Annotated in this window: 53 protein-coding genes and 1 pseudogene (2 of these 54 cut by a window edge); 23 read left to right on the forward strand and 31 right to left on the reverse strand. The window is 64.1% G+C overall.

Annotated elements, in window-relative coordinates; genetic code table 11:
* The 4 genes from ACP7DW_RS07740 to ACP7DW_RS07755 all read right to left on the reverse strand — a co-directional run.
* Positions 1-829, reverse strand: partial view of a DnaJ C-terminal domain-containing protein gene (locus ACP7DW_RS07740; RefSeq protein ID WP_298410865.1) — the 5' portion only. It extends 92 nt beyond the left edge of the window; 829 of the gene's 921 nt are visible here — the first part of the coding sequence; the start codon lies at positions 827-829; its stop codon lies beyond the left edge, outside the window.
* 131 nt (positions 830-960) lie between these two features.
* On the reverse strand, positions 961-1,650 hold the full coding sequence (locus ACP7DW_RS07745; protein WP_426054660.1) for a beta/gamma crystallin-related protein: 690 nt from the start codon (positions 1,648-1,650) through the stop codon (positions 961-963).
* Between the two features lie 160 nt (positions 1,651-1,810).
* Complete coding sequence (locus tag ACP7DW_RS07750) at positions 1,811-2,791, reverse strand: beta/gamma crystallin-related protein (protein WP_426054659.1); 981 nt, start codon at positions 2,789-2,791, stop codon at positions 1,811-1,813.
* A 350-nt stretch (positions 2,792-3,141) separates the two neighbouring features.
* Positions 3,142-3,330, reverse strand: a complete 189-nt coding sequence (locus ACP7DW_RS07755) for a beta/gamma crystallin-related protein (protein WP_426054658.1) — start codon at positions 3,328-3,330, stop codon at positions 3,142-3,144.
* Between the two features lie 476 nt (positions 3,331-3,806).
* On the opposite strand from ACP7DW_RS07755, the gene ACP7DW_RS07760 reads away from it, so the two are divergent.
* The 3 genes from ACP7DW_RS07760 to ACP7DW_RS07770 all read left to right on the forward strand — a co-directional run bounded on the left by ACP7DW_RS07760 (position 3,807) and on the right by ACP7DW_RS07770 (position 8,457).
* Positions 3,807-5,201 (forward strand): MATE family efflux transporter, encoded by a 1,395-nt coding sequence (locus ACP7DW_RS07760; RefSeq protein WP_426054657.1) that lies wholly within the window; start codon positions 3,807-3,809, stop codon positions 5,199-5,201.
* Between the two features lie 18 nt (positions 5,202-5,219).
* The gene (locus ACP7DW_RS07765) at positions 5,220-6,059 is read left to right on the forward strand and encodes a PhzF family phenazine biosynthesis protein (RefSeq protein WP_426054656.1); all 840 of its coding nucleotides are present in this window, start codon (positions 5,220-5,222) and stop codon (positions 6,057-6,059) included.
* 190 nt (positions 6,060-6,249) lie between these two features.
* Complete coding sequence (locus ACP7DW_RS07770) at positions 6,250-8,457, forward strand: S9 family peptidase (protein WP_426054655.1); 2,208 nt, start codon at positions 6,250-6,252, stop codon at positions 8,455-8,457.
* A gap of 72 nt (positions 8,458-8,529) precedes the next feature.
* Here ACP7DW_RS07770 and ACP7DW_RS07775 read toward each other — a convergent pair whose 3' ends face one another.
* From ACP7DW_RS07775 to ACP7DW_RS07785, 3 genes are all read right to left on the reverse strand, one after another.
* Entirely contained in the window at positions 8,530-8,715 is a 186-nt protein-coding gene (locus ACP7DW_RS07775) for a CsbD family protein (RefSeq protein WP_071079044.1), read from the reverse strand.
* A gap of 164 nt (positions 8,716-8,879) precedes the next feature.
* The gene (locus tag ACP7DW_RS07780) at positions 8,880-9,530 is read right to left on the reverse strand and encodes a class I SAM-dependent methyltransferase (protein WP_426054654.1); all 651 of its coding nucleotides are present in this window, start codon (positions 9,528-9,530) and stop codon (positions 8,880-8,882) included.
* A gap of 67 nt (positions 9,531-9,597) precedes the next feature.
* Positions 9,598-11,631 carry a M13 family metallopeptidase gene (locus ACP7DW_RS07785; RefSeq protein ID WP_426054653.1) on the reverse strand — a complete coding sequence of 678 codons (2,034 nt, stop codon included), beginning with the start codon at positions 11,629-11,631 and terminating at the stop codon, positions 9,598-9,600.
* Positions 11,632-11,813: 182 nt separating this feature from the next.
* Here ACP7DW_RS07785 and ACP7DW_RS07790 point away from each other — a divergent pair, with 182 nt between their 5' ends.
* Both ACP7DW_RS07790 and ACP7DW_RS07795 read left to right on the forward strand, forming a co-directional pair.
* The gene (locus ACP7DW_RS07790; protein ID WP_426054652.1) at positions 11,814-12,641 is read left to right on the forward strand and encodes an HDOD domain-containing protein; all 828 of its coding nucleotides are present in this window, start codon (positions 11,814-11,816) and stop codon (positions 12,639-12,641) included.
* Positions 12,642-12,865: 224 nt separating this feature from the next.
* Positions 12,866-13,117 (forward strand): flagellar protein FliT, encoded by a 252-nt coding sequence (locus ACP7DW_RS07795; protein ID WP_426054651.1) that lies wholly within the window; start codon positions 12,866-12,868, stop codon positions 13,115-13,117.
* A 424-nt stretch (positions 13,118-13,541) separates the two neighbouring features.
* Here ACP7DW_RS07795 and ACP7DW_RS07800 read toward each other — a convergent pair whose 3' ends face one another.
* Positions 13,542-14,672 carry a type IV pilus assembly protein FimV gene (locus ACP7DW_RS07800; RefSeq protein ID WP_426054650.1) on the reverse strand — a complete coding sequence of 377 codons (1,131 nt, stop codon included), beginning with the start codon at positions 14,670-14,672 and terminating at the stop codon, positions 13,542-13,544.
* A gap of 172 nt (positions 14,673-14,844) precedes the next feature.
* On the opposite strand from ACP7DW_RS07800, the gene fumC reads away from it, so the two are divergent.
* The 3 genes from fumC (at position 14,845) to ACP7DW_RS07815 (ending at position 16,955) form a co-directional block, all read left to right on the forward strand.
* Positions 14,845-16,239, forward strand: coding sequence for a class II fumarate hydratase (gene fumC / locus ACP7DW_RS07805; RefSeq protein WP_426054649.1), 1,395 nt, complete (start codon positions 14,845-14,847; stop codon positions 16,237-16,239).
* A gap of 96 nt (positions 16,240-16,335) precedes the next feature.
* A complete protein-coding gene (locus ACP7DW_RS07810) occupies positions 16,336-16,557 on the forward strand; it encodes an RNA-binding S4 domain-containing protein (RefSeq protein ID WP_071079051.1) in 222 nt (73 codons plus the stop codon).
* Between the two features lie 113 nt (positions 16,558-16,670).
* Complete coding sequence (locus tag ACP7DW_RS07815) at positions 16,671-16,955, forward strand: hypothetical protein (protein ID WP_426054648.1); 285 nt, start codon at positions 16,671-16,673, stop codon at positions 16,953-16,955.
* Positions 16,956-16,959: 4 nt separating this feature from the next.
* On the opposite strand, the gene ACP7DW_RS07820 is transcribed toward ACP7DW_RS07815, so the two are convergent.
* The 9 genes and pseudogenes from ACP7DW_RS07820 to ACP7DW_RS07860 form a co-directional block, all read right to left on the reverse strand.
* The gene (locus ACP7DW_RS07820; RefSeq protein WP_426054647.1) at positions 16,960-18,576 is read right to left on the reverse strand and encodes a DUF692 family multinuclear iron-containing protein; all 1,617 of its coding nucleotides are present in this window, start codon (positions 18,574-18,576) and stop codon (positions 16,960-16,962) included.
* Positions 18,577-18,593: 17 nt separating this feature from the next.
* Positions 18,594-18,896 (reverse strand): DUF2282 domain-containing protein, encoded by a 303-nt coding sequence (locus ACP7DW_RS07825; protein ID WP_426054646.1) that lies wholly within the window; start codon positions 18,894-18,896, stop codon positions 18,594-18,596.
* Positions 18,897-19,133: 237 nt separating this feature from the next.
* Complete coding sequence (locus tag ACP7DW_RS07830) at positions 19,134-19,334, reverse strand: YjfB family protein (protein WP_034781856.1); 201 nt, start codon at positions 19,332-19,334, stop codon at positions 19,134-19,136.
* A 57-nt stretch (positions 19,335-19,391) separates the two neighbouring features.
* Positions 19,392-19,928: a molybdopterin-guanine dinucleotide biosynthesis protein B gene (mobB, locus tag ACP7DW_RS07835; RefSeq protein WP_298410825.1), complete on the reverse strand. Its 537-nt coding sequence runs from the start codon at positions 19,926-19,928 to the stop codon at positions 19,392-19,394.
* Between the two features lie 530 nt (positions 19,929-20,458).
* A pseudogene (locus tag ACP7DW_RS07840) lies at positions 20,459-21,439 on the reverse strand (alkaline phosphatase family protein); the annotation flags it as partial.
* Positions 21,440-21,539: 100 nt separating this feature from the next.
* Entirely contained in the window at positions 21,540-22,229 is a 690-nt protein-coding gene (locus ACP7DW_RS07845; RefSeq protein WP_426054645.1) for a general secretion pathway protein GspB, read from the reverse strand.
* 1 nt (position 22,230) lies between these two features.
* Positions 22,231-23,880 carry an AAA family ATPase gene (locus ACP7DW_RS07850; RefSeq protein ID WP_426054644.1) on the reverse strand — a complete coding sequence of 550 codons (1,650 nt, stop codon included), beginning with the start codon at positions 23,878-23,880 and terminating at the stop codon, positions 22,231-22,233.
* A 51-nt stretch (positions 23,881-23,931) separates the two neighbouring features.
* Positions 23,932-24,456 (reverse strand): hypothetical protein, encoded by a 525-nt coding sequence (locus ACP7DW_RS07855; RefSeq protein ID WP_426054643.1) that lies wholly within the window; start codon positions 24,454-24,456, stop codon positions 23,932-23,934.
* Positions 24,457-24,686: 230 nt separating this feature from the next.
* A complete protein-coding gene (locus ACP7DW_RS07860) occupies positions 24,687-24,974 on the reverse strand; it encodes a hypothetical protein (protein WP_071079060.1) in 288 nt (95 codons plus the stop codon).
* A gap of 346 nt (positions 24,975-25,320) precedes the next feature.
* Between ACP7DW_RS07860 and ACP7DW_RS07865 the strand changes: the two genes are divergently transcribed.
* From ACP7DW_RS07865 to ACP7DW_RS07920, 12 genes are all read left to right on the forward strand, one after another.
* Positions 25,321-26,193: a BadF/BadG/BcrA/BcrD ATPase family protein gene (locus ACP7DW_RS07865; RefSeq protein ID WP_426054642.1), complete on the forward strand. Its 873-nt coding sequence runs from the start codon at positions 25,321-25,323 to the stop codon at positions 26,191-26,193.
* Positions 26,194-26,195: 2 nt separating this feature from the next.
* On the forward strand, positions 26,196-26,930 hold the full coding sequence (locus ACP7DW_RS07870; protein WP_426054641.1) for a GntR family transcriptional regulator: 735 nt from the start codon (positions 26,196-26,198) through the stop codon (positions 26,928-26,930).
* Complete coding sequence (gene nagA, locus ACP7DW_RS07875; RefSeq protein WP_426054640.1) at positions 26,927-28,039, forward strand: N-acetylglucosamine-6-phosphate deacetylase; 1,113 nt, start codon at positions 26,927-26,929, stop codon at positions 28,037-28,039. Before ACP7DW_RS07870 ends, nagA begins: the two co-directional genes overlap by 4 nt.
* Positions 28,029-29,042 (forward strand): SIS domain-containing protein, encoded by a 1,014-nt coding sequence (locus ACP7DW_RS07880; protein WP_071079063.1) that lies wholly within the window; start codon positions 28,029-28,031, stop codon positions 29,040-29,042. The genes nagA and ACP7DW_RS07880 overlap by 11 nt, the downstream gene beginning before the upstream one ends.
* A gap of 132 nt (positions 29,043-29,174) precedes the next feature.
* Positions 29,175-30,434 carry an ABC transporter substrate-binding protein gene (locus tag ACP7DW_RS07885; RefSeq protein ID WP_426054639.1) on the forward strand — a complete coding sequence of 420 codons (1,260 nt, stop codon included), beginning with the start codon at positions 29,175-29,177 and terminating at the stop codon, positions 30,432-30,434.
* 7 nt (positions 30,435-30,441) lie between these two features.
* Entirely contained in the window at positions 30,442-31,311 is an 870-nt protein-coding gene (locus ACP7DW_RS07890; protein WP_426054637.1) for a carbohydrate ABC transporter permease, read from the forward strand.
* A gap of 13 nt (positions 31,312-31,324) precedes the next feature.
* Complete coding sequence (locus ACP7DW_RS07895; RefSeq protein WP_426054636.1) at positions 31,325-32,161, forward strand: carbohydrate ABC transporter permease; 837 nt, start codon at positions 31,325-31,327, stop codon at positions 32,159-32,161.
* Positions 32,158-33,186 carry a glycoside hydrolase family 3 N-terminal domain-containing protein gene (locus ACP7DW_RS07900; RefSeq protein ID WP_426054635.1) on the forward strand — a complete coding sequence of 343 codons (1,029 nt, stop codon included), beginning with the start codon at positions 32,158-32,160 and terminating at the stop codon, positions 33,184-33,186. Before ACP7DW_RS07895 ends, ACP7DW_RS07900 begins: the two co-directional genes overlap by 4 nt.
* Before the next feature lie 57 nt (positions 33,187-33,243).
* Positions 33,244-34,590, forward strand: a complete 1,347-nt coding sequence (locus ACP7DW_RS07905; RefSeq protein WP_298410797.1) for an MFS transporter — start codon at positions 33,244-33,246, stop codon at positions 34,588-34,590.
* Between the two features lie 14 nt (positions 34,591-34,604).
* Entirely contained in the window at positions 34,605-35,738 is a 1,134-nt protein-coding gene (locus ACP7DW_RS07910) for an ABC transporter ATP-binding protein (protein ID WP_426054634.1), read from the forward strand.
* Between the two features lie 159 nt (positions 35,739-35,897).
* A complete protein-coding gene (locus ACP7DW_RS07915) occupies positions 35,898-37,214 on the forward strand; it encodes a hypothetical protein (protein WP_426054633.1) in 1,317 nt (438 codons plus the stop codon).
* Positions 37,215-37,294: 80 nt separating this feature from the next.
* A complete protein-coding gene (locus ACP7DW_RS07920) occupies positions 37,295-38,488 on the forward strand; it encodes a DUF5009 domain-containing protein (protein ID WP_426054632.1) in 1,194 nt (397 codons plus the stop codon).
* Here the strand turns inward: ACP7DW_RS07920 and ACP7DW_RS07925 are convergent.
* The 3 genes from ACP7DW_RS07925 to ACP7DW_RS07935 all read right to left on the reverse strand — a co-directional run bounded on the left by ACP7DW_RS07925 (position 38,485) and on the right by ACP7DW_RS07935 (position 43,682).
* Positions 38,485-39,597, reverse strand: a complete 1,113-nt coding sequence (locus tag ACP7DW_RS07925) for an acyltransferase family protein (RefSeq protein ID WP_426054631.1) — start codon at positions 39,595-39,597, stop codon at positions 38,485-38,487. The two genes, ACP7DW_RS07920 and ACP7DW_RS07925, sit on opposite strands and share 4 nt — an antisense overlap.
* Positions 39,594-40,907: a glycoside hydrolase family 18 protein gene (locus ACP7DW_RS07930; protein WP_426054630.1), complete on the reverse strand. Its 1,314-nt coding sequence runs from the start codon at positions 40,905-40,907 to the stop codon at positions 39,594-39,596. Before ACP7DW_RS07930 ends, ACP7DW_RS07925 begins: the two co-directional genes overlap by 4 nt.
* A gap of 123 nt (positions 40,908-41,030) precedes the next feature.
* Entirely contained in the window at positions 41,031-43,682 is a 2,652-nt protein-coding gene (locus ACP7DW_RS07935) for a TonB-dependent receptor (protein WP_426085146.1), read from the reverse strand.
* 460 nt (positions 43,683-44,142) lie between these two features.
* On the opposite strand from ACP7DW_RS07935, the gene ACP7DW_RS07940 reads away from it, so the two are divergent.
* Complete coding sequence (locus ACP7DW_RS07940; protein WP_426054628.1) at positions 44,143-44,883, forward strand: GntR family transcriptional regulator; 741 nt, start codon at positions 44,143-44,145, stop codon at positions 44,881-44,883.
* A 192-nt stretch (positions 44,884-45,075) separates the two neighbouring features.
* On the opposite strand, the gene ACP7DW_RS07945 is transcribed toward ACP7DW_RS07940, so the two are convergent.
* From ACP7DW_RS07945 to rpsP, 10 genes are all read right to left on the reverse strand, one after another.
* Positions 45,076-46,533, reverse strand: a complete 1,458-nt coding sequence (locus tag ACP7DW_RS07945; protein WP_426085199.1) for a nitrilase-related carbon-nitrogen hydrolase — start codon at positions 46,531-46,533, stop codon at positions 45,076-45,078.
* The gene (locus ACP7DW_RS07950; protein WP_426054626.1) at positions 46,530-47,348 is read right to left on the reverse strand and encodes an AraC family transcriptional regulator; all 819 of its coding nucleotides are present in this window, start codon (positions 47,346-47,348) and stop codon (positions 46,530-46,532) included. Before ACP7DW_RS07950 ends, ACP7DW_RS07945 begins: the two co-directional genes overlap by 4 nt.
* A gap of 78 nt (positions 47,349-47,426) precedes the next feature.
* On the reverse strand, positions 47,427-47,876 hold the full coding sequence (locus tag ACP7DW_RS07955) for a CBS domain-containing protein (protein WP_426054625.1): 450 nt from the start codon (positions 47,874-47,876) through the stop codon (positions 47,427-47,429).
* A gap of 83 nt (positions 47,877-47,959) precedes the next feature.
* Positions 47,960-48,295: a DUF3579 domain-containing protein gene (locus tag ACP7DW_RS07960; protein WP_029496213.1), complete on the reverse strand. Its 336-nt coding sequence runs from the start codon at positions 48,293-48,295 to the stop codon at positions 47,960-47,962.
* A gap of 225 nt (positions 48,296-48,520) precedes the next feature.
* Positions 48,521-49,480 carry a CobD/CbiB family protein gene (locus ACP7DW_RS07965; RefSeq protein ID WP_426054624.1) on the reverse strand — a complete coding sequence of 320 codons (960 nt, stop codon included), beginning with the start codon at positions 49,478-49,480 and terminating at the stop codon, positions 48,521-48,523.
* 97 nt (positions 49,481-49,577) lie between these two features.
* On the reverse strand, positions 49,578-50,237 hold the full coding sequence (locus tag ACP7DW_RS07970; RefSeq protein ID WP_426054623.1) for a CoA pyrophosphatase: 660 nt from the start codon (positions 50,235-50,237) through the stop codon (positions 49,578-49,580).
* A 77-nt stretch (positions 50,238-50,314) separates the two neighbouring features.
* Positions 50,315-50,698 carry a 50S ribosomal protein L19 gene (gene rplS / locus ACP7DW_RS07975; RefSeq protein WP_010395528.1) on the reverse strand — a complete coding sequence of 128 codons (384 nt, stop codon included), beginning with the start codon at positions 50,696-50,698 and terminating at the stop codon, positions 50,315-50,317.
* Between the two features lie 131 nt (positions 50,699-50,829).
* Positions 50,830-51,576, reverse strand: a complete 747-nt coding sequence (gene trmD / locus ACP7DW_RS07980) for a tRNA (guanosine(37)-N1)-methyltransferase TrmD (protein WP_426054622.1) — start codon at positions 51,574-51,576, stop codon at positions 50,830-50,832.
* A gap of 50 nt (positions 51,577-51,626) precedes the next feature.
* Positions 51,627-52,184, reverse strand: coding sequence for a ribosome maturation factor RimM (gene rimM / locus ACP7DW_RS07985; RefSeq protein WP_257572951.1), 558 nt, complete (start codon positions 52,182-52,184; stop codon positions 51,627-51,629).
* 13 nt (positions 52,185-52,197) lie between these two features.
* Positions 52,198-52,449: a 30S ribosomal protein S16 gene (rpsP, locus tag ACP7DW_RS07990; protein ID WP_010395524.1), complete on the reverse strand. Its 252-nt coding sequence runs from the start codon at positions 52,447-52,449 to the stop codon at positions 52,198-52,200.
* Between the two features lie 277 nt (positions 52,450-52,726).
* On the opposite strand from rpsP, the gene ACP7DW_RS07995 reads away from it, so the two are divergent.
* Complete coding sequence (locus ACP7DW_RS07995; protein ID WP_426054621.1) at positions 52,727-53,161, forward strand: NINE protein; 435 nt, start codon at positions 52,727-52,729, stop codon at positions 53,159-53,161.
* 135 nt (positions 53,162-53,296) lie between these two features.
* Positions 53,297-53,923 (forward strand): hypothetical protein, encoded by a 627-nt coding sequence (locus ACP7DW_RS08000; protein WP_298410764.1) that lies wholly within the window; start codon positions 53,297-53,299, stop codon positions 53,921-53,923.
* Between the two features lie 182 nt (positions 53,924-54,105).
* Here the strand turns inward: ACP7DW_RS08000 and ACP7DW_RS08005 are convergent, their stop codons facing one another.
* A protein-coding gene (locus ACP7DW_RS08005) for an acyl-CoA dehydrogenase (protein ID WP_426054620.1) crosses the window boundary here: on the reverse strand, positions 54,106-55,805 show its 3' portion. Its footprint extends 91 nt past the window's final position; 1,700 of the gene's 1,791 nt are visible here — the last part of the coding sequence; the start codon falls outside the window, past its right edge — the gene reads right to left on this strand; its stop codon occupies positions 54,106-54,108.

The following is a 55,805-nucleotide window of genomic DNA, read 5'->3' on the forward strand; positions in this document are numbered from 1 at the left end:
GCACCACTTCCAGCAGCAGATACAGGTCGCCCGGCTGGGCGGCGGGAATGCCGCGCCCCTTCAGGCGCAGCTTGCGCCCCGTCTGCGAATTGGGCGGCACCGTGACGGCCACCGTGCCCGATGGCGTGGGCACGGCGATGTCGCCGCCCAGCGCCGCTTCCCATGGCGTCACGGGCACCGTCTCGAACACGTCGCGCCCTTCCACCTTGTAGCGCGCATCGGGCTGGAAGCGGATTTCCAGATACAGGTCGCCGGCGGGCGCGCCGCCGCTGCCGGGATTACCCTGCCCCTTCATGCGCAGCTGCTGGCCCTCCGTGACGCCTTTCGGTATCGTCACTTCGAGCGTGCGCTCGCGCGTCACCACGTGGCCTTGCGCATCCGCTTCGGGCACGCGCATGACGATGTGGCGCTTGGCGCCATGGTAGCTGTCGTGCAAATCGATGGTGATGGCGGCGTGGCTGTCTTCACCCTGCATCTGGAAACTGCCGCCGGCGCGGCGGCGCCCGCCCACGTGGGCAAACAGGTCGGCAAAGAAGTCGCTGTCGTCGGCGCCCGACGATTCGTAACCCGAACCCCAGTCCGGCGGCGGCCGGAAGGGCTGGCCCTGCGCCCCCTGGTTGCGGCCCAGTTCATCGTAGGCGGCGCGCTTTTCCGCGTCGCCCAGCACGCCATAGGCCTCATTCAGGGCCTTGGTGCGCTTGTCCGCGTCCGGTTCCTTGCTCACGTCGGGATGGTATTTGCGTACCAGCTTGCGGTACGCCTTCTTGATCTCGGCCTCGGTCGCCGTCTTTTCGACGCCAAGCTCCTTGTAGTAGTCCTTGTATTCCACCGCGTTTGCTCCCCATGGTTGAACTGCCTATGGGAAGAGTACACGAATTGACTGTGACATAGCGTGCGCACAATACAACAGCGCCCGCGAAACATGGGGCACGCGGGCGCTGGAAGGGAAGGCCGAAACGCCTAGCGCACGCGGCGCAGCGAGGAAATGCGGCGGTCGAGACCACCGTGCAGGCGGCCGTAGCTGCCTGGCCCCATCACCACGCAGCGACCACGGAAGTTGGCATCGACGCAGAACTCCCAGCGGCCGTAATTGACGACGATCGATTCGGCGCGGTCGTTGAAGCCATAGCGGCTCAAGTCGCGCACTTCTCGGTCCAGGCGCACGGGCCGGCCGCGCATGCCGGCGTCAGGAAACATCAGCACGGCGCCATTCATGTCGGGACGGTGGCCGCCGCCATGGCCTGGATAACCGGGATGAGGACGCTCCGGCTCCGGACGCGGAGGACGCGGCGGGTAAGGACGGTGATCGGGGCGGTGGCCGCCGCCATGGCCGGGGCGCCCCGCTTCGCGCACGGAGGAAATGGCGTCGTTCATGCCCGGCATGCTGTCGTAGCGCCCCGGCCCGAAGGTCCGGCAGCTGCCCCGGTAGTTGGCGTCCTTGCACACTTCCCAGGTGCCCGAGCGCACGATGACGCTGGACGTCTTGTCGTTAAAGCCCATGCGCGACAAATCGCCCGCGTCGGAACGCAGGGTGACCTGGCGGCCGCGGAAACCGGCGTCCTCGAACAAGGTAATTTCGCCCGCGGATGCGGCAAGGGGGGCGAGGAAGGTGGCCGCGCACAGCAGCGCGGGCCGGAAAGATCGAACCATGACAACTCCAATACTGATTACATTTTCGCCAGTGTAGTCCAGGCGGCAGGCGGCGAGTGTAACAAAGGGCAAGCAAATGTCAGCGCACGGCAGCGAATGTAAAAACCGCCCGGCGGGAGCAACCCGGCAGGCGGCCTGTCAGCATGTGTACTGGAGAGAATCAGCGCACGCGGCGCAGCGAGGAAATCTGGTTTTCCATGTTGTTCAGGCGACCGTATTCGCCCGGCCCGATCACTTCGCAGCGGCCACGGAAGTTCGAATCGCTGCACACTTCCCACTGGCCCTCGTTGACGACGATGGACGAGGCCCGGTCATTGAAGTTGTAGCGCACCAGGTCTTCCGCATTGCGGTCCAGTGCCAGCGGTTCGCCGCGCATGCCCGCCTCGGGGAACAGCAGGACGGCGCCGCGCTGCTGGTACTGCGGCTGCTGATACTGCTGCTCGTATTGCGGCCGCTGGTACTGTTGATCGTACTGCTGCTGGCGACGCGCTTCGCGCTCGTCGACCATGCGCGCCGACGAGACGCGCCCATCGAGGCCACGCCCCAGGTCATCGTGGCGGCCGGGGCCGAAAATGCGGCAGGTGCCCTGGTAGTTCGAATCGCTGCACAGCTGCCAGTAGCCGTTATGGATGACGATGCTGGTGGTGCGGTCATTGAAACCGATGCCGACGAAATCGTCCGTATCGCGGTTCAGGCGCGCCGAGCCGCCATTCTGTCCGGCGCCCGAATACACTTCCAGCGTGCCGCCACGGCCATAGCCGCCATTGCCACGGTCTGGATCGCGTCCCGGACGCCCCGGATTGTAGCCATCGCCGCGGCCCGATTCGCGCACCGATGTGATGGCGTCGTTCATGCCCGGCAAGGAGCGGTATTCGCCCGGCCCCAGGGTCTTGCAATTGCCGCGAAAACCGGAGTCCGTGCACACATCCCACGTACCCGAACGTACCATGATGCTCGACGCCTTGTCGTTGAAGCCCATGCGCGACAAATCATCCGTCGTCTCGCGCAGGGTCACGGCGCGGCCACGGAAATTGTCGTCCTCGAACAGGGTGATCTCGCCCGCATGGGCGCCGGCGTGGGCCGCCAGCGACAGCAGCAAGGTTGCGGCGCATGCCGCAGCATGTTTGAAAGGGCCCGTCATGATTAACTCCATTCTTCATTCTTCGGTGATGATTTGCCTGGCTGTTGCGCCAGGATGCTAGTGTAACAAATACAAGGCCAGGGACAAAACCCGATCACACGCTCAGTACAGGCGGCGCAGCGAGGTTCAGCACTTCATACTTGCCCGGCCCCATGCGCTCGCAGGTGCCGTTGAACTGCGAGTCCGTGCATACTTCCCAGGTGCCTTCGTTGATGGCGACATGACAACTGATGTCAGTGTAGCCATCCGTAGAAAAAACGGTGTAACAAAGTATGGGAAAAGCACAATAAATTGTTACCAAAAGCAATAGCCGGCTCCCGCAGGGACCGGCTATTCTTGCCTGCCCCGCGTCAGCGCACTTCGCGCACCGACGAAATGCGGTTGCTCAGGCGTTCCAGGCTCGCGTACTCGCCGGGACCCAGCGTGCGGCAGCGGCCACGGAAATCCACGTCCTCGCACACTTCCCAATCGCCGGAGCGCACGCGCACGGCTTTGCGTCGTGTCGTTGAAACGGACATCTTCCAGGTCGGCGACGGCATCGCGCACGGTTCGCGAGCGGCCGTGACAATCGTCGCGCGAATACAGGGTCAGTTCGCCGGCGCCGGCCAGTTCGGCCGTCATGGTGGCGCCCGGCAACAGGGCGCAGTTCAAGGCTTTCTTCAACATGGTCTTACTCCATAGTCAGGATAGTACGGTGTGACTATCTGGTCATTTTGCCAGAGAGCGCGCAGTCTATCCGCGACCGGCCAACTTGGAGCCTATCCCAGTAGGGAGCGTCTTCTGCTGGCAGCGCATCAGGAGCGCGGACAAGGCGTGAGGAGGACGCGTGGCGAGCCACGCAACGACGATCAACGCAGTCCCCGCTTCTGAGGGGCGCCAGCAGGGGATGTATTCATCTACTGGGAGAGGCTCTAAGCTGTAACAAATGATTACCGCGCCCGGGCGCCAGGGATGCCGCGGCGGACAAGTACGGCGAATGCCGGTAGAATCTTGTGTTTAGTTAAGCTTGCCACCCATGCCACACACAACCTCGTTCACCCTGCCCGCCGTCCGCACCGAAGTATCGTCATTATGGAAGCTGGCCTGGCCCATCCTGATCGGCCAGCTGGCCACCGTCGGCATGGGCGCGGCCGACGTGGCGATGACGGGGCATACGAATCCCGAGGAACTGGCGGCCGTGTCGCTGGGCGCGGCCATCTGGTCCATCGTGCTCGTCACCGTGAGCGGCATCATGATGGCGATCAATACCCTGGTGGCGCATGAAATCGGCGCCGCGCGCCACGACCAGGTGCCGCACATCGTGCGCCAGTCGCTGTGGAAGGCGCTGCTGGTCGGCCTGGTGGCTTGCCTGCTGACGAACATGGCGGCGCTGGTGTTCGACCACCTGATGCTCGAACCTGCCGTGGCGGCCAAGGCCAAGCTGTTCGTGCACATCATCAGCTGCGCGCTGCCGCCGTTCGCCGCCTACCGCGCGCTGTACGGCTACAGCACCAGCATCAACCAGACCAAGCCCGTGATGGTCATCGCGCTGGCCGCGCTGGCGCTGAACATTCTCGTCAACTACCTGCTGATCTACGGTCACTGGGGCATGCCGAAAATGGGCGGCGTGGGCTGCGCCGTGGCCACCACCTGCTGCGTGTGGATGATGCTGCTGGCCATGCTGGCCTGGATCAGGATCGCGCCCGCCTACCACGCCACGTATCCCTTCACGCACTGGGAATGGCCGCAGATGTCGTCCATCGGCCCCATGCTGCGCCTGGGCCTGCCCATCGGCGTGACCTACTTTGCCGAAGTGAGCGCCTTTGGCGTCATCAGCCTGCTGGTGGCGCGCTTCGGCGTGATCCAGGTGTCGGCGCACCAGATCGCCCTGAATTTCTCGTCCGTCGTCTTCATGGTGCCGCTCACCTTCGGCATCGCGCTGGTGACGCGCGTGGGCCATGCCGTGGGCGAAGCCAATCTGCGCCGCGCGCGCTTCATTTCATGGGTGGGCGTGGCCATGTCGCTGACGGCGGCCATCGTCTCGGCCACCCTGATCACCGTCTTCCGCCACCAGATCGCGCAAGCCTATACGTCCGATCCTCAGGTGCAGGAACTGTGCGCGCAGCTGCTGCTGTTCGCCGCCCTGTTCCAGCTGTCCGACGCCACGCAGGTGGCCACGTCCTGCGCCATCCGCGGCTACAAGGTGACGCGCCAGCCGATGCTGATCCAGTTGCTGGCGTTCTGGGGTTTCTCGCTGCCGATCGGCTATGTGCTGGGCCTCGCGCCGCAAGGCTTCATCTGGTCGCCGGCTGAACCGATGGCCGCCGCCGGTTTCTGGATCGGCCTCGTCACGGGCCTGACGGTGGCCGCCGTGCTGCTGACCTGGTATCTGAACCGGCTGTCGCTGCAGCGCCTGCGCGCCGCCCGATAAGCCGACAAGGAAACCGCCATGCCACAGCCCCGCCCCTTCAGGCAAGTCGATGTCTTCAGCAGCGTGCCCTTCATGGGCAATCCGCTGGCCGTGGTGCTGGGCGCCGATGGCCTCGATGGCGCGCAGATGCAGGCCATCGCGCGCTGGACGGGCCTGTCGGAAACCACCTTCGCGCTGGCCCCGCGCGACCCGGCAGCCGACTACCGCGTGCGGATTTTTTCGCCTGAGACGGAGTTCCCGTTCGCCGGCCACCCGACCCTGGGCACGGCGCACGCCCTGCTCGACGCGGGACTGCGGCCGAAAGGCGCGCACATCGTGCAGGAATGCGGCGTCGGCCTGGTGCCAATTGAACGGCAGGCAGGCGGCGTGCTGGCGTTCCAGGCGCCGCCGTGCACCACGCGCCCGCTCGACCCGGCCCTGCTGCCGCTGCTGCAGGCGGCGCTGTGCGGTGTCCCGGCCGCCGCCGGCAGCGTGGTCGAGATGGGCATCCGCTGGCTGTGCGTGCCGCTGGCAAGCGCCGCCGCCTGCCTGGCCGTGGATGCCGACATCGCGGCGCTGACGGCATTGCTGGCCGCCGCCCGGGCGGACGGCCTGGCGCTGTACGGCGCCCATGCGGCGGGTGGCCCGGCCGACTACGAAGTGCGCGCGCTGCTCAGCGAGCATGGCGCGCTGGTGGAAGACCCCGTCACGGGCAGCGCCAACGCCTGCATCGCGCAGCTGCTGGCGGGCGGCGACTACACGGTCCGCCAAGGCACCTGCTTGCAGCGCGACGGCCGCGTGGCCGTCCATTTCCGCGCCGGCCATGCGTGGATAGGCGGCGCCTGCCTGACGGTGATCAATGGGTCAATATTGGCCTGAGCCAGGAAAAACGCCATGGAATGGGCGGTGACTGGATATTTTTGACGAAGGAAATACGGCCATGACAGTCTTATTCCGTGGCCGGAGCTATCGCATAAACAGGCACGCTCTGGTATCGTCTTACGCTTAGGCAATGCTCAAGCTTGCCTCGACATGCAGTGCCATTCCCCTTCCAACTACCGAGACATCCATGCGTTTTATTTTTTGTTTTCTGGCCGCGATGGCCTGCGTTCCCGCATCGGCTGAAAAGCTGACCCTGGAACGCATTCACGCCGATCCGGCGCTGGCCGGCCCCGGCGTGCGCAACCTGAAGGTCTCGCCCGACGGCGAGCGCGTCACGTTCCTGCGCGGCCGCGCCGACAACCAGTTCCAGCTCGACCTGTGGGAATTCAAGCTGAAGGACAAGAGCACACACCGCCTGGTCGACTCGAAGGCGCTGGTGCCGAATGAAACGATTTCGCCCGAAGAGCAGGCGCGCCGCGAACGCGAGCGCACGGCCAGCCTGAACGGCATTCTCAGCTACAGCTGGTCGCCCGATGGCAAGCAGCTGCTGGTGCCGCTGGCCGGCAATCTGTACCTGGTCGACGCGGCCCATCCGGACAAGGCGCGCCTGGTCGCCAAGGGCAATGTGCTGGACCCGAAAATCTCGCCGAAAGGCCGCTACGTGTCGTTCGTGCGCGATCAAAACATCTATGTGATCGACCTCAAGACGGACAAGGAACGCCAGCTGACCACCGATGGCAAGGGCACGATCCGCAACGGCGAAGCCGAATTCGTGGCGCAGGAAGAAATGGGCCAGCGCACCGGTTACTACTGGGCCCCCGACGATTCCGCCATCGCCTACAAACGCTATGACGAAGCACCGGTGCCCGTCGTGCGCCGCTTTGAAATCTTCGCCGACCGCACCGACGTCGTCGAGCAGCGCTACCCTGCCGCCGGCGACCCGAACGTGCTGGTGCAGCTGCTGATCGTCTCGCCGGAAACGGGCGCGCAGCGCCAGGTGGACCTGGGCACGAACCCGGACATCTACCTGGTGCGCGCCGACTGGAGCGCGGACGGCAAGTCGCTGGTCTACCAGCGCCAGTCGCGCGACCAGAAGACCCTCGATCTGGTGGCCGTCGATGCAGCGACGTTGGCGCAGCGCACCCTGCTGACGGAAACGTCGACAACCTGGGTCAGCATCCATGACGACCTGCGCTTCCTGTCGAACGGTACCTTCCTCTGGTCGTCCGAGCGCACGGGCCGCAACCATCTGTACCTGTACGACATGAACGGCAAGCTGCTGCACCCGGTCACGTCGGGCGCATGGGGCATCGACAGCGTGCTGGCCGTGAACCAGAAAACCGGCAAGGTGTATGTCGCGTCGAACCGCGACGCCGTGATCGACAAGCAGACCTACGCCCTGGCCCTCGATGGCAGCACGGCCGACAAGCCGCAGCGCGTGACGAAAGCCGATGGCTGGCACGACACGACGTTCTCGCGCAATGGCGAAGTCTTCGTCGACACGTATTCCGACCCGGCCACGCCGCCGCAGGTGAGCATCCGCCGCCCGGACGGCGCCATGGTGGGCTGGCTGGAAGAAAATGCGCTCAACGCCAGCCATCCGTATTTCAAGTACAAGGCCGACCACCTGCCAACGGAGTACGGCACCCTGAAAGCCAACGATGGCCAGACCTTGCACTATTCGATCGTCAAGCCGTCGAACTTCGACGCGGGCAAACGCTATCCCGTCTACCTGTCGACGTATGGCGGCCCGCACTCGCAGCACGTGGCGCGCCGCTGGGGCAACAACTTCGACCAGTACATGGCGCAGCAAGGCTTTGTCGTCTTCCGCCTGGATAACCGGGGTTCCTCGCGCCGCGAGCGCGCCTTCACGGACGCCATCTATCACAACCTGGGCGCGGCCGAAGTGGCCGATCAACTGGTCGGCATCGACTGGCTGGGCAAGCAAAGTTTCGTTGACGCGAAACGCATTGGCGTGTTCGGCTGGAGCTACGGCGGCTTCATGACCCTGCGCCTGCTGTCGGCAGCATCCGACAAGATCGCCATGGGTGTTTCCGTGGCGCCCGTGACCGACTGGTCGCTGTACGACACCCACTACACGGAGCAATTCCTCGGCATGCCGAAGGAAAACGTGGACGGCTACAAGGCCAGCACCGTGTTCGCCCACCTCGACGGCTTGAAGTCGCCGCTGCTGCTGGTGCACGGCATGGCCGACGACAACGTCTTGTTCAGCAACAGCACGCGCCTGATCGACGCGCTGGTGAACCGCGGCGTGCAATTCGACCTGATGACGTACCCGGGCGCCAAGCACGGCATCTCGTCGCGCGCGGGCCAGCGCCACGTGTACAAGAAAATTGAGATGTTCTTCAAGCAGAACCTGGGCGTAGCGAAGTAAAGCGCGCCCACAAATGAAAACCGCCGCCTGTCTTGCGACAGGCGGCGGTTTTTTACATTCGTGCTGCCAGAATTATGGCTTGCGGGTGATGGTCTCTACCGCATCCTTGACATCGCCAACCTTCTTCTGCACTTTGCCTTCGACCTGGTTTGCCAGGCCCTTGGCTTGCTGTTCTTCGTTGCCGACGACTTTGCCAGCGGCTTCCTGGATTTTACCGCCGACTTCCTTCAGTTTACCTTCGACTTGATCTTTGTTCATGATGGATCCTCACTGTAGTTGGTACATCTGTTATCCAGCCCGCAAAGGCCGGTACTGCGGCTCACACGCTGTTGCACACTGCTTGCTGCGTGTCGATGTGTCCATAGTACGCAACGAGGATCAAAGGCTCTGTACGGTTCCTAACACAGTGCCAACATCGTCGATCAGGCCTTCAAATCCTTGCGCCACACGGTGGCCAGCCACGGCTGCTGGTCGCGCGGCAAGCCGGGTGGACGGTAGTACTGCTCGACCAGGGTAAAACCGGCGGCCTGCACGTACGCGGCCCATGTCGCTTCGTCGTGGTAGCTGCCATAGCGCGCGCCATTCCAGCCTTCCTGGTTCTGCCCGCGCGGGTTCGAGCTGAACAGTACGCCACCGGGCTTCAGGCAGGCGTACAGGGCGCGCAGCACGCCGGGCAAGACGGCGCTGGGCACGTGGAACAGCACGGCATTGGCGAACACGCCGTCGAAGTGCGCGGCAGGCAGATCGAGGTCGACGAAATCCTGCTGCCACACGGTGCAGCCGCTGTAGGCGCGCGCCATCTCGACGAAGCGGGGGCAGCCATCGACGCCCGTGGCGTGATGGCCCATGGCCGTGAACGCCTTCAGGTCGCGGCCCGGGCCGCAACCGAGGTCGAGAATTTCCAAAGGCGCAGGCTTGCCGATGGCCCCCAGCAGCGCGGCGATGTTCTGGCTGACATCGTGGTCGCGCGTGCCTTCGAAAAACTGCTCGGCGCTGGCATCGTAATGGGCCAGCGTGCGCCCCGTGATGGTGTGGATGGGGTCTTGCTGATCTTGCTGCGGGGTCGGCTTCATGGCGCTCCTGTCATCGATGGGCGCATTTTACGCTGCCGGCCGACTCCCTGGCCGGCAGCGCTTATGCCTACCAGACGCGCACGCGCTGTTGCGGCGCCAGGTACAGCTGCTGCCCCGGCTGGACGTCGAAGGCCCGATACCAGGCGTCGAGGTTGCGCACGGTGGCGGCGCGGTATTGCGCCGGCGCATGGCCATCCGTGAGGATTTGCTGGCGCGCCGCCGCTTCGCGCGCCTTGCTGCGCCAGCTGACGCCGTAGCCGATGAAGAAATCGCGGTCCGCGTTCGCCTGCGCCGGCTTGCCCTGTTGCGACAGCGTGAACGCATCATGCGCGGCCGCCACGCCGGCCAGGTCGGCCAGGTTTTCGCTCAGGGTCAGCTCGCCATTCACTGCCAGGTCGGGAAACGGCTTGTAGGCCGCGAACTGCGCCACCAACTGCTGGGATGCCGACTGGAAATGCGCCAGGTCGGCCGGCGTCCACCAGTCGCGCAGCTTGCCCTGGGCGTCGAACTGCGCGCCCTGGTCGTCGAAGCTGTGGCTGATCTCGTGGCCGATGGTGGCGCCGATGCCGCCATAGTTGGCCGCATCGGACGCCTGCGGGTCGAAAAATGGCGGCTGCAGGATGGCGGCGGGGAAATTGAGCGCATTTTGCAGCGGCAGGTTGACGGCGTTGACCAGCTGCGCCGGCATGGCCCAGGCCTTGCGGTCGGGCGACTGGCCCAGCTTGGCCAGTTCCTGGCGATAGTGAAACTGTTCCGCCCGCTGCACATTGCCCAGCGCGTCGCCGCGCACCACGCGCAAGCCCGCATAGCTGTCCCACCGCTCGGGATAGCCCACGCCCACGTACAGGGTCTTGAGTTTTTCCTGCGCCTGCGCCTTGGTGGCGGGCGCCATCCAGTCCAGCTTGTCGATGCGGCGCGAGAAGGCGGCGACGATATTCGTCACCATGTCTTGCACGCGGGCTTTCGATTCCGGCGGGAAATAACGTTCCACGTACAGCTTGCCGACGGCATCGCTCAGGGCCGCATTCGTCGCCGCCAGCGCCCGCTTGCTGCGCGGCGACTGCTGCGGCGTGCCGCTCAGGGTGCTGCCGTAGAAGGCGAAGTGCTGCCCGGCGGCGGCCTTCGGCAGAATCGTGCTGAAATGGTTGATGGCGTGGAAGGCCAGGAAATCCTTCCACGTGGCCAGCGGCACGCTTGCCACCAGCGCGGCGCTGCCCGTCATGGCCGTCGGATGCCAGACGATGAAGTCCGTCTGCTGGCCCAGCCCTGCCGCCTGGAAGAAAGCTTGCCAGTCCAGCCCCGGCGCCTTGCTGGCGAAGTCGGCGGCGCGCCACGCGTTATTGCCCTTGGCCACATCGGCCGAATCTTCGCGGCTGGCGTGACTGGCGGCAATCTGCTGCTCCAGCGCAAACACGCGCGCGGCGCGGCCCGCCGCATCGCTGTAGCCGGCCTGCCGGAGCATGGCGGCGATATGCGCCTGGTAAGCCGTGCGCAAGCCCTGCATGCGGGCGCTGTCGCCCTGGTAAAAGGCGCGGTCGGGCAAACCCAGCCCGCCCTGCAGCAGGTAGGCCACGTTGCGCGTGGTGTCGTTCAAGTCTTGCGCCACCCACAGGCCGAACAGGTTTTCCGTATAAAAATTGGTGGCGTTGAGCGGGTCGACATCGGCGCGCAAGCTCTCGCCCAGCGCACGGGCCAGGCCCGCCTGGTCGCGTATGCCATTGATCTTGCTCAATAGTGGCTTGATCGGCACCCAGCCTTTCGCTTCGATAGCCGCCTCATCCATCCAGGAACGGTAAAAATCGCTGACCTGGCGCGCGGATGCCTCCGCCTGTGGCGCCGCCGCCAGGCCTTCGACGAGGCCGATGATGCGCTCGTTGGTCGCGTTGGCGAGGATGGCGAACGAGCCCCAGCTGCTGCGGTCGGCGGGAATCTCGGTGCTGCGCAGCCAGTCGCCATTCACGTAGTCATAGAAGTCGTCACCAGGCAAGACTTTGACGGGGACAGCGGCAGTGGCGCCGGCGGCCTGGCCATGCGCCTGGGCCGGCAAACCGGCCAGCGAGACGCCGGCCAGGGCGAGGACGATGGCAGCCTGGACTGGCATACGGGAACAGGAAAAACGCAAACCGTGCATGGCGATCCTTTCGATGAAAATAGCCAAAATCATAGCCTGAAATCATACCTTTTCTGGGCCCGAGAACCATCCCCAAACTTTTTTGCATGCGGACAAAAAATCGGCTTATAGTTGAACGACCCCGTGCCGCGTGTACGCCAAAGGAGATTGCCATGCAACTGGAAGCGCTGTTCCAGCAACCCCACGCCCTGCCTGTCGCCCCGAAGATCGTCAATGAACTGGTGCGCAGTTTCGACAACCCCGCCATTGCCACCGAAGACATCGCGCGCCAGCTGGGAGCGGACCCGGTGCTGAGCGCCAAGCTGCTGCGGCTGGCCAACTCGGCCTATTACCACGTCTCGCGCAGCGTCGGCACGGTGGAAGACGCCGTGCTGATGCTCGGTTTTGTGACCGTGCGCACCCTCGTCATCAGCTCGGGCCTGGTCAGCGGCTACAAGAGCGTGCCCGGCCTGAATCTGCCGCAGTTCTGGCGCTACAGCCTGCACAGCGCCGTGTCGGCCCGCTGGATCGCCAGACAGACGGGCGACAACCAGGACCTGGCGTTCACCGTCGGCATGATGCATGCGATCGGACAACTGGTGATCCATGCCGCCATGCCCGAGCAAGCCATGCAGCTCGACAAGATCGCACCGCCGCTCGATGCGCGCCGGCTGGATGCGGAACGCGTGTCGCTGGGCTATGACTATGCGCAAGTGGGCGCCGAACTGACGCGCCGCTGGAAGTTCCCCAGCACCTTTGCCGAGGCCATCGCCGCCTTTCCCGATCCGCTGGCCAAGATGCCCCTGAACCGCCTGGCCGCCATCGTGCACCTGGCGTCCTGGCGCGCGCGCGTCGAGGAAAATGCGTTGAGCAATGAAGAAATCATCGCCTGCTACCCGAATGAAGTGGCTCAAGCGCTCGATTTGCCGCCGTCCGTGCTGGTGGACAGGATGCCGCCGCCTGCCGAACTGAGCGCGGGACTGGAAGAACTCGTCAAATAAACCGATCGCGGCCGGAATCGTCACCCCAGCATCCATGCGGGTTTTGCGGGCGATTCCGGTGGCCAGGCAAAACCATGCACATTATTTTCACTTTTTTTTCAAAAACACCCTCAAGTTCCCGCTGAACCTGCCGCTAATCTGGACAAGCGGTAATCCATTCACTAGTTACGGGTGTGCTCATGACCTCCAACGACGTTCTCTCGATGTATGAAAATATTGCAGGAATGACCAACAAAATGGTCGTGGCCGCACGTTCGAGCGACTGGGATGGCCTCGATACCCTGGAAAACCAGTGCGCCAGCGCCGCCAGCGCGGCCTTGACGGGCAGCATGCCTGCCCAGGCCGGCGCCTCGCGCCTGCGCAAGATCGACTTGCTCAAGCAAATCCTGGCCAATGACCGCGAAATCCGCGCCATCACGGAACCGTGGATGACGCAGCTGTCGAACATCATGCCGGGATCGCGCGCCCGCATGTAAATAAGCAAGCTTGCCACGCCAGAAACGATAAAAGCACCCGAGGGTGCTTTTTTTACGTCTGCCGCCGTGCCGGGGAGCGCGCCATCTGCGGCACTCAAAAAGCAAGGAGGGGGAATTTGGAAGGCGAACCCCAGGTATCTCCTGGCGTCGCCTCGCTGCCGGTTGCATCCGGCGTTCGCGAGCACATCGTCGGCATCGCAAACCGCTTCCAGTCCCAGGCGTTTATGCAACGCTACACCTGTTTGCCGCGCCACACTATCGTTGGTGACTGCGACAGGCTGGGGCTGTTTTGTCGTAGAGCAAGTCCACTGAGTTAATCATATCACCATCTTTAAAAAATAGGCAACACGATGGAACAGCATTTTTCTGTCTTTTTTGAATATCTTTTTTTATATCAAATTTTTAGCGCGGCCTTGCAGCAGCATTAACGCGAGAACGGCTCCGTTTCCGGCCCGGCGGCCGGCCCTTCCTCCACCGCCTCCGTCAGTACCGGCACCTCTTTCTTGCGGCCGAACGGCTTGCGCAGCAGGACCCAGTATTTCGACGGCGCGCCCGGCCCCGCCACCTGCCTGCGCTTGCGCACGACATACACGATCGCCGCCGTCAACAACAGGAAGGCCACGGTGCCGATACCGAGCCACAGCAAGCCGTTGCCGCCCGTTTTCTTTTCCTTGTCGGCTGCCGGCGCCGCGTGCAGGGGCTGGGGCCGGGCATGCGGCGCCTGCGCCTCGGCCGGCGCGGCAGCCGGCACAGCGGCGGCGGTGGCGGGCAGCGCCAGCGCCTTTTGCAAGGCGCCGATCTTGCCCTCCAATTCACCGAGCTTGTCATTCAGGGCCGCATTTTTCTCATCCAGCGCCACGCACGCTTGCGCCTGCCCAGCATCCACCTGAGGCGCGCAAGCGGCGACGGGCGCCCTGGCGCGGCGCGGCGGCGGCGGACGCAGCGCGGGAGCAGCTGGCGCAGGCACGGCAAGCGGCGGCACGAACACGCGCGCCGGACGCACCAGTCCCTCGGCCCGCGCGCGCGCTGCCAGCGCGGCGGCATCGGGCGGCGGCGTGCCGGACGCAGCGCGCGGCAGCGGCACAGGCACGGGCGCCGGAATGACGGGCCTGACTGGCGTGACCGGCGCACTGGCAGCGGCGACGGCGGCGGGCGGTGCCGGCGTCAGCCACAGCGTACCCAGACGCACGACGGCGCCGCTACCATTACCCAATAACAAATACAAATGTACATGACCGGCCTGAATCGCTTGCCGGGTTGTCACGCGCACATACTGCCGCCCACCGCGTTCCAGCGGGCTGATCATCAAGGTTTGCAAGGCCGGGTCCATGCCGATGCCGCCGCCCCGGTACACATCGGGCGAGGCCAGGCGCACGGCCACGCCGCCGGCCTCTTCGGGAGTCAGGGCCGTCAGTTCGATCTCGGCCAGCAAGGGCTGGCCCACGTGCGACAGCACCGCCATCTCGCCCAGTTCGGCCGCCATCACGGGCGGCAAGACCAGGCTGGCGGCGGCGCACGCGATCAGGGACCAACGGGTAACAATGCTGCTGTGCATGGACTGATCGCTTTGATAACAAGATAGATAAGGGGAACGCGTCTGTCTTTAACGGCAGGAAATCGCAAAAATATAGATGGACCAAGGTAAAAATGATGCAATACAGCATCATCCTGTGTCTTTTTGACGTCTGGAGTACACTCGATCCACCTCCATCGATGAAAGGGATGCCATGAGCAGCAGAATCGAACGCGACAGTTTCGGCCCGATCGACGTACCCGCCGACCGGCTGTGGGGAGCGCAGACACAGCGCTCGCTTGAGCACTTCCATATCTCCACGGAAAAGATGCCGCCTGAACTGATCGCCGCCCTGGCCACCGTCAAGCGCGCGGCCGCCCACGTCAACCTGGACCTGGGCCTATTGGATGGCAAGAAGGCCATCGCCATCACACAGGCGGCCGACGAAGTGCTGGCCGGCAAGCATGACGCGGAATTCCCGCTGGCCGTCTGGCAGACGGGCTCCGGCACGCAAAGCAATATGAACATGAATGAAGTGCTGGCCAACCGCGGCTCCGAACTGATCGGCGGCCTGCGCGGCGCCGAACGCCTGCTGCACCCGAACGACGACGTCAACCTGGGCCAGTCCTCGAACGACATCTTTCCCACCGCCATCCATGTGGCGGCCGCCCTTGCCGTCGCCAACACGGTCCTGCCGCCGCTGCGCCAACTGCGCGCCACGCTCGACGCCAAGGCCACGGAGTTTGCCGACATCGTCAAGATCGGCCGCACCCATTTGCAGGATGCCACGCCCTTGACCCTGGGCCAGGAATTTTCCGGCTATGTGGCGCAGCTGGACTTTGCCGAGCACATCATCACGGCATCGCTGCCGCCGCTGCTGCAGCTGGCCGCCGGCGGCACGGCCGTGGGCACGGGCTTGAATGCCCACGTGGAATTTGCCGGCCGCATTGCGGCGGAACTGGCACGCCTGACGGGCCAGCCGTTCGAGACGGCCAGCAACAAGTTTGCCGCCCTGGCCGCCCATGATGCCTTGGTGGCCGCCCATGGCGCGCTGAAAACCCTGGCCACGGCGCTGATGAAAATCGCCAACGACGTGCGCTGGATGGCGTCCGGCCCCCGTTCCGGCCTCGGTGAAATCACCATCCCCGAAAACGAGCCGGGCAGTTCCATCATGCCGGGCAAGGTCAATCCCACCCAGTGCGAAGCACTGACCATGCTGTGCTGCCAGGTGTTCGGCAACGACGTCGCCATCACGCTGGGTGGCGCCTCGGGTAATTTCGAGCTGAATGTCTTCAAGCCCTTGATTGCGCACAACTTCCTGCAAAGCGCGCGCCTGCTGGGCGACGGCATGCGCAGCTTCGACGAACATTGCGCGCACGGCATCGCGCCGAACCGTGACCGCATCGCCGAACTGATGGAGCGCTCCCTGATGCTGGTCACGGCGCTGGCGCCACACATCGGCTACGACAAGGCGGCGCAAATCGCCAAGCAGGCCCAGCATGAAGGCACGACCCTGAAGCAAGCGGCACTGGCCCTGGGTTATGTAACGGAAGAGCAATTCCATGCGTGGATCGTGCCACTGGAGATGACGCAGCCCAACAAAAGTTAAGGCTCAGCCTGCATTCCCCCTCGCTTCATGTAAACTATGACCTTAGTTGACACTGTCATTCAGTGTTGAAAACACATCGTTGCAATAAGGGATACAATGCAAAAAGTAAGCTTTGATTTAACATCCGAGTTCGTCGAGCTGAACCAGCTGTTGAAGCTGGTCGGCTTGTGCGACAGCGGTGGCGCAGGCAAGGTCATGGTCGATAGCGGCGTGGTGAAGGTCGATGGCAAGAAGGAATTGCGCAAGACCGCCAAGATCCGCGCCGGCCAGGTCGTCAGCGTGGGCGATATCCGTATCACGGTCGTCGCTCCCGCCTGATGCCGGCATGGGGCGCGAAAGCCGCCCCATGCGCCCAGCCCGCCCGGTTGCCTGGATCGAGCTGCGATATGTCGTTATTGTCAGATAAATATCGATTGCGGAGGGGAAGCGCCATGGACCATCCCGAACACGGTACGCGCAGCCAGGAACGCCTGATCGGCGACTTGCGCCAGGTCATAGAAAACGCGGAAGAATTGCTGCGTAACACAGACAAATACACCAGCAGCCTGTACCAGAGCGCGCGCGCCAGGCTGGAACTGGCCCTCGTCGGGGCCACCGCCGAGCTGGCCCGCTTTGAAGAAGAGCAAGTCACGCGCATGATGGACGCCACCCTGGCCGCGAATGCCCTGTACCGCGATCAGACGGGCGAAGCGCGCCTGCTGCGGGCCTTCGAATAAAGTGTCACGCCGCCAGCACCGCATGCGCCAGCCATTGGCGCAGGTGGGCGGCCAGGTCGAATGCCGGATCCCGCTCGAACGCCACATCGAGCGCGGCGCCAAACGTCTGCCCCTGCTGCAAGACCAGCAAGGCCGCATGCGCGGCCGCGTCCACTAGCAGGACCTGCGCCTTCCAGCGCGGCCGGCAGACCAGTGCCCAGTTGGCCACCTGCATATCGTGCGGAAACTGCCCATCATCATCCTGATGCGCCTGCCAAAGGGCCGCGACTTGCCAGTTCGATGCCAGCAAGGCGCAAGCGGGATGCAAGGCAAGACGGCGCGCTTCGAGCTGATCGGGATGCAGGGCGGCCAGCGCCTCGGGCGTCAGCGCTGGCGCTTCGGCCGCGTCATGGGCCAGGTGCACGGCCCATTCCAGGCGCGCCATGTCCGGCAGATAAGGCAACTCGGCCGCAGGCGGAAAACTGCTCAGAAAATCGGCGAAACGGGCGCCAAACTGGTTCAAATCGGCGCTACCTGACGGATACTGGCGCCCATACGCGCGCGCCAGGCCGCCAAAGAATTCTTCTCCCACCAGCGCCAGCACGACGGGATAGGCGTGGCCCAGGGTGCGGCGCCAGGTGGCGCTCAGATTGCCGCGGTACAGTGCGAAACGCTGCGGCACCGCCGCTCCCGCGAACGATGGCAAGGTTGCCGCAGGATCGAGCAAGGCCGTGGCAAACGCTTGCTGGCCGGCCGCCAGCGCATCAAGCGACGCGGGCCGTGGCGGTGGCAGCACCGGCACCGCATGCCACGGCGAATGTTGCTCGTGCTGCGTCAGCATCGCTTGCGCCTTGTCCGCCTCGCCCAGCAGGATGTCAAGGGCGGGCAAGTCCGTATCCCATTCGACCAGCGTGGGCACGGCGCCAAAGCGCAGCAAGGCGGCCGCATACAAGTCCCAGACGGGCTCGGCCACGGCGGCGCCATGGTGGTCGATCACGGCCTGCGGCGTCAGCAAATGGCCGCCCAGGTGCAGTTCGCCCACGCTGCCCGGCGCGATGGACTGCATGGCAAGCAGGGCGTCTTCGCCGTGGTTGCACTGGTTCACATACAGATTATTGATGTCGAGCAGCAGCCCGCAGCCGCTGCGGCGCGCCAGTTCCGCCAGGAATTGCGCCTCGCTCATGGCATCGTCGGCAAAACGCAGGTAAGTCGAGACATTCTCCAGCAAGATCGGTCTTTTCAGCACATCCTGCACCCTCCCCACCCTGGCGCACAACAAGTCGAGGGCCGCGCCATTCAAGGCCAGCGGCAACAGATCATTGAGTTGCCGCTGCGCCACGGCGCCCCAGCACAGGTGTTCCGACACAAGAAACGGCTCGATGCGCTCGGCCACGGCGCGCACGCGCTGCAGGTGCGCTTCGGAAAAGCCCCGCGCGGACCCGAGGCCCAGTCCCACGCCATGCAGGCTGATGGGGTAATCCTGGCGCAGAGTGTCTAACACATGACTATCCCAGCCCGACGGCTGCAGATAATTTTCGGTATGCACTTCCAGCCAGCCCACCTTGGGCCGGCGCGCCAGAAAATCGCGGTAGTGCGCGGCGCGCAGGCCGACGCCGGCAAGCGCCTCGATAGTCGGCGGCATGGAAAGGTGGCGGACGCTTAGGGCTGCGTCGCCGGTTTGGCGGCCTTGCCGGCCTTGATGGGCTTGACGGAGCCGCCCACCTGTTCGCACGTGCCCTTGGCAACGTAGGCCCATTCCGTGGGCAAGTTGTCCGCCTCGGCCTGCCCCGCGCAGGAATGCGCGCCATCGGACGAGGCGCAATCGTTCTGCCCTGCCTTGGCAACGCCGTAGCATTTTTCCTTGTCGCCAGGGGCGGGACCGTCGTGCGCGGCCGCGTTGACGGTGGTGCCGGCGCAGAGGCCCGCGAGGGCGGCGGCGATGAGAGCTTGACGTTTGTTCATGGGGAGTCCTCTTGCATGGTTCAAAGTAATGGCAGGCCCCAGGCTGCACTATGGGCAACGCGAGGGAATCGGCATCATTTTACTGAATCGGCCGCGCCATGGCGAACCATGGTCAATTAATCAACTTGACAGGAGCAGGAAAAAGTAAGTAACAGACAAAAACGCCCACTCCACCGTCGATGACGTTGGTGTGGGCGTGACGATGGCGAGCGCCAGACTGGCGCTGCGGGACTGCGCTCAGGCGGTCGTGTTGATGCGGTTACCGAGGTGAGCCGGCAGACTCGGCGCCGACTGTACCGGTGGCAACGCTGCCAGCAAGGCCGTGGCAGTCGAGCTTTGAATATCCTGGGCTTTTTTCAGGACAGTCAAACCGACGGCTTGCCGCGTGCCGGTCTCTGCCATCGTGGTTGACAGTTGAGCAATGCTTCCGACGTCCATACATTTCTCCAATGAGGTTCTACCAGTATTAACGGATGGCAGCAGCAAACCTTTAGCTTATTTTTCCAGCTTATTTTCCAACTGCAGCAGCAACCAGGCCAGCACCTGCTCGCGCGCATTCAAGTCCAGCCATTGCACGCCCTCACGCAGGTCGGCCGGCGCCGGACTGTCGGAGGCGACGGCGATCACATGAGGGTCATGCGGATACAGGGGTGCCTGCCCCACTTCCGGGCGGAACACTTCCAGCTTGGGGATGGGGTCCGTTTTGAAACCTTCGACCAGGGTCAGATCCGCCGGCCCCATGCGGGCCAATTGCTGCGCCAGGCTCGGCTCGGGCGCGCCGCGCAACTCATGCACGATGGCAAAGCGATACGGCGACGCCACCAGCACTTCCGCCGCCCCCGCCAGGCGCAACCGGGCGCTGTCTTTTTGCGGCGGTTCCAGCGCCAGGTCATGGTGGCTGTGCTTGACCAGGTTGACGCGCAAGCCGCGCGCCGCCAGTTCCTTCACCACAAATTCCAGCAGGGTCGTCTTGCCGCTACCGGAACGGCCGATCACACCCAGTACCGGGTGGGCGGGCATCGCATCGTGCATGGTCACTCCTTGATTGAGAAGCAGTGATTATACGCAGCCCCACCGGCGCCAACGCCCGGCGCGGGCGCCATGCATTGCCCAACTCATTGTCCAACTCATTGTCCAACTCATTGCCCGACTCAGGCGAGTGCCGGCTTGCCACCCTGCCGCCGGCGCCGGCCCGTCGGCCCGGGCGCTGCCTGCGCATGCCTGGCCCAACGCGCCAATTGCCGATGCGCAGCGATCACGCCCGCTTCGGCATCGGATTGCACGGGCACGGCGGCAACGGCGGCGACCAAGCCTTCAGCCTGCGCCAGCGGGGCGAAGTCGTGCGCCCGCACATCCGCTTCCCATGCGGCCCGCTGCGCCAGCACGGCAAAGGGCACGACGGGCGCCGCGCGCGGCTGCGCCAGGGTCAGCACGGCGCCCAGGCCGCTGGCGGCCGCCACGCGCGCGCCCATCTGGGGCAAGCCGCCATCGGCGCCGCGGCAAAAGCGCCGCAGGATGGTTTTGATGATCGACGTGTGATCGACCACCTGGTGGCTGACGCTGCCCGGCGCGATCAGCGGCGACACCAGCAGCATGGGCACGCGCACGCCGTACTGGCGAAACGCGGGGTCGTCGTCGGCGGCGGCGGGCGGCGGCACATGGTCGAAAAAGCCGCCGTGCTCGTCATAACTGAGGATCAGCAAGGTGCGCGGCCAGGCGGGACCGCGCGACAGGGCCTGGTAAACCTGCGCCACCAGCGCCTGGCCGGCGCGGATATCGGCCGGTGGGTGGTCGTCATTCTCAAAAAAATGCGGATCGATCCAGCTGACCGAAGGCAAGGTGCCCGCCAGCGCATCGCCGATGAAGCCATAGCGGCGCGCGCTGGCGCCAAAGGGCTCATACCACTCGGACGAGCGGTAATGGTCGTCGCTGAAGGCCAGGCTCCAGGGTTTCCAGGCGGAATAAAATTTCCAGCTAACCTGGGCCCGGTCCAGGTGGCGCACGAAGGACTTGTTCGCATACAGGGGCACGCGCTTGCTGTCGCGGCTGTCGGCCGCCTTGCCGCTGATCGCATACAGGCGGTTGGGCCAGGTGGCGCCCGGCACGGAACTGTAGCAGCGGTCGCAGACGCAGAACTGTTGCGCCAGGAAATCGTACATGGGCAAGTCGGCCCCATTGTAGTAACCCATCACCAGATCGATGTCGGGGTCGCCCGGATGCGTTTGCGCATAGTCGTCGACGAAGCCGCCGTTATTGTTTTGCAATTGCCGCGCCACCGACAGGCCCGTATGCGACGGGTCTTGCTGCGGGCCGAAGGCCGTGCGCCGCAAATGGTGCACGGGGTAGGTCACGCCCGCATGCAGGTTGGCATGACTGGCCTGCAAGCCGTCGATGTCGGCGCGGCCACTTTCCAGGCTCAGGTAGCCCAGCATGTGGTCGAACGAGCGGTTTTCCATCATCAGCACGACGATATGCTCGATGCGCGCCAGGCTTTCCGGCGTATCCGCATCAAGCGCACCCTCGCCAGCAGCGGCAGCAATCATGGGAACTCCCCGGCCGCGCACATGGGCGCAGCGACCCTGGTTCGACCAGGCCAGGTCAGGATGGTTCAGCTATGGTGGCCCGGCCTTGATGCGCAACAAGTCAATACGGCACGCGGTAGCGGTAGCCCTTGAAACTGAAGATGGCCGCCTTCGGCTGCAACTTTTCCAGCACCAGGCCCGGCGCCAGCTCCTCGCCCTCGTGGCGCAGCACCTTGTCGATCAGCAACAGGCGGTCGGCTGGATTCTTCGAATAGATATAGCCGCCGATGGCAATGGCGGGGATTTGCCGCTGTATCGGCTCGGGCAGGTCGCGCATGCCGGGGACGCTTTCCTCGGCGGCGGGCGTGGGCGGTACTGCAGGCGCCGGTGCCGCAACGGGCGGCGACACGGCCTGGCCGGGCGTCTCCTGCTTCGGCTCCGCCACGGGCCTGGCATGGTGCACGGGCGCGGCGGTGGCCGCTGGCGGCACGAAGGCCGCCACAGGCGCGGGGGCGACCGCCGCTGGCGGGGCAGCCACGGGCAAGGGCGCGGGCACGGCCTGGGCCAGCACGACTGGGACGACAGCAGCGGCCGCAGGCGCCGCCGCGTCCGCCTGCCAAGGCTGCCACAGCAGCAGTGCGGCAGCCACGGCCACGGCGACGCCGCCCAGCGCCAGCCACACGGGCGTGCGCCGCGCCGCGCCGGACGCTGCGCCATCATGCAGCTGCACTTGCGGTGCGTGGATCGACGGCAACTCGCCCAGCTGGCGCTCGGCCTGCGATTTTTTCAATGCTTCAAGTATGTAGGACATCTTATTTCCCCGCCACCATCGCCGTCGCAGCGGGTGCTGCCACGGCAGGAGCCGCGCTGCTCAGGCGCGGCTCCGCGTTGTCACCCAGTTGCCTCAGGCGTATGTACGTTTTCGGACCCGCCAGGCCATCAGCCCGCAAGTTCTGGCCCTGCTGGAAAGCGCGCAGCTGACCTTGCATCTCGGCATCGAGCGGCAGGTTGGCTGCCGGCGCCGGCCAGCCACGCTGCTGCGCCAGGCGCTGCGCCAGCCAGTCCACGTCGGCGCCACGGGCACCCAGCGGCACTTCGTCGCGCCAGCCGCGCGGGGCGCGCCAGAAGGTGGTAAAGCTGCCATCGCTGCGCTGCGCCAGCTGGGCCAGCGACAGGCTTTGTGGTTTGCCATCGAGCATCAAGGTGGCCGTCTCGCCCTGCAAGCGCGTCAGCAGCGCCAGCTGTTCCCTCCCCTCCCCGTCGCGCAGGGCCAGCATGGCGGGCGTATCGAGCACGCGCAGTTCGGCGATGCCGCCCCGGCTGTGCAGGCAGCGCAGGCCGGCGCGGGCGCCCGCCTGGCAAGCGTCGCCTGCCGGCAACTGCTCGCCCCACAGGGCCGCCAGCTGGCGCAGCACGGCGTTGCGGTCCGGCACGCTGACGGGCGCGGACGTCGATGCGGCGGCGGCCACCGCTGCGGACGCGGCCGGCACGGAGGCGGCCAAGGCCGGTGCCGGTGCAGTGACCGCCGGGACGGGCACGCCAGCGGACGGCATGAAATGCCAGGCCAGGCCAGCCGTGACCACGGCACCGGCCAGCACGCCGCCCGCCACGTGCGGCCAGCGCAGGCCCCGTGCGGCAGCCGGCTTGCCCTCTTCGGCAAACACTTCCTCGGCGGCACGGCGCACTATCTGGCGCGTCACCTGCGGCTGGTTTTCCACGTAGGCGCCCAGCAGCGCGCGGTCGCACAGCAGGTTGATGCGGCGCGGCACTCCCTTGCTCAAGGCATGGATCTGCGCCATCAGGCGCGGCGCGAACGGTGTCTGCGCCGTGCTGCCCGCCACGGCCAGGCGGTGGCGGACATAGCTGGCCGTTTCCTCGGCCGTCAGCGAGCCCAGGTGATAGCGGGCGATCACGCGCTGCGCCAGTTGCTCGAGCTCGGGCCGCGCCAGCATGGCGCGCAATTCCGGCTGGCCGATGAGGATGATCTGCAGCAGTTTGCGCTCGCTCGTTTCCAGGTTCGTCAGCAGACGCAGCTGCTCCAGCACGGCGGCGGACAGGTTTTGCGCTTCGTCAATGATCAGCACGTTGTTCTTGCCCTGCGCATGGCTGGCCAGCAAGTGTGCATTGATGGCGTCGACATAGCCTTTCACGCTGGCCACGCCGGACGTCACGGCGATGCGGAATTCCTCGCAGATCGACAGCAGCAATTCTTCGACGGACAATTTCGGATTGAAGATATAGGCGAGCTGGCAATTTTCCGGAATCTGCTCCATGAAGCAGCGGCACACGGTGGTTTTGCCGGCGCCGATTTCTCCCGTCAGCAGCACGAAGCCGCCGCCGCTGCCCACGCCATACAGCAGGTGCGCCAGCGCTTCGCGGTGGCGTTCGCTCATGAACAGGTAGCGCGGATCGGGGGCGATCGAGAACGGCGATTGCTTGAGCTGGAAATAATGCGTGTACATGGAGACCCTGCGGATGAAACGATCAAAATGCGCGGCGGCAAGCCGAACCCCTCAGCGGGTGCGGGCGGGCGGCAACGGCTTGTATTTGGCGCAATACACTTTCGCCTTGCTGCGGAAGTAGACGATTTTACTGCCAGGCATGGAACCACGGACAGGAAAGGCGGAATTGTCGAGTTTATTGAAACGCAGGCCCGAGGCGCCGCGGATGGCCGGTTCCAGCTTTTCCGGCGTCGAATCGGCCACCACGCCCATGAAGACGAGGGGACTGGTGTCGTCGCTGACGATCACGTCGGTAACGGGCGCGCCCCACAAGGTGGCGTCCGTGCGGAACCAGTAGGCGCCGCCTTCATGCTTGTAGGCGGGCCCGAAAGCCGTCAGCAAATACGCATGGAAGGCCTTGTTGTCGATCTGGTCGATGCACAGCACGGCATTGCCCACCACTTGCCCGAACGTGGACGGCGGCGGCTTGGCCTGCGCCAGCACGCCGGACACGGGGACACCGCAGGCCAGCAGGGCGAACGCCGCCAGCAGGGCCGGCGCACGCCAGGGGCGCATCAATGCACGGCGCACGCGCATGATCAGCGCTTGCGCTCTTCTTTCTTGACCTTCTTGGCTTCCTTCTTTTCCTTCATGCTCTTGGCCGGTTCCTTCTTGGCTTCTTTCTTGCTGTCCTGTGCCTTGCTCATCATCTACTCCATGCTTGGGCGAAAATGCCTGGGCCATTATGACACTCCCCCATGAAAATGCCACCCGAAAAGCAAAACGGCCGCACAAGGCGGCCGTTCCAGTCAGGCATCAGCGCACACTCAGTGCAGGCACAGGCGGCGGCGCGTCTTTTCGATCAGCTCCGCATCGTAGGGATGCAGGTTCTCGATAAAGAACAATTCCGTTTCCGCTTCATCTTCCAGGCACATTTCGAGCATGACCGGGCCATCGCTTTCGCGGCCCAGGAAATCCTTCGGCCAGCGGTTCTTGCGGTGCGTGCGCATCATTTCCATGCCCAGCTTGGCCAGCGGCGCCGACACGCCGGCGGCCAGCGCCTCTTGCTGCCAGTCGTCCCAGTACTCGCTCTTTGCTGCCTTGTCGTTCATCATGCTCTTCCAACTCAGATGTAAAAGGCGGACTTTACTCTTCATGGCGTCCCTTGCCAAGCATGCATACAAGCAATAGCGCAACACCAGACCTAGACCAGTCTGAAAAAATTGGCATTAAACAAGGCCAATTTCAATACCATTCGCCAAACACAAAAAATCCTTTATTAACAGCAAGTTGCAATCACCACCTCGGGCATGGCACGGCATCGCACAAGGCATTTGTTAATACCACTTAAATACCTGTTGACAAGCCATCGAGGCGACAATATAGTGCCTTCAGCTTTTTCGCCGCCCGACAAATAAAAAACCAGACAGGCGCAATCAACCATATGCGGGACTGCACAACATGATCGAATACATAATCGGCGTCGACGGCGGGGGCAGCGGCACCCGCGTACGCCTGGCGCGCCTCGATGGCCAGGAACTGGCGCAGGGACAAAGCGGCCCATCCGGCCTGGGACTGGGCATCGACCGCGCCTGGACGTCCGTGGCGCATGCCGTCACCCTGGCCTTCCGCGCGGCCGGCCTGGAACAGCCGTCGCTGCAGCGCATGGCCATCGGCCTGGGCCTGGCCGGCGTGCACAACAAGCAGTGGGCCGCCAGCTTTGTCGAACACAATCCCGGCTATGCCATGGTGGCACTCGAATCGGATGCCCTGACCACCCTGCTGGGCGCGCACGCGGGCCAGCCGGGCGTCATCGTTGCCATCGGCACGGGCAGCGTAGGCGAAGTGCTGCACGCGGACGGCAGCCGCCACGAAGTGGGCGGCTGGGGCTTTCCCTCCGGCGACGAAGCCGGTGGCGCCTGGATCGGCATGCGCGCCATCAACCACGCGCAGCAGGTGGTCGACGGGCGCGTGCCCGGCAGCGCCTTCGCCACGTCCATCATCGACGCCTGCGGCGGCCAGCGCAACGCGATGCAGGTGTGGCTGGCGGCCGCCAGCCAGACCACCTACGCGCAACTGGCGCGGCTGGTGCTCGAACACGCGGCCAGCAACGTGGTGGCGCGCACCATCCTGAGCGACGCGGGCCAGCAGATCGCCCTCATCGCCAGGGCGCTCGACCCGGCAGGCACCTTGCCCGTGGCCCTGTGCGGCGGCCTGGCGGCGCCCTTGTCTGGCTACCTGCCGGCGGCACTGTTGCAACTGGTCGTGCCGGCACAGGGCGACTCGGCCGCAGGCGGCCTGCGCCTGATCAGCAAGCACTTGCAGGAGCAATGACCATGCTGACCAAACTGTCCGGCTTCAAACCGAATCCCGCCAGCGACACGCCGCTCTACATGCAGCTGGCGAACATGCTGTCGGACGGCATCGCCAGCGGCGACTGGCGTGCCAACCAGGCCCTGCCCTCCGAGCGCGTGCTGTCGGACATCCTGGAAATCTCGCGCGTCACGGCGCGCAAGGCCATCGACATGCTGTGCGACCGGGGCATGCTGACGCGCAGGCGCGGCTCGGGCACCTACATCACGCCCAAGCTGGAGCAGCCGCTGTCGCGCCTGACGAGCTTTTCGGAAGAACTGCGCCAGCGGGGCTTCACGGCCGGCTCGCGCTGGCTGCAGCGCGATATCGGCGCGGCGGCGCCGCTGGAACTGCTGTCGCTGGGCCTGTCGCCGCACATGCCGGTGGCGCGCTTGCGCCGCCTGCGCACGGCCGACGACGTGGTGATGGCGATCGAGACGACCACCATCCCCGCGCTGTACATGCCGGACCCGCAACAGGTCACCGATTCGCTGTACGGCTACCTGGAGTCGCGCGGCACCATCCCGATGCGCGCGCTGCAGCATATCCGCGCCGTCAACGCCACGGCGGAACAGGCCAAGCTGGCCAACATCAAGACGGGTGAAGCCATGCTGCACATCACCCGTGTCAGTTATCTCGACAACGGCGCAGCGGTGGAACTGACCCACTCGTATTGCCGCAGTGATTATTATGAATTCGTAGCGGAGTCGCGCAGATGAGCAGCACTATCAAAGGCAATATCCTTACCCCCGGCGGCTGGATCCACGGCGCCATCGCCTTCGGCGAGCGCGTCGACAGCATCACGGGCGAGTCCCTCCACCCGTCGACCAATGGCGATGACTATATTTTGCCCGGCTTTATCGACCTGCACGTGCATGGCGGCGCCGGCAAGGACATCATGGAAGGCGGCGACGCCGTCTACACCATCGCGGCCATCCATGCGCGCCACGGCACCACCAGTCTGCTGGCCACCACCATGACGGCGCCGCCGGAAGACATCGACATGGCCCTGACGGCCATCGGCATCGCCGCCAACCACCGCCGCCCGAACACGGCGCGCGTGCTGGGCGCCCACCTGGAAGGCCCGTACATCAATTCCGGCAAGCTCGGAGCGCAGCCCAACTATGCGCGCGCCGCCACCCTGGCCGAAATCGAACGCCTGCAAACGCTGGCCAAGCTGCGCGTCATCACCGTGGCGCCGGAAATCGCCGGCCACCTGGACCTGGTGCGTGCCCTGGCCGACGCCGGCGTGCGCGTGCAGATCGGCCATACGCTCGGTTCGTATGAAGACGGCGTGGCCGCGCTGGAGCATGGCGCCATGGGTTTTACGCATTTGTTCAACGCCATGAGCGGCCTGCACCACCGCGAGCCGGGCATGGTCGGCGCCGCCCTGGCGCACGCCGAATACGCCGAACTGATCCCCGACCTGCTGCACGTGCACCCGGGCGCCATCAAGGTGGCCCTGCGCGCCATCCCGCGCCTGTACTGCGTCACCGATTCAACCGCCGCCACCGGCATGCCGGACGGCGAATACATGCTGGGCCGCCACGCCGTGCAGAAATGCATGGGCGGCGTGCGTCTGCCCGACGGCACGCTGGCGGGCAGCACCCTGACCCTGGACCAGGCGCTGCGCAACCTGGTGGGACTGGGACTGGACCTGGCCGACGCGTCCAAGCGCGTGTCGACCAATGCCGCCGATTACCTGGGCCTGGAAGAACGCGGCCGGCTGGCCCCCGGCACTTACGCCGATCTGGTGGTACTCGATCGCGATCTCAAACTCAAAGCTGTGTATATAGAAGGAGAAATCTGTGACCTCAATGATGCTTAAAGAAGCCATTTCCGCCGCCGAATGCGTCGCCCTGCAACTGGCCAGCGACACGGAACGCTATGCGGAACTGGGCCGCAAATTGAGGAGCACCTCGTTCTCGACCGCGCTGACCATCGCGCGCGGCAGCTCCGACCACGCCTGCAACTACGTCGCCTACCTGATCATGGCGCGCCTGGGCCGTGTCGTGGCGTCTCTGCCGATGTCGCTGGTGACCCTGAACAAGTCGCCGCTGGTGACGCGCGATACGCTGGCCATCTCGATCTCGCAATCGGGCCAGAGCCCGGACGTGGTCGAACCGATCCGCTACTTCCGCGACGGCGGCGCCACCACCGTGGCCCTCGTCAACGACATCGATTCGCCGCTGGCGCACGCCGCCGAATGGGCCATGCCCCTGCGCGCCGGCAAGGAACAAAGCGTCGCCGCGACGAAAAGCTTCATCACCAGCCTGGTCGCCGGTGCGCGCATGGTGGCCCAGTGGCAGAACGACCCCGAGCTGCAGGCGGGCCTGGAAGCGCTGCCCGAAGCGCTGCTCGAAGCGACCCGCGTCGACTGGTCGCCGGCGATTGACGTGCTGGCGCCGGCGCGCAATATCATGGTCGTGGGGCGCGGCATCAGCTTCCCCGTGGCGCTGGAAGCGGCGCTGAAATTCAAGGAAACGTCGGCCCTGCAGGCGGAAGCGTTCAGCGGCGCCGAGATCAAGCACGGCCCGATGGCCCTGATCGAAGACGGCTACCCACTGCTGATTTTTGCCACGCGCGGCCCGACGCAAGCCGGTTTGCTGCAACTGGCAACAGAGATGCGCGGCCGCGGCGCCAAGGTCTTGCTGGCGGCGCCCGCCGACGTGGCCGAGCGCGACCTGACCCTGCCCGTGGCGGCCACGCCGGACCTTGATCCGATCGTCGCCATCCAGTCCTTCTACGTGATGGCGGCGAAACTGTCGGCCGCGCGCGGCATGGACCCGGATGCGCCGCGCCACCTGAGCAAAGTAACAAAAACAAACTAAGCAATACCTGGCAACTGCGCCCCCGGCACGGGGCGCGGCTGCCGCCTGCAGCACCCGAATATAAGCGACGGCAAGGGCATGTACCCGCGCCGCGGACTCATGGACATTGGAGCGCCACGCTCCAGGATAAAAATGACGATCAAGAGACTGTTGGCGGTGTTTGCCTGCGCGGGCCTGCTCGCGCCGCAGGCATGGGCTGCCGAGAAAATCGAATTCTGGACCTTCAGCATGAAGCCCAAGTTCACGCCGTATTTCAATGCGGTGGTGGCGCGCTATGAGGCGCAGAATCCCGGCGTCAAAATCGAGTGGATCGACTTCCCGTGGGACATCATCCAGACCAAGCTGGTCACGCGCATCGTGGCCGGCACGCCGCCCGCGCTGGTCAGCCTGAACGTGCCCTGGGCCGATGAATTTGCGCGCGACGGCTTGCTCACGTCCATCGATGGCCTGATCGCGGAGGCGCGCGCCAGCTACATTCCCAGCGCCCTGGACGACTTGCGCTTCAAGGGCCGCACCTACGGTTTTCCCATGTACAGCAATGTCGCGGTGATCGCCTTCAATACCGCCATTTTCAAACAGGCGGGCCTCACGCGCGGCCCTGCCAGCCTCGATGAACAGCTGGCGTTCGCGCGCCAGATCGCGCAACGCACGGGCAAGGCCGGCATCGCCCCCGCCCTCTCCAAAATCGACGGCCTGTTCATGCAGCAGGGCCTGGCCGTGATTACCGACAACCGCGCCGTCTTCAATTCGCCGCAGCACGTGGCGCTGGTGCAAAAGCTGGCCGACACCTACAAGGCCGGTGGCCTGCTGAAGGAAAGCCTGTTCGCCGAAGATAATTTTCCGGCCGTGATCGACGCCTACAAGGGCGGCCGCCTGGGCATGCTGCTGGCGCCGCCCACGGCCATGCAGCGCATCCGCGCCGACGCGAAGGACATCTACGCGATCACCGACGTGGCGCCCGCGCCGCTGGGCCCCACCGGCATCGCCGACGGCGGCTGGCTGGTGCACTTCGCCATACCGAAAGGCGTACCGGCGCGCCTGCTGCCGTCGGTCGGCAAGTTCGCGCGCTTCCTGACGAACGATGAAAACCAGCTGGCCTTCGCCAGGCAGGCCAGCGTCTTCCCCACCACGGTGAAAGCGGCGGCCGACCCGTTCTTCCTGGCCACGCCAAAGAACGCGGGCGCGGCCGAGAAAGCCGTCGCTGCCGGCGCCCTGTCGATGGGCCACTCGCGCACCCTGTACGTGGCCGGCATCGACGACTACGACGAATTGCGCCGCTCGCTGGTCAAAGCCGTCGAGGCGGGCGTGACGGGCAAGCAGGACGTGAAGCAGGCGCTGGACCAGGCCGTCGCCATCTGGAACCGCAAGCTGGCCACCCTGCCGCGTCACTGAGGACAGCATGAAACTCACCCACCGCCACACCCTGCAAGCCTGGCTGTTCCTCGCCCCCGCCCTGCTGCTGCTGGCCGCCTTTTCCTTCTGGCCCGTCGGCTACGGCTCCGTGCTGGCCTTCACCGACTACAGCCTGATACGCGAGACGCGCTTCGTCGGCCTGGATAACTTCCGCTACATCTTCAACAACGAGATGTTCGTCTCGGGCCTGAAGAATTCGCTGATGTTCTTGCTGATGGTGCCCTTCGTGCAGGTGGGCGCCATCGTGCTGGCCGTGCTGGTCAACAACCGCCTGCCCGGCATCCGTCTGTTCCGCGCCGCCTTCTACGTCCCCGTGGTGACCACCGTGTCCGTGGTCGGCATCATGTGGGGTTTCATGTTCCACGAGCAGGGCGCGCTGAACTACGTGATGCTGACGTTAAAGCTGGTGAACGCGCCCGTGGGCTGGCTGACAAACGACAGCCTGGCCCTGTTTGCCGTGATGTTCGCCACCCTGTGGCGCGGCCTGGGCTGGTACATGGTGATGTACCTGGCGGCGCTGCAATCGATCCCGTCGGACATGCAGGAGGCGGCCATGCTCGATGGCGCCAACCGCTGGCAGCGCTTCTGGAAAATCACCGTGCCGATGCTGCGCCCGACCATCATGCTGTGCTCCATCCTGTCCGTGCTGGCGGCCCTGAAGGCGTACCAGGAAGTCGATGTGCTGACGCAGGGCGGCCCGATGAACTCGACCTTCACGGCGCTGTACTACGCGTATGACCAGGGCCTCAAGCACTTGAAACTGCCGCGCGCGCTGGCCGCCAGCTTCGTCGTCTCGCTGTTCTGCATCGGCATCGCCCTGCTGTGCCTGCGCTATCTGAAACCCAAGCACCGCTGACAGGGGCATGACCATGACAAGCCGTTCCCGCCCCCTGAAAACCCGACTGCAAATACTCGGCCACTATGCCGTGCTGTGCGCGATCGCCGTCGTCTGCGTCTTCCCGTTCTGGTGGACCCTGGTGACGGCCATTTCCACGGAGGGCAATATCTTCGCCTTCCCGCCCACCTTCTGGCCGAAGGCGCCGTCTTTTGAGAACTTCATCGCAGTGTTCGATGCGATCCCGATCTGGTCGTTCTTCAAGAACTCCGTGCTGATCGCCGTGTTCACCGTGTTCTGGAAACTGCTGCTGTGCTCTTTGGCCGCGTATCCGCTGGCGCGCCTGAAATTCCGTGGCCGCAAACTCGTGTTCGGCCTGATCCTGGCCACGCTGGTGCTGCCGTCGGAGGTGAACTTCCTCGTCAACTTCATCACCATCACGCAAATGAGCCTGGTCGACACCTACACGGGCGTGATCCTGCCCAACGTGGTGACGGCCGTGGCCATTTTGCTGCTCAAGCAGGCGTTCGAGGAAGTGCCGCAAGACCTGATCGACGCCGCGCGTGTCGATGGCGCCTCCGAGTGGGTCATCTTCAGCCGCATCATGCTGCCCCTGATCACGCCATGGCTGGCCACCGTCGGCATCCTGACGGCCGTCGAATCGTGGAATGAATACATCTGGCCGTCCATCGTCATGAGCAAACCCGATGAATTCCCGCTGTCGGTCGGCGTGCTGTATTTGCGCGGCACGTTTGGCAGCAGCACGCGCGTGATCGCCGCCGGCACCCTGATCACCATCGTGCCGACCCTGCTGGCCTTCCTGTTTACCCAGCGCTTCTTCATGCGCGGCATGGACGGCGCCGTCAAATGAGCGCCGCCATCGCCACCGACCTGCGCCGGCTTGCCGGGCAGCTGCTGATGACGGGCATCCCCGGCACCGAACTCGATGCGGCCACGGCGCAATGGCTGCAGGCCAGCGGCGTGCGCGCCGTATGCCTGCGCGCGGCCAATCTGCGCGACGCGGCGCAGCTGACGCGCCTGAACGCGGACTTGCGCCGTGCCCTGGGCCCGCAAGCGCTGATCGCCATCGACCCGGCCGGCATGCCCCCGGCTTACCCCGCCTGGCTGCCGCAGCCGCCGGGCGCCATGGACCTGTGCGCCCTTGGCGACGCGGAGCTGGCCAACGGCACGGGCGCGGCGACGGCGCGCGGCTTGCGCGCGCTGGGCATCAACTGGCTGCTGGCGCCCCTGATCCATCTCGACACCGGCGCCGCACAGGCACCTGGCGCGGCGCAGGCGTTTGGCGGCGATCCGGCACAAGCGGCCGCCATGGCGCAAGCCTGGACGGCGGGCTGCCAGGCCGAGGGCGTGGCGTGCTGCGCCAGGCTGTACCTGCCGCAGCACGGTGCCGGTGGCCAGCTGCCCAGCGTCGACAAGACCCGCTCGCAGCTGGAAGAACACGATTTCGTGCCGTTTCGCCAGGCCGCCACGCAGACGGCCTCGATGCTGAGCGCGCACGTGGTCTATCCAGCGCTCGACGCGCGCCAGCCCGCCAGCCTGTCGCACGCGGTGATGCATGGCTTGCTGCGCCAGCAGTGGACCTATGGCGGCGTGCTGCTCACGCCCGGCATCGACGCGCAGGGCGGGCATGTCGGCGCGCGCGCCCTGGCCGCCGGCGCCGACATGGCCCTGCTGGCCGATGCCGCGCAGTTGCCGGCCGCGCTGGACGACGTCAGCGCCGCGCTGGCCTCTGGCGCCCTGCCGCTGCAGGCCGTGGGCGCGCGGCTGCAGCGCCTGGCGGCCATGGCCGCACGCTACCCGGCCACCAGCGGCGTGTACGCGCAGGAGGCGGCCGACCGCATCATCATGGCCGAGGCCAGGCGGCGCTGCCAATAACCGCGCCTTTGCACCGAACGCAATACCCGACTATCAAGACGACCCGAGGAAGCATCCATGAACGACAAGACCAGCAGCAGCAACCGTAGCAAGGGCGGCGTCCGCAGCCCGATTTCGTGGGTGCCCACCTTGTACTTCGCCCAGGGCCTGCCGTTTTACGCGGTGGCCCTGGTGGCCGGCCTGATGTTCAAGAGCATGGGCGTGCCGAACGACCAGATCGCCCGCTGGACGGGCCTGATCGGCTTTGCCTGGGTCTTCAAGTCGCTGTGGAGCCCCTTCCTGGAGCTGGCGTCAAGCAAGAAGACCATGGTGGTGCTGTTCCAGTTCGCCGGTGGCCTGAGCCTGGGCCTGATCGCGCTGGCCCTGCAAACGCCGCTGTGGTTTGCCGCCTGCATCGCCGTGCTGTTCGTCGCCGCGCTGGCGTCGTCGACGCACGATATCGTCTGCGACGGCCTGTACATCGCCAGCCTGTCCGACAAGCAGCAGGCGGCCTACGCGGGCTGGCAAGGCGCCTTCTTCAACGCGGGCAAGTTCATCTCGTTGGGCGGCCTGGTGATCCTGGCCGGCTACCTGGAAAAAAATATCGGCGTCAAGCCTGCCTGGTCCGTGATTTTCCTGATCATCGGCGCCATGATGCTGTCGCTGGCCGCGTACCACCTGTGGGCGCTGCCGCAGGTGCGCAACGTGGCCGTGGCCGACAAGAGCGTGGCCGGCATCAGCCGCACCCTGTGGGACGTGCTGGTGGACTTCCTGAAAAAGCCCGGCATCTGGGGCATGATCGCCTTCATCATCCTGTTCCGCGCCGGCGAGGCGCAAGTGCAGACCATCGGCCCGCTGTTCCTGCGCGAAGCGCGCGAGCTGGGCGGCCTGGGCCTGTCGACGACGGAAGTGGGCGCCGTGTACGGCACGGCCGGCACCGTCGCCTTTTTGCTGGGCAGCGTAGGCGGCGGCTATTTCACCTCCTGGCTGGGCCTGAAACGCGCCATGCTGTTCCTGATCCTGGCCATGAATTTGCCGAATCTGGTGTTCTATTACCTGAGTCACAGCATGCCCACCGACCTGACCTTGATCACGGCCGCACTCAGCGTGGAAATGTTCGGCTACGGCTTCGGCTTCGTCGGCCTGATCCTGTTCATGATGCAGGTGGTCTCCGTCGGCAAGTACCAGACGGCCCACTATGCGTTCGCCACCGGCGTGATGCAGCTCGGCTTCGTGCTGTTCAAGATGATCAGCGGCGACATCCAGACGGCGCTCGGCTACAAGACCTTTTTCCTGTGGGTGCTGGTGTCGGCCCTGCCCGTGCTGATCCTGTCGCGCTTCATGCGCATCGGCGCCAAGGCCGATACCGGTACGCCCGACCTGAGCAAGGCCGATTCCCCCCAGGCGCCCGCCAGCGCCAGCTAGGATAGAACCACCCCATGGCACATATCGTCTTAAAGAATATCGTCAAGCTGTACGACGACAAGCATCCCGTCATCCACGGCATCGACCTCGCTATCGGCGACGGCGAATTCGTCGTCTTCGTGGGGCCTTCCGGTTGCGGCAAATCGACCCTGCTGCGCATGATCGCCGGGCTGGAAGACATCACGGACGGCGAGCTGCATATCGGCGGCAAGCTGGCCAACGATATCGCGCCGGCCGAGCGGGGCCTGGCCATGGTCTTCCAGAGCTATGCCCTGTACCCGCACATGACGGTGTACGAAAACATGGCCTTCGCCCTCAGCCTGGCCGGACACAAGAAGGCGGAGGTGCGCGCCGCCGTCGAACGCGCGGCCGAGATCCTGCAGATCACGCCTTTGCTCAAACGCAAACCGAAGGACCTGTCGGGCGGCCAGCGCCAGCGCGTGGCCATCGGCCGCGCCATCGTGCGCAAACCCAAGGTCTTCCTGTTCGACGAGCCGCTGTCGAACCTCGACGCCTCGCTGCGCGTGCAGATGCGCGTGGAGATTTCGCGCCTGCACCAGGAACTCAAAACCACCATGATCTACGTCACGCACGACCAGGTCGAGGCGATGACCCTGGGCGAGCGCATCGTCGTCTTCAACGGCGGGCGCATCGAGCAGGTAGGCAGTCCGCACGCGCTGTACAACCATCCCGGCAACCTTTTCGTGGCCGGCTTCCTGGGCGCGCCGAAGATGAACTTCATCGCTTGCGAGGCTGTCGCCTGCGGGCCCGGCACGGTGGCCGTGCGCCTGCCCGGCGGCGCCGTGATCGCCGTCGAAGCGCAGGGCGATGGCGTAGCGCCGGGCGACCAGCTGACCCTGGGCGTGCGCGCCGAGCATGTCAGCCTGCAGCACGGGGAGACGGCGAACGACAACGTGATCGATGCCCGTGTCAGCCATGTCGAATACCTGGGCGACGTGGCCATCGTTTACGCCGGCATGCCGGGCGCGACGGAGATGCTTGCCGTCAAGCTGCCGGCCGAGGATGGCGTGCGCCGGGCGGGCGACGCCATGCGCCTGCATTTGCCGCCGCAGCGCTGCCTGCTGTTCGATGCCGCAGGGCAAGCACTGGCGCGCACGTTTGCCGCACCCGCTCAGCCGTTTATGTGACAATAGCCGCTCTGTATCATGCCGCTTCTGTTTGTCTTATGCAGTCAGACTGGCGGAAATGTGTTTTTTCGAGCTTCCCTGCCCCTTTGCGATGCCGCTGCACGATGTTGCCGCTGCCACTGCAGGTGCGTATTTTTGTTATTGATTGAAGGATAACCCATGTCCCAATTCCGTCTTGCCCGTCTCAGCCTGATCCTGGCCGCCATCGGCCTCAATGTCCTGCCTACCCTGTCGCACGCGCAGGATGCCAAGCCAGCCGCTGCCGCCGGTGCACCCGCCGCCGTGCCCGCAGACACGGTACGTCCTGAAGTATTCAAACTGCTCGATCCGGCCGCCGTCAAAGCCTCGATGGAGGCAAAAAACTACGCCGACGTGCAAAGCCGGATCGACCAGGCAGCCGCCATTCCCGCCCTGACGCCCTACGAATTGTTCGTGCTGAACCGCCTGCGCGTGGCGCTGGCCTCCACCACCAACAATGCGGCCATGGCCATGACGGCACTGGAAGCGGTGATCGAATCGGGCAAGCTGGACAAGAAAGCCCAGGGCGACTTCATCCAGGCGCTGGCGAACTACCACTACAACGCCAAGGATTACCCGAACGCCATCAAGTGGTTCACCCGTTACCAGACGGAAACGGGCGACGTGGCCAGCGTGCGTCCCTACATCATCCGCGCCTATTACTTCAGCAATGATTTCGCGCGCGCGAAACAGGAACTGATGGCCGACCTGACGGCCAAGCAGCAAGCGGGCAAGACGCCGACCATGGAAGAACTGCAATTGCTGGCCAATACGGGCTCGAAGAGCAAGGATCCGGCCACCTATCTGGTCGCCATGGAAAACCTGGTGCGCTACTACCCGTCGGATGACTACTGGAGCGATTTGCTGAGCCGCACGCAAGGCAAGGCCGGCTATTCGGACCGCTTCGCGCTCGACGTGCTGCGCCTGCAATTCAAGGCCGTGGGCACCATGCCGCCGCAAGATTACAGCGACATGGCGGAAATCGCCTTGCAGAACGCCTTCCCGACGGAAGCGAAAAAAGTGCTCGACGCGGGCTTTGCCAAAGGCGTGCTGGGCACGGGCGCGAATGCCGCCAAGCACAAGAAACTGCGCGACCAGGCCAACAAGGCCGCCGCCGACGATGCGAAAAACATCGCCAGCGGCGAAGCCTCGGCCATGAAGAGCAAGGATGGCACGGGCTTGATCAACCTCGGTTACGCCTTCGTGACGATGGACCAGTTCGACAAAGGTATCGACCTGATCCAGAAGGGCATCGCCAAGGGCGGCTTGAAGCGTCCAGAAGACGCAAAACTGCGCCTCGGCTATTCCTACGCCATGGCCGGCAAGAAAGACGACGCCATCAAGGTCCTGGAAACGGTCAAGGGCGGCGACGGCGTGGGCGATCTGGCCCGCTACTGGATCCTGTGGCTGAACCGTCCTGCCACGGCAGCGGCGGCACCGGCAGCAGCGGCGCAGTAATTCCGGCGCCCCGCAGCATGCGCAAGGCAGTTCCCGGCTCAGGCCGGGGCTGCTTTTTTTTTCGACCTTTTCCTCCTTCCATGCCGCCAGCCACCGCCCCCGCACCTGAACGATTGACCAGCCTGGACGCCTTTCGCGGCTGCGTGATCGTCACCATGATCTGGGTTAACTACCTGGCCGGCATGCCAGGCATTGCCTTCTGGCTCGAACATGCGGGTCCCCGCGCCGACGGCATCACCGTGCCCGACCTGGTCTTTCCCGGCTTTCTGTTCATGGTCGGCATGGCCATTCCGCTGGCCTTGCAGCGCCATTGCGGCCGCGTCACGCCAGCCTTGCTGGGGCGTTTGCTGTGGCGCTCCGCCAGCCTGATGCTGGCCGGCGTGGTGCTGGCGAATGCCTACCGCTACGATGCACAGGCGGCGCTGCTGCCGCAGGCCATATACTTGCTTCTGTTTTATATCGCCATGATGCTGCTGTGGCGCCAGGGCGCGGGCAAGCTGGAACTGGCCGCCGGCGGCGCGCTGATGCTGTTCCTGCTGGCGACGTTCCGCGGCGAATTAAATAGCGAGTTTTCCAGCACCTGGCTGCAACCGTCATGGTGGGGCATCCTCGGCATGATAGGCTGGTCTTATCTGCTGTGCAGCCTGCTGTACCTGGCGTGCCGGGGCAGCGGCACGGCGCTGATGGGCATGTTTGCCCTGCTGCTCGTGCTGTACATGGGTGGCACGGCGGGCAGCCTCGATTTCCTGCCGGCTGGCGTCAACGCCATCGTCAACGTGCCGCAAGTGCTCGGTTCGACGGCGGCCAACGTGCTGGCCGGCACCCTGGTGGGCCAGCTCTTCCTGCGCGGCGCCGCCCTGAGCCATCGGCAGCGCATCCGTTTCATGGCGTGGTTCGCGCTGGGCCTGCTGGCGGCCGGCCTGCTGCTGCGGCCGTATCACCACATCAACAAGATCGCCGCGACGGAATCGTACACGCTGGTCTGCAGCGCCATCATCCTGGCCCTGTTCCTCGTGTTTTACATCGTCATCGATGTGTGGCGCTGGCGCGCCTGGACGGTGGTGCTGTTGCCCGCCGGTACCAATGCCCTGTTCGCCTACATCGTGCCCGACCTGTGGCAGCAACTGGCGGCCGTGCTGCACCTGCCGCGCTTCTGGTGGCCGTATCTGGCGACGGGCGGGGCGGCCGGCCTGTGGAATGCCGCCGCCGTCACCGCCCTGATGCTGCTCTTCACCGCGCTGGCCACGCGTTGCGGCATGAAGCTGAAGTTTTAGACCTTGATATAGATCTTGCGCTTGTCCATGGCGTAGGCGATCAGCCAGCACAGCAGCATGAAGCTGACGGCAAACAGCAGCGAGCCCACGCGCGCCGGCGCCCAGCCCGTAAACCACTGCTGGTACAGCCACTGGTACAGGTTGCCGCTGCCGATGCGCACGGTAAACGCGATGATCACCAGCACTTCCGACACCAGGTAAATGAACAGGGTGTTCTTGCCGAAAACCTCAAAGAAATACGTCCAGCCCGTGATCCTGCGCACGTCGATGATGAACATCAGCAGCGCCAGCAGCAGCAAGTCCAGGCCGATGCCCAGCATCACGTAAGAGCTGGTCCACAGCTTCTTGTTGATCGGAAATACTTCATTCCAGCACAGGGCCACGGCCACGCAGATGAGGCCGGCCACGGCCAGCTGAACCAGGCTGGAGCGCAGCTGCGCCGGCGCGGCCTGGCGCAAGAAACTGCCTGCCAGGTAGCCGGCAATCACATTGACGATGGCCGGCAAGGTGCCGAGCACGCCTTCCGGATCGAAGGCGAGGCCTTCGCCGTGATACAGGTGGCTGTCGCCCAGCAGGAACAGATCCAGCCTGGCTGGCGCATTGCCGTGCAAGCTGTAGTCGCCAAAGCATGCCAGGATGGCCCAGTAACCGAGCAAGGCGCAGGCGCAAAAGACCAGCGCGCCGCGCGTCTTCCAGTAATGCAGGATCAGGGCGGCGGCCAGGTAGCACACGGCGATGCGCTGCAGCACGCCGGGGATGCGCGTGTGCGACAGCGGCGACCAGGCGAACTGGCCCGCGTCGTCAATCTTGAAGAAGGGAAACCAGTACAGCAGGAAGCCCAGTAAAAAGATCAGCGCGCTGCGCCTGCACAGCCTGGCCAGCACGGCGCCATGGCCCAGGTGCTCATATTTGCCCAGCGCAAAGGCCAGCGCATTGCCAACGACAAACAAAAAGCTGGGAAAGACCAGATCCGTCACCGTAAAACCATGCCATTCGGCATGCAGGAACGGCGCATACACCTTGCCCCAGTCACCCGGTGTATTGACGACGATCATCAGGGCCACGGTCAGGCCGCGCAGGACGTCGAGGGCGAGGTAGCGCTGGTTCATGGCTGCGCCCCCTGCAGGACCGGCGCCAGGGCCGTGCCCAGCACCTGCTGCGCATCGCCGCTCAATTCCCAGAACATGCCACCACGCAAACCCTTGTCGCGGATATAGCGCACTTTATGGGCCACCGACTGCGCATCTTCATAGCTGATGAAGACGCCGCTGTCGCGGTTGTACAGATACGGCACTTGCGACGCGGCATTCCAATGGCGCCGGAAGCCGCGCGCGCCCTTGCCATCGACCAGGTAGCCCTGCTCGATCAGATGCCGGTAAGTGAAGGTCGGCGTGGCGTCATTGCCGCTGGCCGCGCCCTGGCAAGGCTGGTACAGGCCATCGCCGCGGGGACCGGCGGCGCACTGCTGCCAGCCATAGCCATAGAAGGGCACGCCCAGCACCAGCTTGGCGGCAGGCACGCCGGCGCGCAGGAAGCGCGTCACGGTGGCGTCCGCATGCAGCTGCTTGTCGCGCTGCGGGTCGGCCGGATCGGCATACAGGGGTGCCAGCTGGCCATTCTCGGCATCCCACACGCCGCGGTAGTCATACGTCATCAGGTTGATCCAGTCCAGCTGCGCCGCCAGGCGGACGATCCAGCCCGGCGCGGCATCGCCGTCATCGCTCAGGCTGGCATGCGCGCCGGCGGCGATGGTGATCAGGTAATGGCGGCCGGCCGCCTGCTTGCCGGCCTGCTCGAAGGCGCTGCGCAGTTCGCTAACCAGGCGCACATAGTTTTCCTTGTCGCCGCTGCGGTGGCAAACCTTGCCTTCGATGCAGGGAATGCCCCCCGTGGCCGGATGCTCCCAGTCGATATCGACGCCATCGAGGCCATGCCGGCGCACCAGTTCCAGCGCGGAAGCGATGAACGCCTGGCGCGCGGCCGGCGTGGCGGCCACGTCCGAAAAGCGGTTCGACCAGATCCAGCCGCCCACCGACAGCAGCACGCGCAGCCGTGGATTGCTTTGCTTGAGCGCATTGAGCTTGCGCAAGTTGTCGGCATCGGCTTGCGGCGCCGGCAGCACGATGCTGCCATTGGCCGGCCGGGACGGCTGGCCCTGCGCATCGAGGCAGGCGCTCACGCCGCCGCCCTCGGGTGCGGGGTTGCCATGTTCGCCATCCCAGCAGATGTCGGCGAACGCGTACTGGATCAGGCTGACATTGCCAGCGCGAATATTGTGCTCGCTCACGGGAAAATCGGCCGATTTCCAGCCGGGATAATAAGCCACCACTTCCGGCGCGAAGGCCGGCGCGGCAGGCGCGGCGGAGGCGGCCAGCGGCAGCGCGCAGGCGCAGCAAACCAGCATTGCATGTAATGTCATCGGAGCTATCCCACCATATCAAGAAAACCAACTTGCAATAAAAAAATGGCGGAGCCAGCTGCGCTCCGCCATTGTCATGCCATCCCGGGTGTCCGCCGGGCGGCATCCACTACATACAACGTCTTACATCTTGCCTTGCAATGCCAGGTAGATCTGACGGCCGTTCTTGTAGAACGCGCCTGGCATGTCATCCGAACCAGGGGTCTTGATGATCGAACGCGACAGTGGATTGTTCAGATCCTTGCCGTCCAGGGTGATGGCCAGGTTTTCCGTCAACTGGTAGGCGATCGATGCGGACAGGCCGCCGATGCCAGCCTGGTAGGCGGCGCTGCGACGCGAGGTGCCGTTCAGGAATTGCGAACGGTAGCTGTACGTCAGGCGCGCGCTGAACTTGTCGTTCTCAAAGAACGCGCCAATGTTATAGGCGTTTTTCGAGGTGCCGATCATGGTGCATTCGCCGAAATCACCGCATGGCGAACCCTTGACGTTGCCCGTTTCCTTGCCATCGGTATAGGTGTAGTTGGCGTTCACACCGAAGCCTGCTGGCAATGCTTGTACATACGACAGTTCCAGGCCCTTGACTTCCGCCGTGGTATTGGTTGGCGTGCCAACTTCATACTGGGTGAACTTGTTCTGCAACTGGTTGTAGAACGTCGTCACACCTTTGCCGTAGGTCACATAACCATCGAGCGACGAGTAGAAGATGCCAGCCGAAACCATCGATTTTGGCGCGAAGTACCATTCCACGCCGATGTCGGCGTTGTTCGAGCGGATAGGACGCAGGTTAGGATTGCCGGCGTTGCCGTCGAGCTGGTTGTCGCGCAGATCCAGGCCGGCCATCATGCCCAGTTCAGGACGAGCCATGGTGCGGCTGATGCCGAAACGGCCGATGATATCCTTCGTCACATCCAGGCGGAAGTTGGCGCTAGGCAGGAAATCATTATACGTGTTGGTGTAGTTCTTGATGACATACTGGGCAGCCGGGTTCAGCTCGTAGCGGTTGACATCTTCCTTGGTATGCACGTAGCGCACGCCAAAGTTACCCGACAGGCCTTCCGTGCCGAAGTTCGCCATCGCGTACACCGACTGGGTCGGTTCCTTGATGTTGAACTCGGACTGGCGCAGGTTGCCCTGGTACGTGGCGTTATCCTTGAGCCACTGATTGACGCTCGCTTGCGAGAACGTCCAGTAACCGGCGCCGTTCACGCCCAGATCCTTGAAGTTGCTCGGGAACGAGGTCAGGCCGTTCATCGGCAGGTTGGCGGTGACGCCCAGCGATGGCTTGGCAACGATGCCGATGGCGGTCAGGTCACGCTTGTGTTCCGCGACGCGGGCGCCGAATTCCACCGACGAGATCGCTGGCAGGTCCAGCTTCAGGATACCGTCGATCTGGCCATACGTTTCCTTGTCGTTCGCCGTCACGTGCGAGCCGTAGGTGTAAGGCGTTGCCTGACGCCCGCCGATCGAGAACTTGTCCGCGCCCGGCGTATCGTAGATCACGCCATGGCTGGCACCGCTCTGGGTGTAGCCGCCGCCCGTCCAAGGCATCCAAACACCCAGCGCGCCGCTTTCCGTGTTGCCCACGCCCTTGGTCGTGCCGACCTTGCCCGAGAGGGTCAGGCGGTCGTTGACGCGGTACTTGGCATCGATATTGAAGAAGTCGGACTTGCTTTCCGCCACAGGACGGCTGAATTCTTCCTGCACAGCACTGGAATAGCCGGCGCAGACGACGCCGCAATTGGCTGGCACGGTGGTATGCAGGCCAGTGACGATACCGCCCTTGTACGTGCCGCTGACGTTGCCGACAGGATAGCCCCCCTTGCTGCCCGTTTCCAGGCCCACGGTCTGGATGAAGTTATGGTTGATGTTCGGCGCGTCGAGTTCGGAATGGAACAGGGTGAAGTCCAGGGTCAGCGCGCTGCTCGGCTTGATCTGCACGTCGATCAGGCCGCCCTTGCGGGTGCGTTCCTGTTCGAACCAGGCGGTGCCGCCCATGTAGTTGACGCGGCCACCGGCCGAACCTGGCAAGGCGCCAGCGACTGCCGAATCCGCAGCAACGCCGTCATACCAGACGCCATTTTCCTGGCCGACACGGCTCAGTTTGCGCTTCTGATAGAAGCCCTGCAGCATCACACCCATGGTGTTGGCATCGTTCTTCCAGTTCAGCATGCCGCTCACTTGCGGATCTTTCTTGCCCGAGTTGGACGAGTACACGGCGCCCAGGCTGACCTGGCCCGTAATTTGTTTCTTGAAGTCCAGCGGTTTGCGCGATTCGATATCGATCACGCCTTGTGCGCCGCCTTCCAGCAGGTTCGCTTGCGAACCTTTGTGCACGGTGACACGGCCGATCAGTTCGGATGGGAACAACGAGAAGCTGACGCTGCGGCCGCCGCCGATGATGTTGTCGGCAAACCAGTCGCCGCTGCTGACCGAGTGGCCATTGAAGGTGGTCAGGGTCAGGCCGAACGGCGTGCCGCGCAGTGCCACGCGGTCATTTTCGCCAAAGCTGCCTTCGTTGCCGCCAGCAGCGGCGACGCTGACGCCTGGCACGCGTTGCAGCGAATCGGCGATGTTTTTGTCAGGCATCTTGCCCACGTCTTCAGCCGTGATCACTTCGACCAGGCTGTCGGAATTGCGTTTTTGGTTCAAGGATTGTTGCAGCGATGCGCGGATACCCGTCACGACGACGGTCTGGCCTTCATCAACCTCAGCCGTTGCTGCCGGCTTGGCGGCCACGACTTCCTGTGCCTGCGCCGAGAAACTCGCGCCTGCCACCAACATAGCCACAGCAGCGGCGATAGGCGTCAAATTGCGTGCTGCAGAGCTAGCTGTCAAATTGCGTTTCATGTACTCCCCCTTGATTTAGGCTCCAGGATTGGACCCTTTTCATTTTTAACGTAGATCTTCTTTCCAGCCCGCCCACTCTCGCCGGCATGCTGCAGACCCTTCGGTACAACCACTTACAAAACCAATTCAACGCCAATATACTACTATCCAATACCAGAACACTACCAGTTGCGACTTTTTTTTTATAACGTTGTTTGAATCACACAGACCACTTTATCCAAATCAATCCGTAGCCCGTATGTGCGGCTTGAATGCGGGGGAAGCCAGGCATAAATTGTTGCCCTGATAATTCAAATTGGTTTTATAACGGCCTTTTTTGGTATTATCCAGCGACACAAAACAGATACAGAGCGCGTCTGCAACGCGCCGTAACGGAGACCCTCAGCGTATGACAACCCTGGCTCACATCATGCAAGGCCTGGGGCAGACGAGTAGCCTGCCCCTGTACCAGCAACTGCAGCGCGCGCTGCGCGAAGCGATCGACAAGCGCATCCTTGGCCCCGAGGAAGCCCTGCCGGCCGAGCGCCAGCTGGCCAGCGACCTGTCCGTCTCGCGCATCACCGTGCGCAAGGCCATCGACGGCCTCGTCAACGAGGGCTTGCTGGTGCGGCGCCCCGGCTCGGGCAATTTCATCAATACGCGCATCGAGAAGAATTTCGCCAAGCTGACCTCGTTTTCCGAGGACATGCGGGCGCGCGGGCGCACGCCGCGCAGCGTGTGGCTCAAGCGCGCAGAGGGCACCGTCACGCCGGAAGAGGCCTTGCGCCTGCGGCTGTCGCCGGGCGCGCCCGTGTACCGCTTCCACCGCATCCGCTATGCGGACGAGATACCGATGTGCCTGGAGTACGCGACCATCGCCGCCAGCTGCCTGCCGGCGCTCGACGCCGTCGACGTATCGATGTATGACGCGCTGGAACAGGCGGGCAACCGGCCCGTGCGCGCCTTGCAGCGCCTCAGCGCCTTGTTGTTGACGGGGGAACAGGCCAGCCTGCTGCAGGCGCAGGAAGGCGACGCGGGCTTGTCGGTGGAAAGACTGGGCTTTTTGCGCGATGGCCGCGCCGTGGAATTTTGCCGCTCCTACTTCCGCGGCGATATGTATGACTTCGTGGCCGAATTAAGTACCAATTAATACCAGCCGCGCGAATTTCTCAATACCCGATAACACCACTTATTGCAGTGCAATATATATGCCGGTAAGGCGCCTGTATATGCACGGCCATGGTGCAATCATCGGCGGCGATTATGTGGCCTCATGCGGAGAATATAAAAGAAGGGCGCATAACGCGGTTTTGCGCATTGCAGCAAAACGTGCCGTTATGCGTCAGGCAGCGGGCACCGCGCGGCGGCCCAGGCACAGCAAAATCACGCCCAGCGCCACGCACAGCCAGCCGAACAGCGGCCCCAGCCATCCCGCCCAGGTGGAGACGGACGGATGCGCCGGCAGCGGCGCCAGCAAGGTGCTGCCCGGCATGCTGCTGCTGGCGCGCTCCGCCAGTACCCGTCCATACGCATCGCTGACCGTCAGCACGCCCTCACGCGCCGCGCGCAGCACCGTGTAGCCGTTTTCCACGCCGCGCACCACGGTCATGCGCGCGCCCATCCAGGCGTCAAACTGGAAATCCCAGGCCGGCACCAGCATCGCCTGCGCCCCGGCCGCGCCATACGCTTGTCCCAGGGGAGCGAAATGCATGTCCTTGCAGATGGCCAGGCCCATGGCCTGGCCCGCCACCGGCTGCACGGCATACGCGCTGCCAGCAAGAAAATCGCGCTCGGGCGGCGCCAGATGATGCTTTTGATAGCTGACGGGCGCGGCGCCATCGGGAGAAAACAGCCAGGCCAGGTTGCGCCGGCCGGCAGCGTCGTGCACGCCGATGCCCACGGTGATCCACACGCCCGTGCCGCGCGCCAGTGCCTGGAAACGCAGCCGCACGGCGTCCGCCTGCGCCGGTGTCAGCACGGCGATCTTTTCCGGCAACAACACCAGCCTGGCGCCCTGCCCGGCCAGCTCTTCAACGTGGCGCACGTACTGGCCCCAGATGACTTGCGCGCGCGCCGGCGGCGTGGCCGGGCCGATAAAGTCATCGATGGCCACCAGCCCTGCCAGCGGCCCGCCTGATTCAGGCGCGCCCTGCACGCGCCAGGCGCCACCCGCCCAAGCCACCACCAGCAGCAGTGCGGTGGCGCCCGCCGCTGGCGCATACGCGCGCCCACCGGCCAGCAGCAGGGCCAGCGCCGAGGGCAGCAGGCACAGCAAAAACAGCAAGCCGGGCACGCCCGCCAAGGCAGCCAACTGCAATATGGCAACATTGTCCGCTTGCGAATACGCGAGGCTGCCCCAGTTACCATCCGGCAGCAAGGCCGCCATCAAGGTATCGATGGCGACCCACAGCACGGGATACGCCAGCACCGTCCAGCCGGAGCGGTAGCGCAGCACGAGGCGCCGCGTCGCCAGCACTACCAGCAGCCACAACAGTGCCTTGACGAGGATCACGGCCAGCACGGCCGGCAAGGGCATCAGCAGGCGAAAATAGGCAAGGTTGGATGACAGGCCCAGCATGGCGGCCAGGAACGTCATCCAGGCCGCATCGCGGCGCGACGAGCGCAGGGCCAGCCACAGCACGGGCAGCGGCGCCCACCAGGCCAGCCAGCCCAGCGGCTGCGGCCCCAGCACCCAGTACAGGGGCAGGCCCGCCGCCAGCGCGGCGACGATTTGCAACAGGCGCTGGCGCAGCGTGCTACTGCCGGCAGCCGGGACAGACAAGATATCGAGCATGCTCATGCTTTCAAGGGGAGCCAGATTTCCACGCCGCCGCTACCGCTGCCGGGATCGAAATGCTGGTCGTAGCGTTCAAAATCGGGCGCGTCGGCCACTTCCAGCCCGGACTGTGGCAGCCACTCGTTCCACAGCGTGTGCCAGGTGGCGCGGATGGTGGAAATATGCCCGCGGTGGTGAAATACGGCATAGCGCCGCGGCGCGATGCGCAGCCGCGTCCAGCCGTCGGGGGCCTGGGAAAAGTCGCTCACCGGCATGGCGCACAGGTAATCGAAATTGCCCGCCTCACCATTGTTGCAGCACACGCCATACACGAGCTGGCCGGGCGCCACATGGGGCAGGAAGCGCTGCCACAGGGCGGGAATGCCGGCAGACGTTTCCGGGCGATAACGTTCGACCAGGCCCGCCAGCAGCAAGGCGGGCCCCGGCTCGAAACGGGGCGCTTCCAGGGGCACGCCAGGCGCCACATCCATTTTGATGGCACTGACCAGCGCGAGGTTGGCCACATGGCGCTGGGCCCGCACTCTTTCCGGCGTGATCTGGAACTGTTCGCGGAAAGCCCGTGTAAATGCTTCGTGGGAACTGTAGCCAGCCTGCAGCGCAACACTGAGTATGTCTTGCGCGCCCTGCGCCAGCACGAGGGCGGCCTCGCTGAGCCGGCGCGCCCGCACATAACGCATCACGGAGTGGCCCGTGGCCAGGCCAAACGCGCGCGTCATGTGGCACGGCGAGGCGCCGCCCACGTGGGCGATATCACCGAGCGAGATATTCTCCGCGTAATGCGATTCGATATACCAGAGTGCCTTGGCCAGATAGTGCATGAACGCTTCCCGTTGGACGAGCAGCGACTGTAGCATTTTCAGCAAGCCGTGACTTGACCGGAATTGCGCGATGCGGGCTTATTTGCGCGTGCGCTTTTCGTGCACCAGCTGGCCGCTGCTGATGCGTGCCAGCTCGGCCATCTCCTGGGCCAGGAAGGCCAGCAGGTCGTCGATGCTGACGATGCCGGAGAGCGCGCCCAGACTATTGACCACGGGCAAGCGGCGGATGCCGTTGACGCGCATGCGTTCGATGATGTCGTAGACGTCTTCGTCTTCGCTGGCCGTGAGCAGTTGCGCAATCATGATGTCGCCCACCAGCAGGCTGGCGGGGTCGAGGCCCAGGGCGATGACGGAAATGACGATGTCGCGGTCGGTGAGGATGCCGATGGGGACGCGCTCGCCGTTCGGCTGTTCGGCCACGATCAGGTCGCCCACATGATGCTGGCGCATCAGCAGCGCCGCGTCCTGCACGCTGGTGTCACGCTGGCAATGGATGGTGTGCAGGGTGCAGATGTCGCCGATACGCATGTCGCCACTCCGTTTGAGGCAGAGTGTCCACGCTACGCCGTCCCGCCGTGGCGGGCTTTGCGCCAGATCAAATGAAACGGGTCTTACTTTTCTTCGGGGGGCGGCAGGAAGCAGGCTTCGACGATCTGCAGGTCGTTATCCTTGGCGAATTCGCGCACGAAGTGAAACGCCATCGGCTCGATCTCGCGCAGCTTGGTATTGACCACCACCGACTTGACGCCATTGACGACGGTCGGGCGCACGTAGGGCGAATACTGGAGGTGCGCATTGCGCCCGCCACCTTCGGGATTGAAACAGGACATCACTCCACAAAGGCGCTCGGCCCAATCGCTGGGTCGGAATTGCTTGCCATTGCTGGTGAGACCAAGGATGAAGAACTCGTCTGAGAGTTCCCCTGTTTTTTGAGATAACTCGGCCATGTGGCTTGTCGGGACTGGATTGCGTGAATGGCCCCGGCGGGTAAGCCGGGCTGGTAATTCAACTACGTTTGCTGCGGTAAGCCAGTATTATATCTTATAGAAGACTTGGGTTCTACCTCGATCTGCCCTGACGCTGCAAACAGGGGCCGGCACGCATGACGCGCCAGCCCCTATTTTAACCTTGTTCCACGCGCAAGGCGCATGGATGGCGCGTGTGCGCCCGCGTCAGCCGAGGAAAACGGCGCCCGACATCAACAGCAGCAGCAGCATCCACAGCAGCAAGGCGCGCCAGACCAGGCCGACCGTGCTCTGCAAGGCGCGCGTCCCCGGCTCTTCGCCGGGCAGGATATCGCTTTCGCTGTCGCTGTCATCGACGGCCATGTCGGGGGTCACCAGCACACGGGCGGCCGTTTCCGCTGGCGTGCCCAGGCGCACGCCCATGGCGCCGCCACCGGCCGTCAGGATGATGCCGATGGCCTCGTCCTGCCAGCGCTGGGCGAAATTGCGCCAGGCGTAGATGGCATCCTCGAAATTGCCGACCACGGCAAACGCCACGGCCGTCAGGCGCACGGGGATCCAGTCGATCCAGTAAAAGGCGCGCGCGGCGAACTGGCCGAACGCTTCATTGCGCATGTGCTCGGGTTCGTTCCAGGCGCGCGACAGGTACTCGGCCACGCGGTACATCACGGCGCAGGCAGGGCCCAGCGGCATCAGGAACCAGAAGAAGACGCCAAATACATTGCGATGCGTGGTGATCAGGGCTTTTTCCACGGCGATGCGGGCGATTTCACTCGCTTCCATGCCCACCGTGTCGAGCTTGGTCCAATCGGCCAGCAAGGTACGCGCGGTCGCTTCGTCGCCGGCGCTCAGGGCCAGTTGGATGGAGGTAAAGTAATGACTGTAATGGCGAAAGCCCAGGGTCAGGTAGACGATGAGGACGTTCCAGGCAAAAGCCAACAGGGTCAACTGGTAGTGCTGCAAGAGCCAGTACACGCCCGCCGTCGGCACCATCAGCACGCCGATCATGAGAAACCAGCCCATGCGGCCATGGCTGGCGTGGCCGGCATTGAACCAGGTCTCCATGCGCATTGCCAGGCTCTTGATTTCGGCGTAGATCGGATTGTCCGCGCGCAAAGGTTTGAGCTGCTCGATCAGCAATGCGCAAAGTATGGAGAGAAATGTCATCAATGGTCCTTTTTGTCTTTTTCAGCAATACCGCAATGCCCGCTACGATAGCGCAGTGCCGTGCTGGAATCAAACTTATTACGTGCGCGGCACCATTTTACGCGCGCAAGAGGTGAAACAGATTGCGCAGCATGCCGGCGGTGGCGCCCCAAATGTAGAAGCGCTCGTAGGGCATGGCGTAGAACGAGCGCCGTCCGCCTGGCAATTCCACCGACAGGCGCTGGTGGTTGATGCCATCCATGAGGAAGGCCAGCGGCACTTCGAAGATTTCCGCCACTTCGGACGGGTCGGCGCGCAGTTCGAACGGCGGCGTCACCAGGCCCACCACGGGCGTGACCTGGTAGCCGGTGCCCGTCAGGTAGTCGGGCAGGTGGCCTAGCACTTCGATGTGCTCGCGCGCCAGGCCGACTTCTTCCTGCGTTTCACGCAAGGCCGTGGCGATGGGCGACGCATCGAAGGCTTCGCTGCGCCCGCCGGGAAAGCTGACCTGGCCCGCGTGGCTGCTCAGATGGTCCGTGCGCATGGTCAGCAAGATGGTCAAGCCCTGCGGCCGTTGCACGAGGGGAATGAGCACGGCGGCGCGCACGGGCACGGCACGGGCGGAAAGAAAATCCTGGGTAATCTCGGGTTGCCAGTCAGGCTGTTCGGCCAGGCGCTGGCGCAGCCAATCCGGCGTCAGGCGCACGGCGTCCAGCGCCGCCTCGCCGGCGATCGAATCGATGGCTAGTTGTTGCGGATCAAATGCGATGGTGGCCATGCAGCTTGTCCCATTGGCAATTCAGAATAAAAAAGGGGCGCCGAGAGGCACCCCTTTTCCCAACGCAGACGCTGATATTACGCGCTTGCTTTCGCCACAACGCGGCGATTTGGCAATTTTTCTTTGATACGCGCCGATTTACCCGAACGCTCACGCAGATAGTACAGCTTGGCGCGGCGAACATCACCACGGCGTTTCACTTCGATCGAAGCGATCAGCGGCGAGTACAGTTGGAACGTACGCTCGACGCCTTCGCCGGACGAGATCTTGCGAACGATGAAGTTCGAGTTCAGGCCACGGTTACGACGGGAGATAACGACGCCTTCGTAAGCCTGGGCGCGCTTGCGCGTACCTTCGACTACGTTGACGCTGACGATAACGGTATCGCCTGGTGCGAATTCAGGAATGGTTTTACCCAGACGAGCAATTTCTTCCTGCTCTAATTGTTGAATCAAGTCCATTTTTAACACTCCGAAAACCATCATGCCGGCGCACTGTGGATAGCAAGTATCCGCCCGGTAGAGGATGGGTAACACAATTTGGGCAACATGCCCGGCACTACTGGCCACCCTGCCGGCCGTCCGGAGACGGCTTACAGGCTGGCCAAGAATTTTTCGTCTGCCTTGCTGAGCAAGCCGGCAGCGCGTGCACTGACCAGCAGGTCAGGCCGCTTCGTCGCGGTCGCTTCCAGCATGCGCTGGCGGCGCCACTTGACGATCTCGGCATGATTGCCGCCCATCAAGACGGGCGGCACGGCCATGCCTTCATATGTTTCCGGCCGCGTGTAGTGCGGCGAATCGAGCAAGCCATTGACGAAGCTGTCCTCGATGGCCGATGCCTCGGTGTTCAAGACACCCGGCAACAGGCGGATCACCGCATCCATCAACGCCATGGCGGGCAATTCACCGCCCGACAGGACAAAGTCGCCGACGCTGATTTCTTCGTCAACGCAACGGTCCAGCAAACGCTGGTCCACGGCTTCATAGCGGCCACACAGGATCACCAAACCAGGTTCGGCTTTCAGCTGCGTGACGCGCTCGTGCGTCAGCGCGCGGCCTTGCGGCGACATGAACACCACGCGGGGCGCCGCCAGGCCGAGATCGGTCTGACGTTGCTTCGCGGCATGAATTGTCGCTTCGAGGGGACGTGCCATCATCACCATGCCGGGGCCGCCGCCATACGGGCGGTCATCCACGGTACGGTGATTGTCGGTGGTGAAATCACGGGGATTCCACAGCGACAAGCCACACTTCCCCTGCTCGAAGGCGCGCCGGGTCACACCCGACTGCGTCAGCGCGGCAAACATTTCCGGGAACAGGGTCACGACATCAAATTGCATCGCTCACCATCCTGCAATGTTTGCCCGGCGCAAATTGATGCGCAGGCGGTTTAATAATCGAGGCCCCAGTCAACCGTGATCTTGTTGGCGGTCTTGTCAACATTAATGACAAACTGGCCAACAAACGGGATCAGGCGCTCAGGCGCCTTTTCAACGGTCTCATCGGCAGTGGCCACGGGCGTGACGCGCAAGATCGACTGCGGACCATTGCTCATCATGTCGTGCACTGTGCCGAGGCACTCGCCTTGCAAATTCTCGACTGTCAGTCCGATCAGATCGGACCAATAAAATTCATCGGCCGTCAGCGTCGGGAAATGGCTACGCGGAATTTGCACAGAAACGCCTTTCAGCGCTTCTGCGGCATCCCGCCCGACCACACCCACCAGCTGGGCCACGACGTCGCCGCCGTGTAACTTTGCTTGCCTGACTTGAACATCATGCAAGGTCGGTTTATCAAACCACCAGGTTTTGACGCTTAATAATGCATCCGCGTCGTCGGAGAAAGGAGTGATCCTGACCCCGCCAGCAATGCCATAAGCACCGGAGACATAGCCTACCTGTACCAGGTCATCGGGGACTTTCACCCCGGATGCAGTCTTGACCGTCAAACCAGTGATCTAATTAAGCTGCTGCTTTGTTGTTGCTGGCAACCAGGCGAGCAACGGTTGGCGACAATTGTGCGCCAACGCCTTGCCAGTAGGCCAGACGGTCTGCGGTGATACGCAGTGGAACTTCGCCACCTTGCGCCATCGGGTTGTAAAAACCGATACGCTCAATGAAGCGACCATCGCGGCGATTGCGCGAATCTGTAGCGACGATGTTGAAGAACGGGCGCTTCTTGGCGCCTCCACGAGCTAAACGAATAACGACCATAATATTTCCAAAAAGTGTGCTGAGGCGGAAAAAGCCGCAAATTATAGCGCGCTTTACCGCCAGGCAGCAAGCGTTATGATGACGGGCGTGTAATTTGGGCTAATCAAACATTATGACCAGTCATGGCCCAAGACGCAATAGGCGTCTGCGCCTATCGTGCCGGCCATGGCTGGAAATCACACCAAATCATTGCATAAACGCCACAGGAAAGTGCTATCGTTGTGCGAGACAATGGCCGATACTGGCAATCTTTACCGATGAGCAACTCTGGAGTCCCATGACCACCACCACCATTTTGCAACAGTCGCACAAGAACAAGGCCTTCACCACCTTGCTGGCCTTCCTGCTGGGCATGCTGGGCGCGCACCGCTTCTACCTGCATGGCAGCAAAGACCGCTGGGGCTGGCTGCACCTGGCCGCCCTGCCCGCCTCCTTGCTGCTGCGCCAGCTGTTTCCCGACGCCGACTGGTTTTACCAGATATTGCCGCTGACCCTGTCCGCCCTGGCCGGCTTCCTGGAAGCGCTGGTGCTGGGCCTGATGCCGGACGACAAGTGGGATGCGCGCTACAACGCCGCATCAAGCCGCCTGTCGGACACGGGCTGGCCTCTGGCCGTGGTGCTGGTCGCTACCCTGATGCTGGGTGCGGGCGTGCTGATCGCCACCATGGCGCGCCTGTTCGACTTGCTGTACACAGGCGGCGCCTATGGTTGATCGCCAATTGGAAATACCATCATTTCGCGCGCAGCGCACGCACATGTAAGTGTTGGTAAGCAATTATGATTTTGCCCTATACTGCATTCACAATGCCGACATTACTGGCACATTCCACACCCCTAGGAGAAGATCATGATTCGTCGCCCACTCATCCTCGCAGTCGCCATCACGGCCCTGTTCAGCACCTCCGCCTTCGCGCAAAACCTGTCGCCGAAGGCGCAATACACCTACGATACGAAACAGGCGAGCACGCGCTATGCCGATGACAAAAAATTGTGCGCGGAAGAAACCAGCTCGAAAGCCCGCATGCAATGCCTGCGCGACGCCAAGAGCGAATACGACCAGGCCATCATCAATGCCAAGGCCGCGCAAAGAGCGGGCAATTCCTACGCCAGCCAGCCTTCCAAGCAGCCACAGCATCAGATCTGCGCCGATTGCGGCAAGGTGCTGGCAGTCAACGTCACTGAAAAAGCGGGTGAAGGCGGCGCGCTGGGCATGATAGGCGGCGGCGTGGCCGGCGCCCTGCTGGGCCGCCAGGTGGGCGGTGGACGCGGCAAGGACCTGGCCACCCTGGCCGCCGCCGCCGGCGGCGCGTATGCCGGCAAGCAAGTCGAAGGCCACATGAAAAACAGCAAGGTGTGGACCGTCACCGTGCAATACGAGACGGGCGCCAAGGCCGATTTCGCGTTTGACCAGGATCCTGGCCTGGCCGCTGGCGATCTGGTACGCAATTCGGGCAACGGTATCGCCCGCCGTTAAGAACGCAGGCAAAGCGTCCATGGCGGCGTTGCATTGTCTTGTCGCACTAGCGTGCTGCCTGCGACAACGCGCCTTGCCCTGAACGCTTTCCCAAGCATTCTTGATAGAAATTAAAAAAGCGCTGGAGAGTGATCTCCAGCGCTTTTTTGCATTCAGCCAGCTTCCGCCGGCCAAGTTTCAACTTAAAACTGCTCTTCCGACAAGGCCATCACACCGGCGCTGCCATCGATGATGGTGGCGCGCAAGCCAGGCGCTTGCGACAGGATGTGGTCGGCAAAGAAACGCGCCGTGGCGATTTTTGCCTTGTAGAACGAGGCGTCGCCGCTGCCTTCTCCCAGCCTTTGCTGCGCCACCACGGCCGCGCGCGCCATTTGCCAGCCGCCCAGCACGATGCCGGCCAGCTTCAGATACGGCACGCTGCCCGCGAAGACGGCCTTGATATCCGTCTTCATGTTCGCCACCACATATTCCACCACCGCTTCGAGCGCGGCGCTGCCTTCGGCCAGGTGGCGCTGCATGGCCTGGAAGTCGGCGCCGGAGAGCTCGCCCAGCTGGGCTTCCGTGGCGCGCACTTGGGCGATGATGGCTTTCGCCACGGCGCCGCCGTCGCGCACCGTCTTGCGGCCCACGAGGTCGTTCGCCTGAATCGCCGTCGTGCCTTCGTAGATGGTGAGGATCTTGGCGTCGCGGTAATGCTGGGCGGCGCCCGTTTCCTCAATAAAACCCATACCGCCATGCACTTGCACGCCGTCGCGCGTGACATCCTGCGACATTTCCGTGGCCCAGCCCTTGATGACGGGCACCAGGTATTCATACGTCGCCAGGCTTTCCGCGCGCACTTCGGCCTCCGGATGGTGGTGCGCCACGTCGCTGATGGCCGCGCCCACGTAGGCCAGCGCGCGCGCCGCTTCCGTCTGCGAGCGCATCGACATCAGCATGCGGCGCACGTCCGGGTGATGGATGATGGAGACCGGACCAGGCGAACCGGCCAGGTCGCGCGACTGCACGCGGTCCTTGGCGAACGCCACCGCCTGCTGGTAGGCGCGCTCGGCCAGGCCAATGCCTTGCAGGCCGACACCGAAACGGGCCGCATTCATCATGATGAACATGTATTCGAGACCGCGGTTTTCCTCGCCCACCAGGGTGCCGATGGCGCCGCCGTGGTCGCCGAACTGCAGCACGGCCGTCGGGCTGGCCTTGATGCCCAGCTTGTGCTCGATCGACACGCAATGCGCGTCATTGCGCGCACCGAGGCTGCCGTCCGCGTTGACGAGGAATTTCGGCACGATGAACAGCGAGATACCTTTCACGCCAGCGGGCGCGTCCGGCGTGCGGGCCAGCACCAGATGGACGATGTTTTCCGCCATGTCGTGTTCGCCATACGTGATGAAAATCTTCGTGCCGAAGACTTTATAGGTGCCATCGTCCTGCGGCACGGCGCGCGTGCGCACGGCGGCCAGGTCGGAGCCCGCTTGCGGCTCCGTCAGGTTCATGGTGCCCGTCCACTTGCCCGAGACCAGGTTTTCCAGGTAGACCGCCTTTTGCTCATCGCTGCCGGCCGTCAGCAGCGCTTCGATGGCGCCGTCCGACAACAGGGCGACCAGGGCAAACGAGATGCTGGCCGAGTTGAGCATTTCAATGCACGGCGTGGCCAAGAGCTTGGGCAAACCCTGGCCGCCGAATTCGGTCGGATGCTGCACGCCCTGCCAGCCCGCTTCACCGTAGGCCTTGAAGGCTTCCTTGAAGCCTTGCGAGGTGGTCACTTGCCCGTCGTGCCAGAAACTCGGCTCCTTGTCGCTGGGCCAGTTCAGGGGGGCCACCACGGCGCCGCAGAATTTGGCGTTCTCTTCCAGTACGGCTTCGGCCGTGTCGGGCGTGGCGT

The organism is Janthinobacterium sp. PSRC1-1 (assembly GCF_049897525.1).
Lineage (GTDB): Bacteria > Pseudomonadota > Gammaproteobacteria > Burkholderiales > Burkholderiaceae_D > Janthinobacterium > Janthinobacterium tructae.

What these genes read in the sequence shown, in the direction of transcription:
- ACP7DW_RS07870 (WP_426054641.1), top strand. Translation starts at nt 26,196, where the DNA reads ATGCTGACCAAACTGTCCGGCTTCAAACCGAATCCCGCCAGCGACACG.
- ACP7DW_RS07795 (WP_426054651.1), top strand. Translation starts at nt 12,866, where the DNA reads ATGACCAACAAAATGGTCGTGGCCGCACGTTCGAGCGACTGGGATGGC.
- ACP7DW_RS07850 (WP_426054644.1), bottom strand. Translation starts at nt 23,880, where the DNA reads ATGTACACGCATTATTTCCAGCTCAAGCAATCGCCGTTCTCGATCGCC.
- ACP7DW_RS07785 (WP_426054653.1), bottom strand. Translation starts at nt 11,631, where the DNA reads ATGCCAGTCCAGGCTGCCATCGTCCTCGCCCTGGCCGGCGTCTCGCTG.
- ACP7DW_RS07895 (WP_426054636.1), top strand. Translation starts at nt 31,325, where the DNA reads ATGACAAGCCGTTCCCGCCCCCTGAAAACCCGACTGCAAATACTCGGC.
- mobB (WP_298410825.1), bottom strand. Translation starts at nt 19,928, where the DNA reads ATGCACGATGCGATGCCCGCCCACCCGGTACTGGGTGTGATCGGCCGT.
- ACP7DW_RS07775 (WP_071079044.1), bottom strand. Translation starts at nt 8,715, where the DNA reads ATGAACAAAGATCAAGTCGAAGGTAAACTGAAGGAAGTCGGCGGTAAA.
- ACP7DW_RS07880 (WP_071079063.1), top strand. Translation starts at nt 28,029, where the DNA reads ATGATGCTTAAAGAAGCCATTTCCGCCGCCGAATGCGTCGCCCTGCAA.
- ACP7DW_RS07965 (WP_426054624.1), bottom strand. Translation starts at nt 49,480, where the DNA reads ATGACATTTCTCTCCATACTTTGCGCATTGCTGATCGAGCAGCTCAAA.
- ACP7DW_RS07780 (WP_426054654.1), bottom strand. Translation starts at nt 9,530, where the DNA reads ATGAAGCCGACCCCGCAGCAAGATCAGCAAGACCCCATCCACACCATC.
- ACP7DW_RS07750 (WP_426054659.1), bottom strand. Translation starts at nt 2,791, where the DNA reads ATGACGGGCCCTTTCAAACATGCTGCGGCATGCGCCGCAACCTTGCTG.
- ACP7DW_RS07955 (WP_426054625.1), bottom strand. Translation starts at nt 47,876, where the DNA reads ATGCGTATCGGCGACATCTGCACCCTGCACACCATCCATTGCCAGCGT.
- ACP7DW_RS07760 (WP_426054657.1), top strand. Translation starts at nt 3,807, where the DNA reads ATGCCACACACAACCTCGTTCACCCTGCCCGCCGTCCGCACCGAAGTA.
- ACP7DW_RS07765 (WP_426054656.1), top strand. Translation starts at nt 5,220, where the DNA reads ATGCCACAGCCCCGCCCCTTCAGGCAAGTCGATGTCTTCAGCAGCGTG.
- ACP7DW_RS07900 (WP_426054635.1), top strand. Translation starts at nt 32,158, where the DNA reads ATGAGCGCCGCCATCGCCACCGACCTGCGCCGGCTTGCCGGGCAGCTG.
- rpsP (WP_010395524.1), bottom strand. Translation starts at nt 52,449, where the DNA reads ATGGTCGTTATTCGTTTAGCTCGTGGAGGCGCCAAGAAGCGCCCGTTC.
- rplS (WP_010395528.1), bottom strand. Translation starts at nt 50,698, where the DNA reads ATGGACTTGATTCAACAATTAGAGCAGGAAGAAATTGCTCGTCTGGGT.
- ACP7DW_RS07825 (WP_426054646.1), bottom strand. Translation starts at nt 18,896, where the DNA reads ATGAACAAACGTCAAGCTCTCATCGCCGCCGCCCTCGCGGGCCTCTGC.
- ACP7DW_RS07790 (WP_426054652.1), top strand. Translation starts at nt 11,814, where the DNA reads ATGCAACTGGAAGCGCTGTTCCAGCAACCCCACGCCCTGCCTGTCGCC.
- ACP7DW_RS07800 (WP_426054650.1), bottom strand. Translation starts at nt 14,672, where the DNA reads ATGCACAGCAGCATTGTTACCCGTTGGTCCCTGATCGCGTGCGCCGCC.
- ACP7DW_RS07860 (WP_071079060.1), bottom strand. Translation starts at nt 24,974, where the DNA reads ATGATGAACGACAAGGCAGCAAAGAGCGAGTACTGGGACGACTGGCAG.
- ACP7DW_RS07905 (WP_298410797.1), top strand. Translation starts at nt 33,244, where the DNA reads ATGAACGACAAGACCAGCAGCAGCAACCGTAGCAAGGGCGGCGTCCGC.
- ACP7DW_RS08000 (WP_298410764.1), top strand. Translation starts at nt 53,297, where the DNA reads ATGATTCGTCGCCCACTCATCCTCGCAGTCGCCATCACGGCCCTGTTC.
- ACP7DW_RS07830 (WP_034781856.1), bottom strand. Translation starts at nt 19,334, where the DNA reads ATGGACGTCGGAAGCATTGCTCAACTGTCAACCACGATGGCAGAGACC.
- ACP7DW_RS07910 (WP_426054634.1), top strand. Translation starts at nt 34,605, where the DNA reads ATGGCACATATCGTCTTAAAGAATATCGTCAAGCTGTACGACGACAAG.
- ACP7DW_RS07820 (WP_426054647.1), bottom strand. Translation starts at nt 18,576, where the DNA reads ATGCCGCCGACTATCGAGGCGCTTGCCGGCGTCGGCCTGCGCGCCGCG.
- ACP7DW_RS07930 (WP_426054630.1), bottom strand. Translation starts at nt 40,907, where the DNA reads ATGACATTACATGCAATGCTGGTTTGCTGCGCCTGCGCGCTGCCGCTG.
- ACP7DW_RS07755 (WP_426054658.1), bottom strand. Translation starts at nt 3,330, where the DNA reads ATGCCGTCGCCGACCTGGAAGATGTCCGTTTCAACGACACGACGCAAA.
- ACP7DW_RS07865 (WP_426054642.1), top strand. Translation starts at nt 25,321, where the DNA reads ATGATCGAATACATAATCGGCGTCGACGGCGGGGGCAGCGGCACCCGC.
- ACP7DW_RS07885 (WP_426054639.1), top strand. Translation starts at nt 29,175, where the DNA reads ATGACGATCAAGAGACTGTTGGCGGTGTTTGCCTGCGCGGGCCTGCTC.
- nagA (WP_426054640.1), top strand. Translation starts at nt 26,927, where the DNA reads ATGAGCAGCACTATCAAAGGCAATATCCTTACCCCCGGCGGCTGGATC.
- ACP7DW_RS07960 (WP_029496213.1), bottom strand. Translation starts at nt 48,295, where the DNA reads ATGGCCGAGTTATCTCAAAAAACAGGGGAACTCTCAGACGAGTTCTTC.
- ACP7DW_RS07950 (WP_426054626.1), bottom strand. Translation starts at nt 47,348, where the DNA reads ATGCACTATCTGGCCAAGGCACTCTGGTATATCGAATCGCATTACGCG.
- ACP7DW_RS07925 (WP_426054631.1), bottom strand. Translation starts at nt 39,597, where the DNA reads ATGAACCAGCGCTACCTCGCCCTCGACGTCCTGCGCGGCCTGACCGTG.
- ACP7DW_RS07845 (WP_426054645.1), bottom strand. Translation starts at nt 22,229, where the DNA reads ATGTCCTACATACTTGAAGCATTGAAAAAATCGCAGGCCGAGCGCCAG.
- ACP7DW_RS07770 (WP_426054655.1), top strand. Translation starts at nt 6,250, where the DNA reads ATGCGTTTTATTTTTTGTTTTCTGGCCGCGATGGCCTGCGTTCCCGCA.
- trmD (WP_426054622.1), bottom strand. Translation starts at nt 51,576, where the DNA reads ATGCAATTTGATGTCGTGACCCTGTTCCCGGAAATGTTTGCCGCGCTG.
- ACP7DW_RS07915 (WP_426054633.1), top strand. Translation starts at nt 35,898, where the DNA reads ATGTCCCAATTCCGTCTTGCCCGTCTCAGCCTGATCCTGGCCGCCATC.
- ACP7DW_RS07970 (WP_426054623.1), bottom strand. Translation starts at nt 50,237, where the DNA reads ATGGCCACCATCGCATTTGATCCGCAACAACTAGCCATCGATTCGATC.
- ACP7DW_RS07995 (WP_426054621.1), top strand. Translation starts at nt 52,727, where the DNA reads ATGACCACCACCACCATTTTGCAACAGTCGCACAAGAACAAGGCCTTC.
- ACP7DW_RS07940 (WP_426054628.1), top strand. Translation starts at nt 44,143, where the DNA reads ATGACAACCCTGGCTCACATCATGCAAGGCCTGGGGCAGACGAGTAGC.
- ACP7DW_RS07920 (WP_426054632.1), top strand. Translation starts at nt 37,295, where the DNA reads ATGCCGCCAGCCACCGCCCCCGCACCTGAACGATTGACCAGCCTGGAC.
- ACP7DW_RS07945 (WP_426085199.1), bottom strand. Translation starts at nt 46,533, where the DNA reads ATGAGCATGCTCGATATCTTGTCTGTCCCGGCTGCCGGCAGTAGCACG.
- ACP7DW_RS07815 (WP_426054648.1), top strand. Translation starts at nt 16,671, where the DNA reads ATGGACCATCCCGAACACGGTACGCGCAGCCAGGAACGCCTGATCGGC.
- ACP7DW_RS07810 (WP_071079051.1), top strand. Translation starts at nt 16,336, where the DNA reads ATGCAAAAAGTAAGCTTTGATTTAACATCCGAGTTCGTCGAGCTGAAC.
- ACP7DW_RS07855 (WP_426054643.1), bottom strand. Translation starts at nt 24,456, where the DNA reads ATGCGCGTGCGCCGTGCATTGATGCGCCCCTGGCGTGCGCCGGCCCTG.
- fumC (WP_426054649.1), top strand. Translation starts at nt 14,845, where the DNA reads ATGAGCAGCAGAATCGAACGCGACAGTTTCGGCCCGATCGACGTACCC.
- ACP7DW_RS07890 (WP_426054637.1), top strand. Translation starts at nt 30,442, where the DNA reads ATGAAACTCACCCACCGCCACACCCTGCAAGCCTGGCTGTTCCTCGCC.
- ACP7DW_RS07745 (WP_426054660.1), bottom strand. Translation starts at nt 1,650, where the DNA reads ATGGTTCGATCTTTCCGGCCCGCGCTGCTGTGCGCGGCCACCTTCCTC.